Raw genomic sequence first — 57,671 nt, 5'->3', positions numbered from 1 at the left:
GTGGTCCACAGATCGTTGCCCTTGAATTTCTTGTTGATCAGCCAAGCCAGCGTGAACCCGATCAGCACCTGGAAAAAGATGGTCCAGAACAGAAAATGCGCGGTCGCCTGCATGTTCAGCCAGGTGTCGGAATCTGTCAGGATACGTTCGTAGTTCCTGAGCCCGACATCTTTGACTTCACGCCCGATCCGGTTGGCCTTGTAGTTGGTAAAGCTCAGCTGAATGGTCCAGATCAGCGGGAAGATGTTGATCGCAAGCAGAAGAAAAATCGTTGGAGAGATGAATATCCACGCGATCGCTCGGTCGGATAATCCCCGGATTTTTCGCGCAACTCGCACGGGCGTTGCCTGCGCAACGCGATCTATGGTCCTGTCAGACATTTCTTTGCCAGTTCTTGTCGGTTTCGGGCTCACGGGTGAAGGTGGAGCGGGCACGTGCCCGCTCCGGCCCTAGTTCCGGATCACAGTTTGCCTTCGTCCTCGAAGACTTCCGTCCAGTCTTCGATCAGTAGGTCCAGCGCTTCCTGCGCAGTGCCCTGATCGGCAACGACATAGTCATGGATGCGCTTTTGCATCGCCAGTAGCAGTTCGGCGTAGGCTGGCTCTTGCCAGAAGTCCTGAACGCCTGCCATCGCTTCCAGAAAATCACCTGCAAACGGCTGGCTGTCCACGAAACCCGGGTCTTCCAGTACCGAGTTATGCGCGGAATATCCGCCCAGCTCCCACCACTTTGCCTGTACCTCGGGTTGTGAGAACCACTTGATGTAATCCAGCGCCGCATCCTGCTTGTCGGAATAGCTGACGACTGAAATCCCCTGACCGCCCAGTGTCGAGCCGGCCTGATTTTGCGGCGGGTTCACAAAGAAGTCGATCTTGTCACCACCCGTATTCGGATCGGCATAGAGACCGGGGAAGAACGCGAACCAGTTCATCGCCATCGCAACCTGGCCGGATTTGAAGGCATCCAGGCTTTCACCCATATACGAGTTCGTATAGCCCGGAGGCGTCGCGGTCTTGTAGAATTCCTTGTAGAATTCCAACGCCTCAACTGCTTCGGGGGAATTCACGGCCCCTTCCATGTCATAAGAGCCCGGAGTGTTCTCGTACTTGAACCCCCAAGGATACAGCGCACCGGTCACTCCCATCGTGATCCCTTCCGAACCACGTTCGGTAAAGATCGCCGCACCGTAGACCGTCTTTCCGTCAATTTCACGGCCCTGGAAGAACTGAGCGATCTGCAACAGCTCTTTCTGTGACTGCGGCTCTCTTAGGTCTTGCCCGGTGGCATCCTTGTAGGCTGCCTGAATTTCGGGATTCTCGAACCAGTCCTTGCGATAGAACCAACCGTTCGCGTCGCCCATCGCAGGCAGTGCGTAATAGTTCGGCGTGCCCTTCGGCCATGTCGAATACGCATAGACGGTCGCAGGCGCGAAGTCGTCCATGCTGATGCCTTCCGCATCGAAGAAATCGTTCAGCTTCACGTAGTGGCCGTTTTCAGCACCACCGCCGATCCACTGGCTGTCTCCGATCAGCAGGTCGCAGAGCTTGCCCCCCGAGTTCAGCTCGTTCAGCATCCGATCTGCAAAATTCGGCCACGGCACAAACTCGAAGTTCATTGTGTGGCCTGATTCCGCTTCAAATTCCTTGGACAGTTCGACAAGCGCGTTTGCCGGATCCCACGCCGCCCAACACAGCGTCAGATCTTCGGCCTTTGCCGTTGTCGAAAGAGTAGTAGCGGCTAAGACTAATGCGCTGGCAGAGGCCAGTTTTGTGTAAGTCATCCATTCCTCCCTTTTTTCGCCGTCAATCGAGGATGTGCGAATCGCGGCATACCCTCAAGGCTATTTGAGGTGCGTACCTCAAGTCTAGATATTTTTGAGGTTCGTACCTCATTTTGCCCTCAAAACTCACCAAACTCACCGCAACACGTTGAAAATAAATCACTTAATTTGTTGAAATAAATTTCACGCGCCTAATCGAAAACACATAGGCAGCAGTCGTCCGACAGAGTTTTCGGCAGGTTTCACTGGCCGGAAAGCAACTTCGCCCTCAAGAAACAAGCAAGGCTTTGAGCGACGGTTTTCTCAATAGCGCGTTCCAAAGAAAACGCTGTCTGTCGGTCGCCCAAGAGCAACCGCACTGAAACTCTGGGCCACGCTTCACCATGTGAAACGGCATTGAGCATCATTGGGCAAAGCAGGCCCGGTTTTGACCGTTGGCTTGGCGGTAAACACTCTATCATATTCAAAAATATAAAAGTTTTTCTGAACCACATAATCGGGAGGGATGGATGCGGTTCCTTAAGTTCGGCCTATTCTTGTCACTGGTATTTTCTGGCCCTGCTCTTGCGCAGGACGCAGCGCCCGAACAGACGCTTTTCACCAATGTGCATGTCTTCGATGGCGTGAATGAACAACGGATTGAAAACGCGAGCGTTCTGGTTGAAGGGAACCTGATCAAAGCTGTCTCGACCTCACAGATAGACGCGCCCAATGCGACCGTGATCGACGGTGAAGGCCGCACCCTAACGCCGGGATTCATCGAAACGCACGCGCATCTGATGCTGATGGGGCCAAGCATTCCCGTGATGGAAGCCAACGCAACGTGGGAGGATTTCGGCATCCACGGCACACGTATGGCCGAGATGTACCTGATGCAGGGCTTCACAACTGTACGCGACGCCGGGGGCGCGAATGGGGGACTGCGCCGGGCCATCGATTCAGGGCAAATACTTGGCCCGCGTTACTATCCCTCGGGTGCGTTTCTAGGCACGCGGGGCGGGCACGCGGATTTTGCCAGCTTTACCTCTCCGCCCGGCGCGTCGACAAATTTCAGTCGCCTGAACATGGCGCAGGAAGTTGACAGCGTTGCGGACGTTCAGAAATTTGGCCGCAACAACTTTCGGATGGGCGCGACGCAGTTGAAATACATGCAGTCGGGCGGCGTGGTGTCTGCCTTTGATCCGTGGCAACTGCTGGCTGGATCGCCCGAAGAGATTGAGGCCGCCGTGCAGGTTGCCAGTGAATACGGCAGTTACGTCATGGCGCATTCCTATCGGAAAGAGGCGATCATGAATGCGCTCAACGCGGGCGTCAAAAGCATCGAACACGGGTTTTCCTTCGATTGCGAGATCGCCGCACTGATGAACGAGAAAGACGCTTACATCACGACCAATCTGACCGCGTTCGACCCCGGCCTGTTGGAAATTCCGGCTGTTGCCAGCGTACCGTCCAGTCTTGCCAAGGCCAAGTCTGCGTCCGAAACCTTTGCTGGCTATATCGACAACATGAAGGAATGCCCTGTCAAACGCGGGTTTCAAACCGACTGTGTCGGCTCGGTCGACGCCTGCAATATCCAGATCGCGTATGAGAAGAAGCTCAACAACGATTTCTTCGGCCCCTTCGTGTCCATGACAACACTAACCTCGACGGGTGGTGAGATCGTTGCCTTGTCCGGCGACTTCATGAACCCCTACCCTGCGGGCAAATTGGGTGTGATCGAAGAAGGCGCTTATGCCGACATCCTGCTGATCGACGGCAACCCGCTAGAGGATTTTCCGTGGTTGGCACCGGTGATCAGTGGTTCGGTGCTGATCCACGCCCCGAAAGCCCCGAGACCATTCGCCTGATCATGAAAGACGGGGTGATCTACAAGAATACGTTGGAGTGACGCTTGCCTATCCGCTGGCCCGAGGGGTTCGGGATGATCAGATTGCTCGGCGTTTCACTGGTGTTCATGGCTTGCGGCACAGCAGCTATGGCGCAGGGATTGTCCGGACCGTCCTCCGTAGGCGCTGAGCTTGAGCCCGGTGACGGGCTGACCGACCCGCAATACCGATCCGACTTTCCACGCAATATCGCACCGAACTGGTTTACGTGGAAGGACCGCCTTGCCGAGAATGGCTTTCGGTTTAACATCGACTATCTCGCACTTGGGCAGACAACGAATGCTGATCTGGGCGAGGCCGAAGCCGCCGGTGGCATCGCTCGATTTTATGGGAGCTGGCAAGCAAGCGACCTTGGGTCGCTGACCTTCAAGATCGAAGATCGCCACAGTTATACCGACGTCGCACCGCAGTTTCTGGGACTGGACGGAGGCGCGTTGTCCATCACCGGCACTGCGTTCAACGATAGCGGGCTTCTGCTGACCAATCTCTTTTGGACCCAACGCGCCGAGAACGGGGCCTGGACCTTGCAGGTCGGGCAAATCGACGTGACGGATTTCGTTGATATCTACGGGCTGGTCAGCCCCTACAGCGGTTTTCAAAACCTTGCCTTCAACACAAACCCCACGATCAACACGCCCAATCAGGGGCTTGGGATCGCCGGAGGGCTTAAACTCAGCAGTAACCTTTACGCGGTGGCCAGCATCGCCGACGCTAACGCGGACCCGTCCGACCCTGATTTCGACGTATTCAGCGACGGCAACCTCTTTAAGTCGTTGGAACTGGGCTATACCTCTGCCTTTGATCGTATCTACTTTGACAATGTGCACCTGACCCTTTGGCATGCAGACGCCGCAGAGGACGGAAGCCGCGCCGAAGACTACGGTGCCGCCTTTTCCGCAGCCTGGTTCGTTGGCAACACGTGGATGCCGTTCTTCCGCGCAGGTGCCTCAAAAGGAACGGCGGCTTTGTACGACCGTTCCGTCTCGACCGGCATCGGGTATTATGGGCGCAACACGGACCTTGCCGGTGTGGGCCTGAACTGGGCCGAGGCGCGCGGCATCGACGGAGATCAGTTCACGCTCGAAGCGTTCTATCGGTTCTCGATTTCGCCGGGCCTTCAGATAACGCCGTCCGCCCAATTCATCTCCAACCCGCTGCTTAATCCCGATCAGGACAGCATCGCGCTGTTCAGTCTTCGCACGCGCATTGTCTTCTGACGCCCGCCCCTCTCAAAGGAGTATCCTGATGAACACGCTGATAGCCGCCGGAATTTTGGCTATGTCTTTCGGTGCTTCTGCGTTTGCAAGTGAAGAAAACAAAACCTAGGACGCCTCCGATGAGGCAGAGTTTCCGCGACCTGTTCCATTCGCGCTGACGTCGGGCACGGCACGCTGGACTAAAACGTACCAATCGGCAGGAGATTTGAAATGCTGATAATCCTCGCAATTTACTTCGGGCTTATCTGGCTTGTCTTCTTCAAGTTCAAACTGCTTCCCTGGACGCGGTCCAGCAAGATCACCTCGGGCTTGGTTGGGTTGCTGATCTGTCTGTATGTCGTCGCGCAGTTGAACACCAAGACCCCTTCGGGCCGGATCGCGGTCATGGGTATTGTGGTCGAAATCGCCCCTTCGGTGAACGGAGTGGTGGTGGATGTCCCGGTCGTGGCCAACCAGACCGTCACCGCCGGAGAGGTCCTGTTCCAAATTGACCCGGCCCCGTATCAACTTGTCGTGGCAGAAGCCGAAGCAGAAGTTGAGATCGCAACACTCACCTTGGACAGACAACAGTCCGCCTTTGAGAAAAACCCGGGGCTTTCGATCTCGCAACAGGACTTGGACGAAAGCCGCGCCATTCTCGAAGCTGCCGAGGCGCGCCTTGAAATAGCGCGGCTAGACCTGTCTGACACGACTGTCCGCGCTCCGCAGGAAGGGATCGTCACCGCGGTGAACCTGTCCCCCGGCGATCAAGTCCGATCAACAGGGTCCGTCATGCCCTTTATCGAGACCGGATCACTGCGGCTGGTTGGGGTATTCCGTCAAAACGGGTCCGCTGTGCTTGAGGCAGGAATGCCTGCCGAACTGGTTCTTGACGCGGTGCCCGGCGCGATCATGAAGTCTGGCATCTCGGTTGTTTCCCCCGGCACCGCTGGGGGCCAAATCCCCGTAAGCTCTGACCTGCTTTCCGCAGCGTCCGTGGGATCCGCGTCTGAGGTTCTTGTCATGCTGGATTGGCCCAATGATCTTCCTGAGCACGCCGCGCAGCTTGGCATGGTCGGCTCGGCCACGGTCTATAGCCCAGACGCCGGGCCATTCGCGATTCTCGCCAAAATCCTCATAAGACTCCGTGCTTTGGTGGCGTATATTTGATCTTAGTCGCCTCAAGACAGGTAAACGGGTTTGGTGTTTGACCTCAAAGACCTTGGGTCGCGGCAAAGTCCAACATTGGACTATCGCGCGTTACCTCCTGCAATAGGTTCGGCCCTGTTCCCATGACTTTTACCACAAGTTTCTCTGCGTTCGGGAAGCGGTCAAAATAGGTAAAACGAATATGCTGGACCGCATCAATGTTTCTGCAATTTATCGCATAGTCCGCATGAAAACCTTGGCCAACCGCAGCTTTTTCAGCTTGATCAGCCATCGCACCGCGCCCCAAGCCGGCACCCGCAAGCGTCACATTGGCAGAAGTCGCAACACATCCGGCCTCGCGCGGGGTTTGAAACAGGTCGAACGGTCTGGAGAGGTTTGAAACCGCGATGGCCACTTTGGACCTGTGGTCCGTGGCTACGTCTTGGTCACCGAAAATGTCGGAACCTGAGATAGTCAGGGACAGTGAGAATTGCGCCCCGGAAATGGCGATATCCAAATGGTTAGCCTCTGCTTGGGAAATCATCTCTGGCAGGGTTTCGGCGATGGCGACTACGGGAAATAAGACCAAAGCAACCAAAGAGCATCTAATCTTCACAGCTACACCTTGAACGAAATACGTTGATTTATTTAAATTTTTTATGCCCAAGGCACAATCGCAAGGAAGACGTTTCTGCCCCACCAGATATGGGGAGGCATAAAACGTTCCGGGCGCGAAGCCGCCATTGCGAAACTTCGGTTGACAATGTTGACTATTTCACTCAGTTAATAGTCAGCCAGCCCATGCCAGCGCGCCAATCTCCATTTCTGAATCGAAAGACCTGACTCAGATGATCAGAGTTATTACCTTGGCCAGCGTGCTTGCGCTGACCGCTGCAAACGCGCTTGCCGCAGACGAAGCCCTTCCCGGTCGGAAATCCTGACGACCTACGCCGACATTGCCCAGGCAAAATACGAAGATAGCCTGATCGCCGCCAAGACGCTTGGGACCGCCATAGACGATTTGATCGCCGATCCGTCGGACGCAACATTGAACGCCGCCCGAGCCGCGTGGATTGCCGCGCGCGTGCCATACCAGCAGACCGAGGCTTACCGCTTTGGCAACGCTGTCGTCGATGACTGGGAAGGCAAGGTGAACGCGTGGCCGTTGGACGAAGGGCTGATCGACTATGTCGATGCGTCCTACGGCGGCGCAAACGACGAAAACGCGTTCGCTGCCCTGAACGTCATCTCCAATCCCAGCTTTGACCTTTCAGGCAAAACCATTGACGCCGGCGAGATCACCCCGGCCCTTCTGAGTGACACCCTGCACGAAGCGGATGGGATCGAGGCCAATGTTGCAACCGGCTATCACGCCATTGAGTTTCTGTTGTGGGGCCAGGACCTGAACGGCCACGGTTCTGGCGCAGGAAACCGTCCCTTCACGGACTTTGTGCAGGGCGACGCGTGTACAGGGGACAATTGCGACCGTCGCGCGCAATACCTGAGTGCGGCAACGGACCTGCTGGTCAGTGATCTGGCGTGGATGGCAGAGCAATGGAAAGAAGGCGGCGAGGCACGTGCGGCTTTGACAGCCAACGAAACCGCAGGGATCAGCGCGATCCTCACCGGCATGGGTTCACTTTCCTATGGGGAGCAAGCCGGAGAGCGGATGCGTCTCGGCTTGATGCTGAATGACCCTGAGGAAGAGCACGATTGCTTCTCGGACAATACTCACAACAGCCACTACTATGACGGGCTGGGCATCCAGAACGTCTATCTGGGAAGCTATACCCGCATTGATGGCACTCCGGTCGGCGGCGCGTCTCTCTCTGATCTGCTGAGCGTGACGAACCCAGAGCTGGATGCAGAAATGAAGGTCAAGTTGGCCAATACGATGCAAGCTCTGGGACGCCTGAAGGCGACTGCTGAGTCCGGGTTCGCATATGACCAAATGCTGGAGCGCGGCAACGAAGGCGGAGAGCAGCTGATCATGGCGGGCGTAAATGGGCTGATTGACCAGACAAAATCGATTGAACGCATCGTGGCGACTCTGAAACTGGACCAAGTCGCGTTTGAAGGTTCGGACAGCTTGGACAACCCGGATGCCGTCTTCCAGTAAGGTGGCCTAGTGCCGAAGCGCGGAACGTTTCGCGCTTCTTCCCTGCTTGGCCAAGTGAATACGCAACTTGCGGCTGGACCCGCGCTGAATAACCGACTAATTAAGTAAGAAATCAAAAGATCGGCGAGTCGTCATGATCGTATGTCATTGTACAAACATAACCGACCACGACATCCGCGCCGCGATCGACTGGATGCGGTCGTCTGACGAACAGGCAATCATCACACCCGGCAAGATTTACCATGCTCTTGGAAAGTCAGCGGATTGTGGTGGCTGTATGCCGCTTTTCCTAGACACGATGCGTGCCAGCGATAATCTGGAAGTCCCCATGCAGCTTCGTGCGTTACGCACAGAAGAAACACAGGAGAGTGTAGATGAAGGGCGATCCCAAGGTAATCGAGTATCTCAACAAGTCCCTGCGGCATGAATTGACGGCGGTCAGTCAATATTGGCTGCACTATCGGCTGCAAGAGGATTGGGGTCTTGGTCATATGGCCAAGAAAAGCCGCGAAGAAAGCATCGAGGAGATGGGCCACGCAGACAAGTTGATCGAGCGGATCATCTTTCTGGAGGGCCACCCCAACCTGCAAAAACTGGACCCGTTGAGGATCGGTCAAAACCCCAAGGAAACATTGGAATGTGATCTGGCCGCCGAAAACGATGCTCGGGCTTTGTACGTAGAGGCGCGTGAATACTGCCGCGAGGCTGGCGATTATGCGTCCATGTCTCTGTTCGAGGAATTGATCCGCGACGAGGAGAGCCACATCGACTTCCTCGAAACGCAGCTTGATCTGTATGAAAGGATTGGCGAAGCCAATTATGCGCAACTCAACGCATCGAAAATGGACGAAGGCGAATAGGCTTTCTCTTGCGGTGGCGGCCGTTTTTGCGGCCGCGCCGTCCCTGTCAGCCGAGCTGCAGGACTTGCACCTAAACTTCCAACCCCGAACTCAGGACGAACAAGCCCGGATTGCAAGCGTCACAGCGGCACCCGAGCGTTTCGACGCGCCACAACGGTTCGAGGAACTGCCCGCCGGGGCTGCCACTGTCCGTCTGCGCGCGGACCAGGACGCATTCTCGCAACCCTCGGGCAACCTAAAGTTCGAGCAAGAGCTGGACTTCAGGGTCGGCAACGGGCTGTTCAAAAAGATCTGGGTTTCGTCTCCGTCTTCTACGCTGGCCTCTGATGGCTTGGGGCCGCTTTACAATGCGCGCTCCTGTCAACGCTGCCACATAAAGGACGGGCGTGGCCACACACCGAACGGGCCAGCGGATAACGCTGTTTCGATGTTCCTGCGTGTTTCGATCCCCGGCGGGAACACAGTGGACGAGATCAAGGACTATATCGCCACCTCGCCTGAACCGAACTACGGCGGTCAGTTGCAGGATCTGTCCCTGCCGGGTCATCCGGCGGAATACCGACTGGACATTACGTACCGGGACGTTCCAGTCACGCTATCGGACGGAGAGGTCGCGACGCTGCGCCACCCGGTCTATAAAGCTGCCGACCTGGGATATGGCCCACTACACCCCCAAGCGATGATCAGCCCGCGCGTTGCTCCGCAAATGATCGGGCTGGGGCTGCTCGAGGCGATCCCGGTCGCCGATCTACTGTCGAAAGCAGACCCCGATGACGCCGATGGTGACGGGATATCGGGACGGCCAAATATTGTCTGGTCCGTAGAATATGGCGAGCCGATGATGGGCCGTTTCGGTCACAAGGCAGGCTTACCGACCATCGTGGAGCAATCAGCAGCAGCTTTTGCGGGCGACATCGGCATCTCAAGCCCGCTGTACCCCGCGAACCACGGAGACTGCACCCAGTTGCAGGCCGACTGTGTGAACGCCCCTCACGGAGGCTCGGACGACCGCGTGTTTGAAATCGACCAACTGGGCTTGGACCTGGTCGCATTCTACAGTCGCAACCTCGGCGTGCCCGAGCGGCGAGATGCGGACGATCCACAAGTACTGCACGGCAAACAGGTGTTTCATGAAGCAGGCTGCGCCTCATGTCACACGCCGTCGCACGTCACCCACCGGATGGAAGATCGACCCGAGCATAGTTTCCAGTTGATTTGGCCCTATACCGACCTGCTGCTGCATGACATGGGCGACGGACTGGCAGACAATCGGCCCGAGGCACGCGCGACAGGTCGTGAGTGGCGCACCCCGCCACTATGGGGGATCGGTTTGACCAGACAGGTCTCGGGGCACACTCAATTTCTTCATGACGGCCGCGCCCGATCTGTGCTGGAGGCGATCCTCTGGCACGGCGGGGAAGCACAACCAGCTCGGGACAGGGTGGTATCCATGCCAAGGCCAGACCGCGCGGCGCTCATTCGATTTCTCGAGAGCCTGTAATGCGCGCGGTCGTCGTTGCCCTTGCATTCGCCCTGAAGGACGTATGCGGTCCGAGCATCTGCACGCAAGGGTAGCCAGGGCATAATGGGACGCTTGGGGACGGTGCGACGGGCTTTGGCGCGTCAGACCTGTCAATAGGACAATCACCTGATCCCTGTCTGGCACTCCGCGTGAATTCGGCAAACCCCGCAACATAGATTACACTTGGAAGAATCAAGCTGCTGCCGTATTTGGCGGGCGCGAGACCTGCACCCCTACGTTAAGGACTGACTTGATTGAAACAGACGCCCGACGCACCGCATTCCATCTATGGGGTTGATAAATGGGGCAAGGGCCTCATCGAGGTGACAGAGCAGGGCGAGATCGGTCTGCGCAACCCGATGTCCCCGCAAACGGCCGCGATCAGCCTGCCCGGAATTCTCAGCGATCTGGACGAACGAGGCATCAAGTCTCCTATGATCCTGCGTATCAGTTCGTATCTGGAAAACGAGATCGCCCATATCAACGACAGTTTCTCAGCGGCCATCGCTCGCACTGGCTACAAGGGTGAATATCGTGGCGTCTTTCCTATCAAGGTGAACCAGCAGGCTCAGGTGATCGACCGGATCGTCGACTTTGGCCAAAAGTACAATTACGGCCTCGAAGCAGGGTCCAAGCCGGAGCTGGTCATTGCACTGGCCCATCGACTGGCAAGCGAGGCGCTCATCGTCTGCAACGGCGTAAAGGACACCGAATTTATCCAGCTTGCGATCCTCAGCCGCAAGATCGGCTTCAACACGGTTATCGTCCTGGAAAGCCCCAAAGAAGCCGACACCGTCATCGCGGCATATAATGAGCTTGGCATAGAACCCCTGATTGGCGTTCGTGTGAAACTGACCAACCAGATCAGCGGCAAGTGGGAAGAAAGTTCCGGCGACCGTTCCGCCTTTGGCATGAATACCGATCAACTGGTGGCTGTCGTGGACAAGCTCAAAGCGGCTGGCCTTCTACATTGCCTAAAACTGCAGCACTCGCATCTCGGCTCGCAGGTTCAGGACGTCAACGATGTGCGCCGCGCCGTCGGAGAAGCGTGCCGCTATTACACCGAGCTCACGCGTGAAGGCGTTCCGTTGACCCACCTGGACCTAGGCGGTGGCATGGGTGTGGATTACACGGGCGAAAAGAAGGCCGCCGAGAACTCGATCAACTACACGGTCGAGGAATACTGCGCCAATGTGGTGGAAACCGTCGCCTACGCAATGGACGAAGCCGCAGTCGCCCATCCGACACTGGTAACCGAAAGTGGCCGGGCTGTGGTCGCGACATCCTCGATGTTGGTGTTCAACGTACTGGAAAGCACATTGTACGATGCACCAAACTGTCCTGAAGTCGAACAAGACGACCACCATCTCGTGGCTGACCTCGCTGCGGTGCACGGCTATCTCAGCAAAGACCGCCTTCAGGAATGTTGGAACGACGCCACATTCTACCGTAACGAGTTGCGCGCGCTTTTCAGGCGCGGTTATGTCGACCTGCGCCAGATGGCCCGTGCGGAACGCATCTACCTTTCCTTGATGGCCCGCCTCAAGGCACTGGCCGCAAGTGACACTCTGGAAACGGATGTCGACGACCAGCTTGAGAAAGTGGCTGATATTTATCACTGCAATTTCTCGTTGTTTCAGTCGTTGCCCGATGTCTGGGCAATCGACCAACTGCACCCGATCGTCCCGCTGCAAGGCTTGAACGAAACACCCGACCGCCGCGCGGTCCTGTCGGACATCACCTGCGACAGCGATGGCAAGATCGACCGGTTCATTTTGGCCGATGGAGTATCTCCCAGCTTGCCCGTGCATTCCCTACCCGCGAATGACGAGTATTTCATGGGGGTATTCTTTGTCGGCGCCTATCAAGAGACGCTGGGCGATCTGCACAACCTGTTCGGAGACACCAACGTCGTCACCATCGACCTGCGACCTGACGGCGGCTTCGACCTGCTGCACGAACAAGAAGGCGACACGATCTCAGAAGTACTGTCCTACGTGGAATTCGACCCGACCGATTGCGTCGCCGCCTTCCGCAAAATGGTGGACGAGGCGATCTCGACCGGTACTCTGAAAGCCAAAGACCGCAAAACCCTCATGAGCGCCTATCGCGACTCGATAAACGGCTACACCTATTACGAATAAAGAAGGAGACGACCCCATGGGCAAAACACTGGTTGTCGGCGCTGGCGGCGTATCCCACGCTGCAGTGCACAAGATGGCAATGAATTCGGACATCTTCACCGAAATCACTCTGGCTAGCCGCACGAAATCGAAATGCGACGCCATCGCCAAATCGGTGAAAGAACGCGTAGGCGTTGAGATCAAAACCGCCGAACTGGACGCCTACAAGGTCGCGGACACGGTCAAGCTGATCAAGGACACCGGCGCCGAAATTCTCGTAAACCTCGCCCTGCCCTATCAGGATCTGGTGCTGATGGACGCGTGCCTTGAGGCCGGTATCCACTATCTCGACACCGCGAACTACGAGCCCGAGGATGAGGCCAAGTTTGAGTACCACTGGCAATGGGCCTATCAGGAACGGTTCAAAGCGGCCGGCCTGACCGCCATCCTCGGCTCGGGATTCGATCCGGGCGTGACCAGCGTGTTTGCCAAGTGGCTCAAGAAACACAAACTGGACACGATCCGCCAGATCGACGTTCTGGACGCCAATGGCGGCAGCAACGATCAGGAATTCGCCACCAACTTCAACCCCGAGATTAACCTGCGCGAAGTGCTGGCCGAAGTGCGCCACTGGGAAGATGGCGAGTGGAAACACTCCCCCGCCATGACCCATAAGGTCGAGTTTGACTTCCCCGCCATCGGCCCCAAGAACATGTACCTGATGTATCACGAGGAACTGGAATCGCTCAGCACCCACTTCCCCGAGATCGAGCGCGCCCGCTTCTGGATGACCTTCGGCGACGCCTACATCACCCACGCCAAAGTGTTGGAAAATGTCGGCATGACCCGCATTGATCCGGTCATGCATGACGGCAAGGAAATCATCCCGATCCAGTTCCTGAAAACCCTGCTGCCCGATCCCGGCGATCTGGGCGCAGAAACCAAGGGCAAAGCCTGCATCGGCGACATTGCCACAGGCCAGGCCAAAGACGGCTCGGGCGAAAAAACCTTCTACATCTACAACATCTGCGACCATGAGGAATGCTACGCCGAGGTCGGCTCCCAGGCCGTCAGCTACACCACCGGCGTCCCCGCCATGATCGGCGCGGCACAAGTGCTGAAAGGCAACTGGACCGAACCGGGTGTATGGAACATGGAACAGCTCGACCCGGACGACTTCATGGACATGCTGAACACCCACGGCTTGCCCTGGCAGGTCCACGAGCTCGACGGGCCGGTCGAATTCTGATCCGAATTCTTCATCTGGCCAAAAATATCCCGGGGGGTCCGGGGGGCTGGCCCCCCGGCCTCTCCACAATCGGAGACGCCTGATATGTCCGACATGATGACCACACAGGCCGGCGACGCCGGTGCCTTCCGCAAATTCGACCTCAGCCGCGTCCCCACCCCCTGCTTTGTGGTTGACGAAAAGGCGGTTGAGCGGAACCTGCGTGTCCTCTCCGATGTCGGCGCCCGCTCCGGCGCACATGTCCTTTCCGCGCTCAAAGCGTTCTCCATGTTCTCGCTCGCTCCGCTGGTACGCCGGCACCTCGGCGGCACCTGCGCCAGTGGTATCTACGAGGCGCGTCTGGGCCGCGAGGAATATGGCGGCGAGGTCGCAACCTTCTGCGCCGGTTACAAAGACTCTGACATCGACGAAATCCTTGCGCTCTCCGACCACGTTATCTTCAACTCGCCTGCGCAAAAGGAACGGTTCCTCGCCAAGGCCCAAGCCGCCAAGGTTCAGGTCGGCCTGCGCATCAACCCCGAACATTCCGAGGGCGAGATTCCCAAATACGATCCCTGCGCGCCCTGCTCACGCCTCGGCACCCCTGTCAGCCAACTGACTGCCGAGACCTTGAAAGGCGTAGACGGATTGCACATGCACACGCTCTGCGAACAGGGGTTCGAGCCCCTGCAACGCACGTGGGCCACCATTGAGCCAAAACTCAAACCCTTCCTCACCCAACTCAAATGGCTGAACTTCGGCGGAGGCCATCACATCACCCGCGACGATTATGACCGCGAGGGGCTGATCGCTTTCATCAAAACCATCCGCGAAACCTACAACGTCGATGTCTACCTCGAACCCGGCGAGGCCGTCGCGCTGGACGCGGGTATTCTGGTGGGCGAAATCCTCGATCTGCCGACCAACGGCATGACCCTTGCGATCACCGATATCTCAGCCACCTGCCACATGCCTGACGTTATCGAAGCCCCCTATCGCCCCGCCCTGATGGACGAGGCCGACACAGGCCATACTTATCGTCTGGGCGGGCCGTCCTGTCTGGCCGGTGACGTGATCGGCGACTACACATGGGACAAACCGCTGGAGATCGGCCAGCGCTTCGCATTCCTCGATCAGGCGCACTACTCGATGGTCAAGACCAACACGTTCAACGGCGTGCCTCTACCAACCATCGCCCTGTGGAACAGCGAAACGGACGAGCTGAAGATCATCAAACAGTTCGGCTATGACGACTTTAAGGACCGCCTCTCATGAGCATTTTCCTCGACAGTGAACTAACCGCGTCCGAGCGCACCGAAGACGCCCGTTTCCGCGTGATCCCGGTGCCACTGGAGCGAACTGTTTCCTACGGCTCGGGCACCGCCAGAGGTCCCGAAGCCATTATCGAAGCCAGCAACGAGCTGGAGCGCATCACCGGCCACGCCGAACCTTGCGTCGAAGGCATCTACACCGAAGACCCACTGGACTGCGACGGCCCGCTGCCCGAGATCATGGAACGCCTCGCCGAACGCACCGAAGCCGCCATTCGCGCGGGTAAAGTACCGGTCACACTGGGCGGTGAGCACTCGCTCAGCTACGGGGCGGTGATGGGCGTGGCACGGGCTTTGAATCAACCCATCGGGATCGTGCAGATCGACGCCCATGCCGATCTGCGCAACGCCTATCAGGGCGAGAAACACTCACATGCGTCGGTCATGCACCTGCTGGCCGAGGCGGGCATCAAACTGGCCCAGTTCGGCGTCCGCGCCTTTTCCACCGAAGAAGCCCAAAGCCGCCTGAAAAACCATGTCTTCCACGTGGATGCCGAGGAACTTGTCACCGGCAACATCCACGCCGTCGACCTGCCCGAGGGTTTCCCCGAACTGGTCTATGTCAGCTTTGACGTGGACGGGCTGGACCCCTCGCAAATGCCAGCCACCGGCACGCCTGTTCCGGGCGGGCTTGGTTACTACCAAGCCCTGCGGCTGGTCGAACATGCCTTGAAAGGCCGCAGATGTGTGGGTTTCGACGTGGTCGAATTGGCCCCCGATGGCAACGCGGCTTGGGACTTTACCGCCGCGCAAATCGTCTATCGGCTGATGGCGGCCTGTTAACCCTCGGCCGTTTCGTTCAACTCCATGTGACCTTCGCCCCTGTTCAATACACGGCGCAACATCGGCTCGAAGAACTCCAGCGGTTTGGTCGGATAGTCCGGGTCGAACGCCTTTTGGTCGTATTCGTGGCAGAAATAACGGCAATCCTCCCAGTGAGGGCTGTCGCGATACTTGTCGCGCGCGTTGCGATCGCCGCCAAGATGGTGGTTGTAGTAATAGCCCTGAAACACGCAGTGATGTTTCAGTATCCAATAGGTCTTTTCGCTGACATAGGGTTTCATCATCGCCGCTGACAACTCACCATGGTTGTAGGGCGACAGGATATCGCCGGTGTCGTGGATCAGGGCGGCAACCACCAGTTCCTCATCCGCGCCATCCTCGAAAGCACGGGTCGCGGCCTGTAAGCTGTGCTGATAGCGGTTCACCGGATAGGGCGTCCAGTCTTCGTCCAGCGACCGGATCGCATCCAGAATACGGTCGGGCAGAGCAGCATTATACGCTTCTTCATATTCCATCACGGCGTCCCAATCCGCCTTGGTCGCCTCCTCGAAACTGGTCCAGGTGGGCTTGTGGCTTTTATCCAGCATGTCGCGGTCCTTTGACTAACTTTCGCGGGGCAGAATAGCCGAGTGGTACACTGCAAAAAAATGAATTGATTTTATCAAAACAATCAAAAAATACTTTCGACATGCAAACCAAAGCCCTTGAAACCTTTCTGTGCGTTGCCGAAACAGGTGGCTTTCACGCCGCCGCCCGAAAGCTGAACGTCACCCAGACGGCTGTCAGTGCCCGCATCCGGCTGATCGAAGAAGAAACCGGAAAGCCCCTGTTCACACGCGGTGCCGGGGGCACCAGGCTGACGGAATTCGGACGCCAATTCCGGCCCTATGCCGAACAGATGCTATCGCTCTGGTCGTTTGCATCGCACGATTTGCCAGCCCAGACACAGAACCGGGTCGCGCTGCGCTTGGGCGCGCAACTCAGCGTTTGGGACCCTTTGTTGGTTGACCTTGCAGTGCGATTTGAACAACGCCTTGGGCAAATTTTGCTGACGCTGAACTATGATCACGATCTGAATATGGTCGACGCCGTGGCAACGCATGTTCTGGACGTGGCGCTGACTCATGAAAAGCCAACCGATGCGCGGGTTGAGCATAAGGAGCTTGCCCCGGAACGGCTGATATTGGTTCAGGCGACGACCAACCTGCACGACCCCGTCTTCGTTAATCTGGAACTGGGAGAGGTCTATCAGGATCACGTGCGGTCGATCGCGCGACAGGCGTCGACCCAATCGGTCTTTTTGGGAAACTGCATGATGGCCCTGCGCTACATCCTCAAAAGAGGCGGAACCGGCTATTTCCCCGAATATCTCGTTGATGAGTACTTACGCGCTGGCGATCTATGCCTCGTGACCGGCTCGCGCGACCTTTTGCTGCCCGTTTACCTGATCGCCCGAAAGAACAGCTCAGCCATGGAAAGTGTACTGGGGTGCGTGACTGACCTCAGAGGTCCGGGCTAGGCCGCAGACGGTGCTGTTTGGCGTCGGGCGCGAAACAGCGGACGACCTGCGATCAACAGAAATACGCATGAAATCAGGATGCCCAGAATCGCCGGCAGATAGAGCAATATCCACAAATCCGGGTCGTCGATCACGACGGGCGACACAAATCCCCGCACGCCTTCCAGCAAAACCAGAATCGTAAACGCCCCGAATATCTGCGGCCAGAGCCCAAACCTTGAGAAACTTCCCAGCATCAAAGTGGCATATCCGGCCATCGCGACCGCCACGCATATGGCAATCCACGAAAACCTCTGATGCAGTTCGTCGATCAATTCACCTTCGCGGAATTCTTCTGCAGCGATAATCGCGTCCCGGCCTTGCAGCAGCTCTAGGGTCGGAATGGCTTCGAGACTGCGTTTGTTTATCCGGTTGGCGTTTGTCATCCCTGAGATGTCATAGGACGCATCCTCGAACAGGGTCGATGACAGCGTCCGTCCCTCTTGCGTCAATCGCAGAGCAACCCCGTCCACCATCACGAGGTGTATCCCGGCACCGTGATTGACCAGATAGGCAGTTTTGCTTGAGTAGCTGACCGGGTTATCCTCATCCCGACGGTCAGAGACGAACACTTCGTACAGCGTCCCATCCAAGTCGATCCGCCCGATATACACCGTGACACCAGCCGCCGGGTGCATGAACTCACCCTCATTCAAAAGCTGGGCGGTGACATCGCCTGCAACCTCGGCCTGACGTCGCTCGAGCTGATCAACAGACGCGGGGCGCAGGAAGACACTGATCGCAGCCATCATCAGCCCGGTAATCAGCCCGAACAGAAACACGGCACGGGCCAACCGCCACGGGCTGGACCCGGTGGCCAGCATAACCGTCAACTCGCTTTCCCGGCTCAGGCGATTGGTGGCATAGACAGCGGCAGCGAACACCGCCATCGGCATTACGGTTCGGATCAAGGTGGGAAGGGTCAGGGCGGTGAACTCTAGAAACACCATTGCCGACTGCCCGCCGCTGATCACGCGATCAAACAGGCTGACCGACCGGGTTATCCAGAACACCCCCACCAGAACCAGAGTGAAAAAGCCGAACAGAATCAGCTGTTGCCGCAGGAAATATCCATCGAAGCGCGACATGTGTCTCCATCCGTCTGATCAAGTTCCCGCCGACAGTATTGTATTCGGAAAGCTGTGGAAACCGCGATTGGGCACTCCGCGGAATTTTACCTCAATCCGGCAGCAGATGAATCGTCAGGTAACACAAAAGCTGAAAACCGCCCTGAACCATGTGGTTTTCTTCAAGGTCGAATTTCATCACCGTCTGGTCGGACAGAAAGAACGCCAGCCACAGGCCGATAGACACCACAAAGGCCGTATCAACACGTTTGATCCATAGCCCTTTGTTCTCATAAGGCGTTGCAGCCGCTATCAAAAATAGCAGGGCCGAAATCAAAGCCCAGATAATGATACCGACAAAAAGGGCGATATCCACGGCCGGAGTCGCTCCGAACTGTTCAAGTGTTTTTTCCAGGAATGGGTAGTTGTGCCCATCGAACCAGGGCGTAGATGTGTACCCCAGCAGCTCGAGGCCACCGATAAAGTCCGTAAGAAAAGCAAAGGCCCACCATACGAACCAGAACGCCACAAGGCTTTGCTTAAAGAAAATACGCATGAATTGCCCCCAAAGCGGCTCAAACTTATCAATAACGGGGACAACAATACTTGGTTTGCCAAGAATACAGAAATCGCGGCCGAAATGCTGCGGCTTGAGCAGAGCAGGCTTACCAGAGATTTTGAGAGAAATGGCAGGGGCAGCAGGGTTCGAACCCGCGACCTACGGTTTTAGAGACCATGGCTTTTCCTTGATTTACAACGACAATTTTGTAGCGCAGGGTTGGTTTTACTGATCGGATATTCAATGACTTAGAGAACTTCTGTAAACCGCAAAGCCCACAAAGAGAAAAACGCAACTGAACACAAATCGGACGTGAGTGGGCTTGGGCAATGCTACTGGCCAACGACTTGCCACACGCCGGAAAAAGAAAAGCGGACCCAAAGGCCCGCTGAGTTTAGCTGAAAAGTCACAACCCAATGTGACCAAGTTTTTGTAGCAAGTAACTCTGTCACTGGCAACAACAAAGTTCCCATTTTGTTCTAATTCTTTAGCACAACTGGTGTCAGGCAAGATTCCCTCAAGCGCGCCATAACCAAAACAACTATTGGCGATCAACAAACACTTCATAGCTTCGATTTTGTAGAAGTGAAAAATAGCAAATGTCGTAACACCGGCAGTGACCGAAGGAGGATTCGCGAACAAAACTGTAAAACGAGGTGTAAACTACGCTACAACCTCAAGAAAATTCGCCGGCTAAGTCATTGATTTTAAATGGCAGGGGCAGCAGGGCTCGAACCCGCGACCTACGGTTTTGGAGACCGTCGCTCTACCAACTGAGCTATACCCCTAAGGTGCGCCCCAGATATGCCAGCCGCGCGGCGGACTCAAGAGGCTTTTTCAGATTTAGCCACTGTTGTGTATTCCACAAACAAGTTGCGCGCGGCGTTGAGTTCTATAAGACACGTTTTCGCCAACAGAAGGACGCCTGACGTGAACCTCCGCAAGAAAATTGCCGACAGCGAAGCCGTCCTGAACTGGGCCGCACGGCGTATTGCGAGTTATATCCGTATGGTCAACCGCAATACCAAGTGGCAGCGCATCGGGTACGAAGAGTTGGACCAACTGGTCGAGCAGGGCGAACCGGTCATCGTTGTCCTGTGGCATCAGCGACTGACGCAATCGCCCTATTTCTTCCCGTTGGACAAGGGCCGCATCTGTTCGATCACCTCGGCAGCCCGCGCAGGCAGCATGGTAGGCCGGGTACAGAAACTGTTCGGCATGGACACGATTGCCATGTCCAGCCACAAGCGCCACGTCGCCTTATCGCGTGAAGTTCTTGGAAAGATAAAAGAGGGCATCTCGATCGGTATTGCCGCCGATGGCCCGCGTGGGCCTGAACGCGTGTCCTCGACCGTTCCCCTGGTCTGGGCGCGCACCTCGGGCAAACGGGTCTTTGGCATCACGTTCTCGGCCAAACACGGCAGCGAGGCCGGAACCTGGGATCGCCTTCTGATGCCACGCCCGTGGCGGAACGAAGGCGTCTTTTTGTGTCGCGAATGGACCGATCCCGTTCCACGCAAGGCGACAGAAGACCAGATCGAAGCGCTGCGCCTCAGCCTTGAGAAACACATGAACGACATCACTGCCGAAGCTGATCGGATGGTCGGGCGCGAGCCGTGGTCGCCGAAGGGCTAACCGCCCCTAAGCCTTTGCATCAGATAGATTTCGCTGCCTTCCGGGATCGGCTCGGTCAGGCCGCTGGCCACGACGCGGCCGTCAATGGCGATGGACACGCCGGCATCAATCGGCCCCTGAAGCTGAGGATGTAGCCGCACCAGTTCCTGCAACAGCTCCCCCGTGGTTTTGGCGTCGACCTCAACCACCTGCTGGCCCCCGGTCAGAGACCGGAGACCGGACCAGAGGTGAACCTCAACCATTGTCCTTGAGCGCAGCCAGAATGCGTGGCGGCGACATCGGCAGTTGCTTCATCCGCACACCTGCCGCATGCGATACCGCATTGGCGATAGCGGCCAGAGGCGGCACGATGCCTGTCTCGCCCACTCCGCGCACACCGAACGGGTGACCGGGGTTGGGGACTTCGACAATCACCGTGTCGATCATGGGCAGGTCGCTGGCGACGGGGATACGGTAGTCAAGGAAGATCGAATTCTGCAACCGACCATCCTCGCCATAGACATATTCCTCGTTCAGTGCCCAGCCGATGCCTTGCGCGGCACCGCCTTGGTACTGACCTTCCACATAGGTCGGGTGGATGGCCTTGCCCGCGTCCTGAATGACCGTGTAGCGGGTGATACTGGTCTTACCCGTTTCCGGGTCAACCTCGGCATCCACAATATGCGTACCGAAGGATACGCCTGCACCTTCGGGCGTGGCCTCGAAATGGCCCGAGATCGGCCCCCCGGTGCTGCCCATATTGGCCGTGATATCAGCCAGCGGCATTGGATCGAAATCTCCGGCATTGGGGCCGGACGGAACAGCGCAGCCGTTTTCCCACTTTACCGCGTCCACCGGGATGCCCCACTTGGCCGCCGCGCGTTGGCTCAGTTTCTCAACCGCATGTCTGGCCGCTTTGATTGTCGCCAGACCCGACGCATAGGTCACGCGCGAGCCGTGGCTGACGTCATTATAGCCCAGCGTCGCCGTATCCGCGATTGTCACACGGATATTTTCATAGGCAATGCCCAGCACCTCGGCCGCCATCAGCGCCATCGACGCGCGCGAGCCGCCAATATCGGGCGTCCCCACCATCAACTGGGCTGAGCCGTCCTCGGACAGGGCCAGAGACACGCTTGTCTCACCACCGTGGTTGAACCAGAACCCGCAGGAAATCCCGCGCCCCTGCCCCGGTTTCAGCGGGGCCGAGTAATGCGGATGCGCCTTGGCTGCTTCCAGCGTTTCAACCAGACCGATCCGCTGATAGCGCGGGCCATAGCTGGCCTTGGTTCCTTCGTGGGCTGCGTTTTTCAGGCGCACGTCGACCGGGTCCAAACCCAGCTTTTTGCACAGCTCGTCAATCACAGATTCGACGGCAAACGCACCCATTGGCGCACCAGGCGCGCGGTAGGCCGCCTGCTTCGGACGGTTGGCCATAACGTCATAGCCGATCTGCTTGACGTTGGTCAGGTTGTAAGGCGCAAAGGCGCACATGGCGGTCATGTCGCCGGGCGCACCCGGAAACGCCCCGCCCTGCAAGCGGAATACACCCTGCGCGGCAGAGATCGTGCCGTCCTTTTTCATCCCGATCTTGATATCCATTGACGCCGAAGAGGTCGGGCCGGTCGCCCGGAACACCTCGGACCGGGTCATCACAACCTTGACCGGCCGGTTAGCCTTGCGGCTGAGCGCCAGCGCGACAGGTTCGATGAATACCGTTGTCTTGCCGCCGAAACCGCCACCAATCTCGGACGCGGTGACGCGCAGTTGCGAGGTTTCGATGCCCAAAAGCGCGGCACAGGTTTTCTGCGCGATCCAGTGGCCCTGGGTCGTGCACCACAACTCACCCTTGCCGTCATTGCCCAGCATCCCCAGACAGGCGTGCGGTTCGATATAGCCCTGATGGGTCGCCTCGGTAACGAAACTGTCTTCGATCACCAGATCGGCCTCGGCAAACCCGGCCTCGACATCGCCATGGCCGCTTTCGTGATAGCGCACGACGTTCGGGTGCATCCCCTCGGGCACGGAATAATCCGCCGCCCCTTCGCGAATGACTGGCGCGTCCGGGGCCATCGCCTTGTCCACGTCAGTGACGTGGGGCAGAACCTCGTACTCGACCTCGATCAGTTTCAGCGCGTCGCGCGCCGCCAGAGCAGACGTCGCCGCGACAGCCGCAACCGCGTGACCATCATAGAGCGCCTTTTCACCCGCCATGACGTTTTCCAGCACATTCCAGAATTCACCTTCCAGACCGGGCATGAACGGTACTTCGGCGAAATCGGCGCGGGTGACGACGGCTTTGACGTCCTTCGATGCCTCGGCTTTGGACGTGTCGATCTTCACGATCCGCGCATGGGCGTGAGGCGAGCGCAGAATGGCGCCGTGCAACATCCCAGGTGCCGACATATCCGCGCCGAACTTGGCGCGACCCGTCACCTTGTCCAAACCGTCCGGGCGGTTCGGGCGGGTGCCGACAAAGGTGAATTCCGTTTTACGATCGTCCAGAGCCATTACGACGCCTCCCGCAATTCTTCTGCCGTTTCCATGACGGCGCGAATGATCTTGTCATAACCGGTGCAGCGGCACAGATTACCAGCCAGCCAGTACCGGGTTTCTTCCTCGGTCGGGTTGGGGTTTTTCTCAAGCAGCGACTTGGCCGCCACCAGAATGCCCGGCGTGCAGATGCCGCATTGCAGGGCGGCATGTTCGATGAACTTCTGCTGCAGCGGATGCAGCACGTCACCATCTGCAATACCCTCGACGGTTTCGATCTGCTTGCCCTCGGCCTCAGCCCCCAGCATCAGGCAGGAGCAGACCAGACGGCCATCCACAGTGACCGAACACGCGCCGCAATCGCCGGTGCCGCAGCCCTCTTTCGCGCCGGTCAGGTTCAGCTTGTCGCGCAGACAATCCAGCAGGGTTTCACGCGGGTCGCACAGAAAATCGACCTCGTCCCCGTTTACGGTGGTGGATACGTGGAGCTTGCTCATGCTTTCTCTCCCTTCGCGCGGGCATAGGCGATTTTGGCGGCGCGCTTGGCCAGAACGCCAGCGACCTCGGTGCGGAATGCGATCGTGCCGCGTTTGTCGTCAATCGGATTGCAGGCGGCCGATGCCGCCGTCGCCAGCGCATCCAGCGCGGCGTCGTCCAGCGTGCTGCCGATGATGGCTTCGGCGCAATCGTCAACCAGCAGGACGGTCGGCGCGACCGCGCCCAGTGACACGCGGGCCTGGGTCACGGTGTCGCCATCCAGTCGCAGGCTGACGCCAACGCCGACCACGGCGATGTCCATTTCCGTGCGCGGGATGAACCGTAGATAGGCATCGCCCGCGTTGTGTCCGCGCGCCGGGACATTCACAGCTGAGATCACCTCGCCCTTAGCCAGCGACGTCTTGCCGGGGCCAGTGGGGATGTCTTCAACAGCCACTTCGCGCTCACCTTCGGGGCCGGTGACCGTCACTGTCACACCTGCCGCAACCATCGCAGGCACCGAATCCGCTGCCGGAGAGCCGTTGCACAGGTTGCCGGTCAGCGTCGCGCGGCCCTGCACCTGCGTGGACCCGATCAGATCCATCGCCTCAACCACGCCGGGCCAGTCACGGCCAAGCTCGGGGTGTTCGCTCATTTCGGCACCAGTGGCGGCTACACCCAGCGTCCAGCTTCCATCGGTGTTGCGGGTGATGTCGCTGACACCGTCGATCTTTTTGATGTCGATCAGCGTGTCAGGCGTGACCAGTTCCGAGCGCAACTGCACCAGAACATCTGTTCCACCAGCCAAAAAGCGGGTGACGCCGGTAGCTTTTGCGGCCAGAGCCGACGCCTCGGCAAAACTGGCGGGGCTGTGATAATCCATGAAAATACCTCGCACCTGTTGATCAGGGTTCACTGGGGTTCGCAGGGGACGTTAGTGCAGCACTGCCCCCGCGTCCATGGCTGGAACGACCAATTTTCGCGATTCAAAATGTCGTTTCTGAACCTCTGGTCAGAGGTCGATCTCGATCACACCGTCCGGTTGCGCGGCGCGGCTTTGGCAAAGAATGATAGCCCCCTCGCGCTGCTTGTTGGACAGAACGAAATCTCGGTGCTCGACCTCGCCCGAGATCACGCCGCATTTGCAGACACCGCAAATGCCGTCAGCGCATTTCACATCCACGTGAACACCCGCCTCATTCAGCACCTGCGCGGCGTCCTTGTCGGCGGGCACTGTCAGTTCGCGGCCCGATTTCGCCAGTTTCAGGGTGAAGGCGTGATTCTCGTATTCCGGCTGCTCAGGGACCGAGAAATACTCCAGATGCCGCGCGTCCTCGGGAAAGCCCTGACGCTCCGCCGCCTGCACAACCCCATCCATGTATCGGTCCGGTCCGCAGGTATAGACATGCCAGCCGTCCTGATAGCCAGACAGGATCGCATCCAGATCGGCGCGCGTACCTTCGTCTGAAAAGTGATAATGCACACGATCCGCCCAAGGCATCACTGCCAAGTCCTCCAGATACCCAGCCGCGGCGCGGGTGCTGGCAGAGTAGTGCAGCTCGAACGGTTTGCCTAAGGCGTGCAGCCGGTGGGCAAAGGCGATCATAGGCGTGATGCCGATCCCGCCGCCCATCAGAAATGTTTTGGTCGCGCCCTCATCCAGTTCAAAATGGTTGATGGGCTTCGAGATGAAGACCTTGCGCCCCTCGTTGAAAATCCGGTGCAACAGGGCCGAGCCGCCGCGCCCGTCATCCTCACGCAGCACACCGATTTGATAGGTGGCGCGATCTGCCGGATCGCCGGACATGGAATACTGCCGCAGGAATTCCGGCGCGACCAGCACGTCCAGATGCGCGCCCGCCGTCCATTCCGGCAAGGGAGAGCCGTCCAGTGTCGAAAACTCGTACTTGGTCACATCCGCCGTCATCTTACCGACTTTGGTCAGTTCAACGCGCATCACCGGGGCATCGCCAGCGATCGCGTAGCGGTGGATCACGGACAGATCGCCCGCCGCCTTGCGCGCCTTGTATTCATCGGCAGTCACCATCGCCTGATACGCGGCGATCCCGGCCTCACGGTCCATGGCAAAGGGATAGGGCCAGGGATGCGGCGCAAGATATGCGGGATAAACCGCAAGCGTCTGGTCCTCATACTTCAAGTCAAGATCGGTTTGCAGGTCGCGCCGGTTCAACGGATGCTGGGTCGGGCGATACGCGCCGTCCGATTGCAATTCGATGTCCCACCACCATTTCTTGATGTCGTTCAGGCCGCCGTTGCCGACAGTGTCGTCCAGTTTCGCCAACGCAGGCGCAGCTTGGGGGATGTTCATCGCAGCCCAGCGGAAGGGGCGTTCCTTGAAAATCCCCTCAAGGTTCCACGGGCAGGTCTTCATGCACCGCCCGCACATTGCGCCGCCCGGCGTGGTTACGCGGTAGGTGGCGCATTTCTGGCTGTCGGACTTCCATATCTCATAGCCGTTGAACATCAGCTTTGGCCCGGCGGTGATCGCACCCGAGGGGCATTCGCGGGCGCATTTATTGCAGCTTTCGCAAAAGGTCTGCAGGCCGAAATCAATCGGCTTGTCATGCGCCATCGGCATATCTGTGGTCACCGCGCCGGACTTTAGACGCGGCCCAAGATAGGGGTTCAGAATGACCTCTCCGATCCGGCTGACCTCACCCAACCCGGACAGCAACAAGAGAGGCGGTTGCAGCACCTCGCCATCCATCACCGTATGCGCGCGGGCCTTGTAGCCGAGGTTACGGATCTGCTGCGCGATCACTCCGCCCAACAGCGAGAACCGCAGATAGGCGCGCATCGACTGCGCGACGCTGATCCAGTCATCGCCGCTGGCACCCTCCATCGTTTCATAGCCCTGGTCGATGATCATGCTGATGGCCTGATCGTGGGGCGGTGTGATCTCTTCCCCCGTCGCATCATGGGAATACCACGCCCATTCGGGGCAGCGGCTAAGGCCCACCGCATCCGCCCCTAAAAAGTACGTGGCCGCCTTGATATTCGCAGCGTTCCGCGCGGCGTCCGTCGGGGGTGGGGTGTCAGCACTCTCTCCATCCTGCAACAACACAAACGCGCCCAGCGCACGGCGTTGTGCAAAACTGGGGGCCGCTTTGCGCACGTAGTAGCCGCCTTTCGCCGCGTCTTGCAGGTTTTTCCCCATATCGCCGAATTGCGCCCGCGCAAACATGTCGGCGCGTTTAGGGACGCGGGCGACGTTTTCTTCGTCAATATACGTGGTGGGCGCGTCGACCCTCTTGAGTTTTTCAAACGGATGCGCCCCATCCACATAGTGCCGCCTGGCATACGGATCGCGGTTCAGCGCGTTCTTGGCAAACCCCGCGCCAAGCCACCATGCCGGACCTTGGGTGCGAAACCACGGCTGCTGCGCCATCGGCACCAAAGGCCGGTCGTGCGCGATCTCCATCTCGGTCGTCACGGCCGCCAGCCCAAACCGTTTGCCCAGCCACGGTACAATAACCTCACCATCCTCGACCGAGCCAAGCCCGGCAGCGACCGCCAACTTGCCCAAATCGACCTCGGACGACATGACCGTGTGCGCCCGAGCATCAAACCCCAGAATGCGGATATAATTGGCGATAACCACCGCGTTCTCGGTGGCCAGCAGACAAGCGCGGTGGTCCTGCGCATCCGTGATCCAATCCGCGCCGGGTTCGTTCGGATCGGGATCGCGATTGTGCTCGTACAGAAAGACAATGGCGTGACGATGCCGGTCCATTGGGCGCGGCTCGGCCTCCATGCTTTCTTTCAGATCGGCCATGATCAGGTCAATGCCCGAGGCCAGCGTCTTGGTCTGACGCGTTTTCAACGCATGAGCCAGACGGTCAATATCGGGGTTGCGGCGGGGTTCGGGCAGCAAAGCTTCGGCGGGCAGCGGGCCGCAGCCCGTCATCGAGGCATCGTTGAAATACCCGAACGCTTTCAGATGGTTAGCACGATCTGTGGGATCTACGGGTATCTCGGACGGCACCGGGTTCACGAACCCGTCGCGGATCGCATCCATCATCGCCTGAAACTCTCCCATCGCATTCACGATACTTTCAGGCCGATCAGGACGGTGGAAACTGAGAACCGGCATCTGACGGACCCCAGACAGATCAGGCATCGCGGTCTGCCGGGCCAACCGCTCTAGCGGGAACGGCCCCAAATGGACCGGCCTGTTCTTATCCGAGAAAAAGCGGATCCCCATCGCGCGCCTCCTGTTTCCTACCAGTCACCTAATGCGTCATGGACCTCCAATCCATTCATGAATAATCATAGTCGGCATGAGCAAAATTGATTTTACTGATCTGGACGGCAAAGTCTTGCGCGTCTTTCTCACGATCCTTGATGAAAACTCGGTTTCCAAGGCTGCTGACCGGCTGGGTGTGACCCAGTCAGCGATCAGCCATACGCTGGCCAAGCTGCGGCACGTTTTGGGCGACCCTTTGTTCGTCCGCTCCGGTCAAGGACTGACCCCGACCGAGCGGGCGCTGTCCTTGAAAGACCCGGTGCAGCGCGTGCTGGATGGAATGCGCGCCCTGACCGACGATCGACCCTTCGATCCGCTGTCCGAGGAAATGCACATCCAGATCGCCACAAACGACATGCCGCGCGAGCTGATCTTTCCCGAACTGATGCATACCTTACGTGCGGAAGGCGTCAGGCTGAGGCTTGGCTTCATCCCTTCCGGTGTACCTGACCCGGATCTGTTGCGCAGTGATCGATGCCAGTTGATGCTGTCTCCCCTACCACCAGACGGGCCAGACATATTCCAGAAACGCCTGCTCAAGAGCCCGTTGATGATCTACTTCGACGGCAATCGACGCGCCCCGCCCGACAGTTGGACATCCTACTGCAAAGCCGAACATGTCGAGGTGCGGTTTACCGATGGGCGCAGTTCGCGTGCGGTCATGCGGGGTGTGGATCAAAGCCAGATCAGGCCGGCCACGGTGACACTGCCCCACTTCAACGCCATCCCTTCGTTTGTGAAAGGAAGCGATCTGATATCAACCGACACGGCATTGATGAAGCGCGGCCCTCTTGCCGCGCTGGATTGCGCGCCTTTGCCGTTTCACTGCGAACCGGTCTCGATCTACATGGTCTGGCATCAGAGGTTTGCCAACGATCCCGCACATCGCTGGCTGCGTGGAAGAATAGAAACCATAGCCGCGACCCTTCAGGGCTGAGACAGCAGCCACTCTTTCATCATCGCTACCAATTCGGGGTATCGCGGCTTTTTGGGAATGACCACATGAAACCCAAGGTCTTCGATAAGAACATCCGGCAGAGGTCGTACTAGCCTCCCCGCAGATAGCTCGGACGCGACCAGAGGCTCTTGGGCCAGCGCAATCCCCTGCCCCGAGGCCGCGGCGTCAATGGCCAGACTCGTCTGGCTAAAGCTCATCATCCTTGGCTTGCCAGCCAGACCGAGACGCTCAAGAAACAACGGCCATAACCCATGCGTATCGTTCAGAAGAACGTGGTCCAAAAGGTCCGCTGGCCGTGTGATTTGCCGCGCCAGTTCGGGACTGCAAACCGGCACGAACGCACTTGAAAACAATGGGGTTGATGTCAAATCGGGCCCAAATGGTGCCCGTCCCTGCCGCACTGCAATGTCCACGCCGTCACCCTTGAAATCCGCCAGCCGTTCCCGAGCGTCGATTTTGACCGTGATCTCTGGGTGCCTGTCTGTCAGATTTGGCAAACGCGGCACCAGCCATTTTGAAGCGAAGCTCGGTGTGACAGAAACAACAACCTGCCGCTCGCTGGACAATTCATCCACGGCTTCTTCGATCAGCCGGAACGCCCTGCGCAGCGGCGCGTGAAAACGTCGGCCTGCCTCGGTCAGCGCAAGGCCGCGCGGCAGGCGTTCAAACAGCTTTTCTGCCAGTCGCGCTTCAAGCCCACGAACCTGTTGTGCCACGGCACCCTGAGTGACGCCGAGCTCTTCGGCGGCAAGCCGGAAATTCAAGTGCCGGGCCGCAGATTCAAAGGCGCGGAGCGCGTTCAGTGGAGGTAAAGCAGCCATCGGCCTATCCTGTAGTTTTTCTACAGCATAGAGTCAGAAGAACTGATTGGTCAAACCGCCGGTCAGAGCGCATCTTTAGGACATCAGACATCGGAGACTTGAGATGACGAAAGTAGCGCTTATTACGGCAGGCGGCAGCGGCATGGGGGCAGACTCCGCCCGCCGCTTGGCCGCGGACGGTTTCAAAGTGGGCATCCTGTCCTCGTCGGGCAAAGGCGAGGCATTGGCGCATGAACTGGGCGGGGTCGGCGTGACCGGCTCGAACCAATCGACAGACGATCTTCAGAAACTTGTCGATGCAGCCATGGCCCATTGGGGGCGCATTGATGTGCTTGTAAATTCGGCGGGGCACGGGCCGCGAGCGCCCATTCTGGACCTGACCGATGACGACTGGAAAACGGGAATGGATGTGTATTTCATGAACGCCGTCCGACCAACACGGCTGGTGACGCCGATCATGCAGGCGCAAGGCGGAGGCTCGATCATTAACATCTCAACATTTGCCGCGTTCGAGCCTGACCCCGTGTTTCCGACCTCGGGCGTGTTCCGCGCGGGCCTTGCCGCTTTCACCAAACTGTTTTCGGACAAATACGCCGCCGACAATATCCGCATGAACAACGTCCTGCCCGGATTTATCGACAGCCTGCCCGAAAACGAGGACTTCCGCGCGCGCATTCCTTTGGGCCGATATGGGCGCAGCTATGATGAGATCGCCTCGGTCGTTGCTCTGCTTGCCTCCGAAGGCGGCGGGTACATCACGGGCCAGAACATTCGCGTTGACGGCGGTATTACCCGGTCGGTCTGAGTTCAGAACCGTGCTTTGACAAAATGGGTCAGCGCCGCGCCGGTTTCAAAATAGGCGCGGCGCAGACCGGTCCAGCTTTCGCGATAGTCCGACACCGAGGGGACTGGCAAAAGATCAGGATCATCGCGCAACAGGCTTTCAGCAACCAACCGGCCAAACACGGTTCCCGGCCCGATACCGCGCCCGGAATACCCATGAACAGAAAGTGCATTAGGGCCAATCTCGGTGATCTTGGGGATATGATCAGAGGTCATCGCGATCCGCCCGTGCCACCCCTCGATCAGCGGCTGGTCGGACAGTTGCGGGTACAGTTCAGCCAGTTTGCGCTTGATCCAACGCCGGTGTGCCCCACCCCCTGCATGAGCAAGGTCACCCATCGCACCGATAATGAACCGGCCATCCTGATCGACGCGGAACGAGGTCATGATCAGGCCAGTATCCCAACACCCTTCACCATCGGGCAAAATGCTGGCGCGCAAGTTGTCCGACAAAGGGGCGGTGGAAAACTGGAAATAGTAGACGGGGACATAAGCCGGTGCCGAAGCCGCAAGGCCTTGATGATAGGCGTTTGTGGCCTGAATCACGGCCTTGGCCCGCACCGAGCCTCGTTCCGTTTCAAGTACCCAGATGTCACCGTGACGTGTCAGCGACTGAACCGGGCTGCGGGTGAAAACCTGCGCCCCGGCCTCGCACGCGGCCCTTGCAAGCCCTCGTACATAGCCCAGCGGCTGAATGGTTCCGGCCCGTGGGTCAAATAGGGATCCGTGGAAGGCCGCGCTGCCTGTACGTTGGTGCGTTTGTTCTGCGGATAACAACTCAACCGGCGCACCCACCGCGCGTTGCTGCGCGTAGCGATTTTGCAGGTCTTTCAAACCCGCCCCGGAATGGGCGCAATGCAGGGTTCCGTTGTGCACAGGTTCGCAATCAATCGCGTGCCGCTCGATCAAGTCAAAGACATCGGCAGGTGCGGCAGCAAGTAGGTTAATCAGGCGATCCCCCGACTCGGCCCCCAGATGCGCCCGGATATCCTCGGGCGGCAGCCACAATCCGGCATTGGCCAGACCCACATTGCGGCCTGATCCGCCATGCCCGATCTCTTGCGCTTCAAGCAAACAAACCGACGCCCCTGCGCGCGCTGCTGTCAGCGCCGCCGCGCAGCCTGTATATCCCCCGCCAATCACCGCAAGATCGACAGTCAGAGTCTCTGTCAGCACGGTGCTTTCAACCCGTTCGCGGCAGGTCTTTTGCCAAAGGGACTGGTCGTGGTCGCGCACGGGCTGCTCCTTCAAAATTGGGCGGATCATCCGGCTTGCGTCAGCCGGTTGCAAGGGCCCTTTGATCCTCGCGCCCCATGGCAAGAAGGATGGGCTGCGTGTCCTGCTGTTCCTGAAACGCGGCCTTGTCCTTCAACCCACGCCAGTTTGCCTGAACAAGTGACTGCGCAACCGCACCGCCCAGCGTTGCGCCGGGGCCGGTGACAATGAAAAGGTCAGGTGCGAATTCGCGGGCCGCTGTCTGTACAGAGCGGGTAAAATCGTAAGCCTCCGTCACCTGATGCCCCAGAGTATAGTCCCAAAGCTCCTGCATATCCGTAGCTCCGGGCCACCAAATCTTGCCGCGCCCGTCGATCAGGGGTCGGGTTGGTTGGTCGAATAGTTCAACCCCCAGACGCGACCGCCCCTCGGCGGCGACGGGCGTTTGCAGATGCGTGTGGAATGCGGCGTGGTTCGCCAGCCGCATGGGGAACCGGTCCTGAACAACAGGCTGAGAGGTTTCAAAGGCTTTCAGCCCTTCCTCATTGCCCGCCAATACCAACATGCCACCCAAGTCGATCGACAATGCCAGATCGTGACCGTCAATCGCATTGATGCGCGCGACATCGGCCAGCAAGTCCGCCTTGCGGACCGGATCGTCTTTCCAAGTCTCATCTGTGAAAGGATAGACAAGCTGCCCGCCGATCAGGTGATCCTGCATCAGCGTCCCCATGGTGTTCACGACGTTGAACCCGTTCTCTGGCGACAAAGCGCCCCCCACGGCCAGGGCAATGTACCAACCCATCGAATTGCCGGTGACGGCGACCACCTCGATATCGTCAGCCAAATCCAGCGCGTCCGACAAGGATGCCGCGTAGATCAACGGCGACGCCACATCCCCGCGCGAGTATTTGCTGACCGCAAAGCGCGCCGCACCGTCCAGATCGGTTACAGGCTCTTGCCCAGCCTCAGTGCGAAGTTCGTCAAACCGGCGGAACATGTCCATGCGATTACCGTGGTGGCGATGTAGGTATCCCAACTCGGGCTTGTTATAGGTGCCCCGTCCGGGGCAGATGACAACGGCGGTGCGGGTCATGGGCGACCTCCGGTCAGTTTGAGCGCGGCTTCGACGATGCTTTCCTCGGATGGCAGCGGTGCGGCATAGGCGGGGCCGGTCGCGATAAAGCAGTCCTCAGCCGCGACCCGTGCGATGGGGGTATCGGCGCTGTTTTCGGTAAAAAAGGCCATCAAACCCTCGGACTGGCTTCCGGTCCGGCGGCATTCATCCACGATCAGGATATGCTTGCATCCTTTGGTGGCCGCACGCAGCGCTTCGGCCGGCAAGGGTGCAAGCCATCGCATATCAATAACACGAGGCTTTAGCCCAGCCGCCTGTAAAGCCGGCAACGCCTTTTGCGACAGGTAGTGCCCGTTGCCATAGGTAACGATGGCCAGATCGGTCCCGTCACCGTGCACCCCAACCTCTCCCAGCGGTATTCGTTGATCCGGCGATGGATAAGTCGTCATCCACCCGGCATCCTGAGCTTCGTGCAGATCGCGCATGGGGTACAGTGCGATGGGTTCCAGAAACACCACAACGCGGTGTTCTTCCCGCGCCAGCCGCACACATTCGCGCAGCATCTGCGCAGCGTCCGATCCTTTCGACGGGCAAGCGATGATCACCCCGGGAATATCGCGCAGAACGGCCAGAGAGTTGTCGTTGTGGAAATGCCCTCCGAACCCTTTCTGATACCCCAGCCCCGCAATCCGCAGAACCATCGGGTTCGAGAACTGACCATTCGAGAAAAACGGCAGGGTCGCTGCCTCACCCCTGATCTGATCTTCAGCATTGTGCAAATAAGCAAGGAACTGGATTTCGGGGATCGGGATGAACCCGTTGTGCCCCATGCCGATCGCCAGCCCGAGAATTGACTGTTCATCCAGCAGCGTATCAATCACCCGATCCGGCCCGAACCTTTGCTGCAGCTTTTGGGTCACGCCATAGACGCCCCCCTTTCGGCCCACATCCTCGCCCATGCAGACGATTTCGCCATGCTCCAGCATCAAATCAGTCAGCGCCCAGTTGATCAGACGGCCCATGGGCTGGGGATCGTCCATCGCGCGCATATCGCTTCCGAACGCGGTCGCACGCCCCTCGGCGCTCGGGCCATTGGTTGGTTTGCAGGCGCGTGTTGGAGGGATCAGGCTTGCCATGACCTCGGTCGCGTTGGCCAAGTGCGGGCGCGTGGCGGCCTCGGCCGCGATGCGATCGGTACGCGCGCAGGTATCCTTGTAAATCTTCAGCGCTTGATCGGGCGTCAGCGCGCCAGCCTGATCCAGCAGGCGCACCGAATGCAGCAGGGGATCCTTCGCTTCATCCGCTTCAACTTCGGACTTTGACATATAGGTCGTGGGCACATCCGCCCCGGCATGACCGTACAGCCGCACGGTGCGCAAGTGCAGAAAGGCTGGTTTGCGCCGGGTGCGGACGTAGTCGGCGGCTTCTTTAGCCACGGCAAAAGTCTCAAAGATGTCCAGCCCGTTGGCTTGGAAGTACTTTATCCCCGGCCGGTGCTGCATGGATGCCTGTATCCAACCGGTGGGCGTCTTCACCGAAATACCGATCCCGTTATCCTCACACACAAACAACAGCGGCAACGGCGTTGACTGAACACTGGTCCACCCCGCCGTGTTGATCGCGCCCTGAGCTGTCGAGTGGTTGGCCGACGCATCGCCAAAGGAACACACCGCTATTCCATCTTCAGGCAGTTCCCGGTGTTCGGGATCGTGACGCCGTGCCGCGCCCAGTGAATAGGCCGCCCCGACCGCCTTGGGCAGGTGGCTTGCAATCGTGGATGTCTGCGGCGGGATCATCAGCACCTTGGACCCCAAGACCTTATGCCGCCCGCCGGATGTCGGGTCTTCTTTCGAGCAGGCAAAACTCAGCAACATATCCCACGCTATCTGCTGACCCGGCACTTGCTCGGATCGCGCGATTTGAAACGCCGCGTCGCGGTAATGCAGGAACGCAATATCGGTCGGACGCAACGCATGGGCCACCGCAGCCATCCCTTCGTGCCCCGAGGACCCGATGGTATAAAACCCTTGCCCCGCCTTCTGCATCGCGCGGCTGGTTCGGTCCAACGCCCGACTAAGCACCTGTGATCGAAACAGGGAAACGGCGTCCGTCTTGCTTAGTCCTGGACAAGGCAACGGGCCTTCTGGCAGATCCCTCTGCGCTACCCGGGCCAGAAAATTGTCGTGAACGATCTGAGCGCGATCCATCAGCGGCCTCTTATTTCTCAATTTGGCGGGAGCATCCGCAACACGCCCCACCCTTTTTTGCAGACTTCCCCCGGCATTGGCAAAACAAAGCCGCAGGCACCATGATTTCTCGGTACGGGATTGTCTTGCCTGATGGCAGGCCGCCCGAATCTGCCCACCTGTATCGGGCTGGCAGACTTCAAACGCCAGTGATATTGAATCCGAAAGGTATGAGGATTTGTCATATGATTGCGCCCCGCCGGTTCTTGCCGTCAATCCCCTCGCTTTTGGCGCTCGAGGCGGTCGACCGATTGGGCAGCGCTTCGGCCGCCGCCGAGGAACTGTCACTGACACAAAGCGCGATCAGCCGCCAACTCAAGGCGATGGAGGAGCAACTGGGAGTCAAACTGATCCAGCGCTCTCAGATGCGATTGCAGCTCACACCCGCGGCGAAAGACTATGTACAAGTCGCCCGCACGACATTGCATCAGTTGGCTCAGGCGTCGCTGAAACTCAAGGCCAACCCGATGGGCGGGTCCTTGAACCTCTCAATCCTGCCTGCTTTCGGGATGCATTGGCTGGCTCCGCGCCTTCAGGACTTTGCCCGGCGCCACCCAGAGGTCACGGTCAACCTGAACACGAGGCTCCGCCCCTTTGATTTCGATCGAGAGCGCTTTGACGCCGCAATTCATTTTGGTCGCAAGGACTGGACCGGGGTGAACTACCTGCCGATCATGCGAGAAGATGTCCTGCCGGTCTGCGCTCCGTCCCTGCTGCCGGCAAAGAACGACAACATCGAATGGCTGCTGGACGCGCCCCTGTTGCAGTTGGAGACACGGCCGGATGCGTGGGAAAAATGGTTCGCCATGCAAGGACGGGACGTCGCTGGCATCAAAGGGATGCTGTTCGACCAATTCGCGACTATGGGTCAGGCAACCATCCACGGGCTGGGGGTCGCGCTGCTGCCCAGCTACCTTGTCGAAGACGACCTGAGAACCGGGCGGCTTGTTCTCGCTTGGCGCGGGCCAGGTTTCAGCCTGGGCAATTTCTATCTTGTCTGGCCGCAGTCCCGGGCAGAATCCGAACCGCTGAAATCCTTCCGCCTTTGGCTGCAGGAACAAACCGCTTCAATTCCCCAAGGATAAAGTCCCGCCCCTCAAAACTGCGCGGCCTTCGGCCTTGCGTCCTGCGGACGGCGGGGGGGGCAGGGCAAGCGCGGACTGCGTCCGCGCTTGCCCTGCCCAACGGGAGGAGATGTTTCCTAAGAAACATTGACGACGGGCGGGAGACCGCCGGCTGTCATCAATTGTCCAGAGAACGGGCGATGAGTTCCTTCATGATCTCGTTTGTCCCACCATAGATCATTTGCACTCGCGCATCGGCATACAGGCGGGCAATAGGATACTCCATCATGAAACCATAGCCTCCAAAAAGCTGGAGGCATTCATGCATGACTTCGTTCTGCACTTCCGAACCCCAGTACTTGGCCATGGAAGCCGTAGCCGCATCCAGCGTACCCGCCTCCAGCCGCGCGATGCAATCGTTGACAAAACTACGAAGCAGTTCGGCCTTGGTCTTGCACTCTGCCAGCTTGAAGCGAGTGTTCTGAAAGTCCATCACGCGCTGCCCGAAGGCCTTGCGCTCTTGGGTGTACTTTATCGTTTCAGCAATGGCGAAATCGATCGCGCCCAGCGCGCCGATTGCAATGGTCATACGCTCCCACGGCAACTGCTTCATCATCTGATAAAAGCCCTGCCCCTCTTCCGGGCCAAGCAGGTTCGTCATCGGAACTTTAACATCCTCGAAGAACAGCTCGGCCGTATCGTTGGACTTCATACCCAACTTCTTGAGGTTGCGCCCTTTTCGGAATCCTTCTGCCCCACCAGTCTCTACGGCGACCAGTGACACTCCCTTGGCACCGAGGCTCTTGTCGGTCTTCGCCGCAACAAGGATCAGGTCGGCGGTTTGGCCGTTCGTAATGAAAATCTTGGACCCGTTCAGGCGATAGGAATTGCCATCTTTTTCTGCCGTTGTCCGCACGGCCTGCACATCCGATCCAGTGCCAGGTTCCGTCATCGCCAACGCGCCGACCATCTCGCCCGAAGCCAGTTTCGGCAGCCATTTCTGCTTTTGATCCTCGCTGCCATAGGCCGAGATGTAATGAGTCACGATCGACTGAATCGCATAACCCCAGCCGGAATCTCCGTGCGACGTCTGCGCGTACATTGTGACCGCGTCAAATCCAATGCCGCCGCCAACGCCGCCATGTTCTTCCGAGATGGCACCCGCCATCAGCCCCATGTCGCCAGCCCTGCGCCAGAACTCACGCTCGACCACGCCATTTTCGTTCCAGCGCTCGATATTTGGCACCAGCTCATCATCCATGAACCGATCCGCCATTTCAGCGAACATATGGTGTTCTTCAGTCACCCAGCCAGCGGTTGTGGTAAATAGCGACATCGCGCGTCCTCCCGATTCAACTTTCGGGGCAAGGTAGCCGTGGTTTTCATTCGATCCAATGTGTCCCGAGACGTGCTACGCAACGTCTTTTGGGCAATCGACCCTCCGGGGATGCGACATCAAGCCAAAGCACGATCCAAAAGCACCTTCGCGGCTGCCTTGGCATCCCGGGCCGGATCGCAGCTTTTAAGAAGAACAGCCGTCACGATAGCGCCCTCCTTCAACAACAGGATCTGACATGCCAAGGCGGCCGGATCCTCCGCACCGGCCTTGCGCGCCAAGTCAGTAAAATACTCAAGCAGCAGGCGTTTATGCTCAGCGGCCTGAACGTGAATCGGATGATCTTTATCCTGAAACTCCGCGCCCGCCTTTATGAACATGCACCCCCGAAAACCGTCCTCTGCGAACCACTCTCCCAGAGCGTCGAAACTTGCGATCAACCGGTCGGCCGGCGTATCCGCAAGGTCTTCAATTCGACGCAGAAACCAATTTCGGAAGTTCTCGTCGCGCAGGCGCAGCGCGGCGAGGATCAGTTCTTCTTTGGTGCGAAAATGTTTGTACATCGAGGTTTTGGACACACCAGTCTCGGCAACCAGCTTATCCATACCGGTGGCGTGGAATCCGTCACGATAGAAAACTTGCAAAGCCTTGCGGACCAATTCGTCTCGTTTATTAGGGCGCATGCTACTGCTCCTGTATGTACCGATCTGTACATATTATTCCCGACGGAAAACTGCAACCACCAACAAGAAAAGTTGAAAAATGCAGGGAAATACACGCAATGAAATCCAAATTGGACAATAAATCTCAAATCAAACCTTGAAATAGTTTACCGATCTGTACACATTTAGCCGCAAGATGTACCGATCAGTAAACCAAGGAGTTCGCAAATGCGACGCCGAGCCAGCCCAATCTCATCTCAATACGTTCCCTTTCTGCTGGCCGTTGCCTTGCTTGCCGCCTCGCTTGCATGATGGATCGCGACATGACGCGCCCTCCCCTGCCGCCGTACAGTTGGGACACAGCGCAGCAAAAAGAGCGCATGGCCGAAAATGGCCGCGAGGCCCGCGCCCAGAAGATCACCCCGGATTGACCGAATTGAATCTGTAGAAAGGATCTACAATGCCACGCGCATTCTCGGAACTAACCTTCACCCCAGCTGTCCGCGCCCATCAAGAGCGTATGGGATCCGCAAAATCTTATGCCAAATTCATCGAAGGCGGACCGCTGCAAGGACATGAAATCGGCGAGGCTGAAAAGGCATTCATAGAGGCCCGGGACGGTTTCTATCAATCCACCGTGTCCGAAACCGGATGGCCCTATGTGCAATACCGCGGCGGTCCCGTTGGTTTTCTCAAGGTCCTCGACGCCCGAACCATTGGATACGCCGACTTTTCTGGAAACAAGCAGTATATCTCTCGCGGGAATTTGGACGGCAACGACCGCATCGCGATGATCCTGATGGATTACGCCAACCAACGGCGCCTAAAGATTCTGGGTCAGGTCAAATTCAACGAAGGCAAGGAGGCAGCGGCCAGCCTCTATCCCCAAGGCGCTGAGGCTGAGGCCGAACGCGCCGTCGTGATTCATGTCGAGGGGCTGGACTGGAATTGTCCACGCCATATCACGCCGCGCTTCACCGAGGCCGAATTACGGCCACATCTCAATAACTTGGGCCAACAACTGGCTCAACTCCAGGCCGAGAACGAGGATCTGAAACAACGGCTCGCAGGTCTAACCTAAAACGATTTCCCGAATAGACCCGATGTCTTTGAAACAAGGAAGATTGTTATGCCGCGTCACACACTGAATCTCGCGTTCGCTTGCCTTGCGGGTTGCGTCCTGTCATCCGCAATTCTGATGCTGGGGTTTTTTGTTTCCCCCGAGGCTGTGCGCAGTTCCCCGCCGCCTCAGTACAACTCACTATTGTTGGAACATCTCGCAAGTCGCTAGATCGCAAAGCCGCCTACTGATTTCCTTCAACAGCCGTAAATAATACTCGCACCCCCTTGACCTTCCCGTGACTGGAACCCCCATTTAGGAGCCACAAGAGATACTAGGACGAGTCGAATGGGCGTTCCGCAAACACTGCAGTTGAAAATCACCGGGATGGGGTGCGCCTCATGCGTGGGGCGCGTTGAAGGCGCTCTGACCAGCGTTCCGGGCGTTACCGAGGCTTCGGTGAATTTTGCGACCGAAACGGCAAGTGTCACCTATGCCGGGCCAGTGCAGGCTTTGACAGACGCGCTGGACCAAGCGGGCTATCCGGCCGCGCTTGAGCATACGATACTCAGAATCGAAGGCATGAGCTGCGCCTCATGCGTCAGAAAAATCGAACGCCTGCTGACAAGCGATCCTGCCGTGACCGACGCGCAGGTAAATCTCGCGACCGAACGCGCCGTGATCACCTATGTGGACGGGGCGACAACCCCTCGGGCGCTGGCAGAGCTCTGCACCAAGGCAGGTTACCCCGCATATGTGGTGGTGGCGGAGGAACAAACCCAAAGCGACCGGAACAAATCGCAAGAGACGCAATCACTGACCCGCGCCACATTGTTTGCCGCTGCGTTGGCATTGCCCGTTTTCATCCTGGAAATGGGCGGGCACATGGTCCCCGCATTTCACCATTGGGTTCACTCTGTGATCGGCACTCAGGCCAACCACCTGATTCAGTTCGTGCTAACTTCGGTTCTCCTGTTCGGTCTGGGGCGGGTCTTTTACGCAAAGGGTGTTCCCTCGCTACTGCGCGGTGCCCCTGATATGAACGCGCTGGTCGCCATCGGAACCGGTGCTGCGTATCTATACTCGGTCGTTGCAACGTTCGCGCCGGACGTCCTGCCTCAGGGCAGCGCAAATGTTTATTTTGAAGCCGCGTCGGTAATCGTGGTCCTCATCCTTTTGGGCCGCGTTATGGAAGCCCGCGCCAAGGGGCAAACTGGCGCAGCGATCCGAAAGCTGATCGGGCTGCAACCGAAAACCGCTCGGATAGAACAAGGTGGCGCGACCATCGAACGCCCGATCACAGAGATCGTAGTGGGCGATGTCCTGCAAATCAGGCCGGGTGAGCGCGTGCCGGTGGATGCCGAGGTGCTGGACGGCACATCCTATGTCGATGAAAGCATGATTACGGGCGAGCCTGTTCCGGTTGGCAAATCCCCGAAAGATCAGGTCGTCGCGGGGACCGTCAATGGAACCGGCGCACTGCGCGTGCGCGCGACGCGCGTCGGGGCCGATACGGTTCTTGCCCAAGTCATTCGGATGGTAGAGCAGGCTCAGGGCGCCAAGCTGCCGATTCAAGGACTAGTCGACCGCATCACGTCATGGTTCGTGCCAGCAGTAATCGTAGTCGCGGCGCTGGCGATCGGAGGATGGATGCTTTTTGGTCCTGCGCCTGCCCTTCCAATGGCACTGGTCGCGGGTGTTTCCGTACTCATCATCGCGTGCCCCTGTGCCATGGGTTTGGCAACGCCAACCTCGATCATGGTGGGAACCGGTCGTGCTGCCGAATTGGGTGTTCTGTTTCGCAAAGGCGATGCGCTGCAGCAGCTTCAGCAAGCTAAGGTCGTGGCGCTGGACAAGACCGGCACGCTGACGCGAGGTCGCCCAGAGTTGGAGAGCGTTTCGACGGCGAACGGCTTTGACAGCAATTTCGTCCTACGCCTTGCAGCAGCCGTCGAGTCCCGGTCCGAACATCCGATTGCGACGGCAATCATGCGCGCCGGACCAGCAGAACTGCCACCGGTTACCAGCTTTCAATCGTTGACCGGGCTAGGTGTTCGGGCATCGGTCGAAGGGCATGACGTCCTGATCGGGTCGCCAAGGTTGATGGCACAGAACCAAGTAGACATATCGGATTTGAAACCCGAAGCCGACCTGCGCGCGTCCGAAGGCGCGACCGCTTTATTCGTTGCCATCGACGGCCAGGCGGCGGCAGTGATCGCAGTTTCGGACCCGCTCAAGCCCGGCACGGTCGAGGCATTGAACAGGTTGCACGAAATGGGCCTGACGCTGGCGATGGTCACGGGCGACAACCTTGCCACCGCGCAGGCGTTGGCCGGGAAGCTTGGCATTGACCATGTGACGGCCGAGGTTCTGCCAGACGGCAAGCTAGAGGCGATCAATGGGCTGCGCGACAAGTTCGGCGCGCTTGCCTTTGTCGGGGACGGCATAAATGACGCCCCCGCTCTGGCTGCTGCGGATATCGGTGTTGCGATCGGCACAGGCACGGATGTAGCGATCGAAACAGCCGACGTCGTTCTGATGTCCGGTGATTTGCGCGGTGTCGCGAATGCGGTTGAGATCAGCCAGAGAACCATGCGGAACATCCGGCAGAACCTTATGTGGGCCTTCGGGTACAACACGCTGTTGATCCCGGTCGCGGCGGGCGCGCTCTATCCATTTGGCGGCCCTCTTTTATCACCTGCCCTTGCCGCAGGCGCGATGGCTCTCTCTAGCGTGTTTGTCGTGACCAACGCCCTGCGCTTGCGCCGCGTTCGTGCAAGCCTGCCGGAAAGCGCGCACGTCCAGACTGCGCAGGCGGTGCAACCATGAATATCGGCGATGTATCGAACCAGACTGGCCTGCCAGCAAAAACGATCCGTTATTACGAAGATATCGGCCTTATCAAACCCTTGCGTGATGACAACGGATACCGCCGCTTTCGCAGCCAGGATGTGCACAAGCTGAATTTCCTGGGACGCGCCCGTGCCTTGGGATTTACCATCGAAGATTGCCGAACCTTGATGGCCTTGTACGAGGACGATACCCGCGCAAGTGCCGACGTAAAGAAAGTCGCGCGGGCGCATTTGGCCCAGATCGAAGCGAAAATCGCAGACCTGAACGCCATGCGCGACACGCTGGGGCACCTGATTGACGCTTGCGCCGGAGATGATCGGCCCGACTGTCCAATCCTGCAGGATTTGGGCGGCAAAACGTGACGCGGGGTTGCTCTTTTGACGCAGCTTTGCTTTGTCTCTGGCAAACATCCCAGCCTGGTGACACAGATCCAGGGCGAGCATCAGAAAGGATCTCCAAATGGCAAAAATCGCGTTTCTGGGTTTGGGCGTCATGGGTTACCCGATGGCCGGTCACCTGCAAGCGGCAGGCCACGACGTCACTGTCTACAACCGGACGAAAGCCAAAGCCGAAGCGTGGGTTGCCCAGCACGGCGGCGCGATGGCAGCGACCCCGCGTGACGCAGCAGAGGGCGCGGAATTTGTCATGGCATGTGTCGGCAACGACGATGACTTGCGCATGGTCTGCACCGGAGAACTCGGCGCGTTTCACGGCATGTCCGATGGCGCGATCTTTGTTGATCACACGACCGTATCAGCCAAGGTGACCAGCGAACTTTACGACGCAGGCAAGACACGCGGCATCGCTTTTGTCGACGCCCCGATCTCGGGCGGACAGGCGGGGGCTGAGAACGGCGTCTTGTCGATCATGTGCGGTGGGGACCAATCGGCCTATGACACGGCAGAGCCGATCATGCAGGTATACTCGAAAATCTGCCGTCGGATCGGCGACAGCGGCGCGGGTCAGATGACGAAGATGTGCAACCAGATCGCCATTGCCGGTCTGGTTCAGGGTCTCAGTGAAGCGCTGCATTTTGCAGAGCAAGCCGGGCTGGACGGTCGGTCGGTGGTTGAGGTGATCAGCCAGGGCGCGGCAGGAAGCTGGCAGATGGCGAACAGGTACGAGACCATGCTGGACGACCATTTCGATCACGGTTTCGCCGTTGACTGGATGCGCAAGGATTTGGGCATCTGCCTGAGCACCGCAGATGAAACCGGCGCGTCCTTGCCTGTGACGGCCCTGGTTGATCAGTTCTACAAGGATGTACAGAAACTGGGCGGCGGGCGCTGGGACACCTCGTCCTTGATCAAACGATTGCGCGCGTTGGGATGAAGCAAGGGGGCTGTCTGCCCCCTCTTGGGCCGCCGGCCCAATTCACCCCCGAGGATATTTTGGGCCAGATGAAAAGGATCCCGCTGAACGCGGGACGGGAATTCAAATGAGCGACTTGATTGATTTCTGGACGAGCGCATTGCGTCAGCATTGGGGCCTGGATGCCCGGCTGATCCGTTTGGATGGCGAATACGATCTTAACTTTCTGGTGCAGGCCACCAACGGGCAGGACTATGTGCTCAAGGTCATGCGGGCCGGATGTGAGCAGGAGTTCGTGGACCTTCAGGTAGAGGCTTTGGACCATATCGCGCGTGCAGCGCCGGGGCTGCCCTTTCCGAAGGTGTTTCAAGACCTTGAAGGTGTGGTATTGCCACACATTGCCGATCAGGATGGTGCGCCGCGTCTAGCGTGGCTGTTGGAATGCCTTCCAGGGCAGTGTTACGCCAAGGCTGCGCCCAAATCCGAAGACCTGATACTCAAATTGGGGCGCGTATTGGGGGCAACGGATCGCGCATTGGAAGGGTTTTCGCATAGCGGTTTGAACCGCACCGGCTTTAAGTGGGATCTGACGCAGGCGGGCTGGATCTCGGAAAAGCTGGACGCGATCGCGGACTCTTCGCGACGGGCGCTTTTGACAGAGATTTGCGACGGGTTCGACGCGATCTCATCGACGCTGGCGGAGCTGCCCAATCAGGCAATTCACAATGATGCAAACGATTACAATGTGTTGGTCGAGGGCGAACTAGGGCAACGTCAGACCGTGTCCGGCCTGATTGATCTGGGCGACATGTGTGCTGCGCCACGCATTTGCGATCTCGCGATTGCAGGCGCGTACGTCGTTCTGGACCACCCAAGACCGGAACGCGCGCTGGCGGCTTTGGTGCGCGGATACCACGCAGCAAATCGTCTGCGGGCGGAAGAGGTGGACCTGATCTGGCCTCTGCTGCGAATGCGGCTGGCGGTTTCTGTTGTGAACTCGACCCTGATGGCCGCTGAAATCCCCGATGATCCGTACGTAACGATCAGCCAGGCGCCGGCGTGGCGTTTCCTAGAGAACGCGGCCGTTAATGGCGCGTTGATGCCTGCACGGCTGCGTGTGGCCTGTGGATTGCCGGTGACTGAGGGGGCTGAGCGCATCCAAGCCTATCTGACGGATCATCGCGGTCAGTTCGCCGAGTTGCTCGGGCAGAGCCTGCAGGACGTCCCTATGGGTTCGCTTTCAGTTGAAAACTGTACATGGCCGCAGAACCCGTTTCATATGCCTTTGGCCGAAGCAGCCCGTGTAGGTGAGGAGTATGGGCCGGGTCCGTGGCTGGGGTATTACAACGAACCGCGCCTGATCTATGCGGAACCGGGATTCCGCAAGGGGCCGTGGAAAGCGTCGGACCGGCGCACAGTTCATCTGGCTGTAGATGTGTTTGCGCCTGCCGGAACTGTGTTGCACGCACCGATGAGCGGACGAGTCGAAGCCGTCGAGAACCGCGACGCGCATCTGGACTACGGTGGCGTCGTGATATTGCACCACGAAACACCCGAGGGCGATCCGTTCTATACGCTTTATGGCCACCTTGACACCGAGGTCTGCGACCGTCTGAAACCCGGTGACCCCGTGGCACAAGGCGCGGCCTTTGCGCGGCTTGGGGATGTCTCACAGAATGGTGGCTGGGCGCCCCATGTCCACTTTCAGGTGGCCATGACCACAGACGGTATGCAGAATAATTGGCCCGGCGTCGGTGATCCGGATGAGATTGAGCTTTGGCAAGCCGTCTGCCCGAACCCTGCGGTTCTGCTGAACCTGCCTGACGACAAGGTGTTCTACCAGCCAACCGACAAACGGGCGATCCTGCAAGGGCGGCATGATCATTTTGGCGGTAATCTCAGCCTGACCTATGACGATCCTGTCATGCTGGTGCGGGGGTGGAAACACCACCTGTTCGACGAATGGGGTCGCCCTTATCTGGACGCCTATAACAACGTCCCCCATGTGGGTCATGCCCATCCACGCATACAGGCAGTGGCGGCGGATCAGCTTCGGCGAATGAACTCGAACACGCGCTATCTGCACCCTGCGCAGACCGCGTTTGCCGACAAGGTACTGTCGAAGCTGCCCGATCATCTTGAGGTCTGTTTCTTCGTCAACTCCGGCACCGAAGCGAACGAGCTGGCCCTGCGGCTGACCCGCGCCCATACGGGGGCCAAGGGGATCGTGACGCCCGATCACGGCTATCACGGGAATACGAACGCGGCGGTTGCGATCTCGGCCTACAAGTTCAACAAACCCGGAGGGGTGGGTCAGGCGGATTGGGTCGAACTGGTCGAGGTGGCCGACGACTATCGCGGGTCGTTCAAACGCGACGATCCCGAACGCGCCACAAAATTCGCGGATTTTGTGGACCCTGCGATCGCCGCTTTGCAGGACAAGGGCCACGGTATCGCCGGTTTCATCGCCGAAACCTTCCCCTCGGTTGGCGGCCAGATCATCCCGCCCAAAGGGTATCTGCCTGCGGTCTATGAAAAAATCCGCGCCGCCGGAGGGGTGTGTATCGCGGACGAGGTGCAGACCGGACTGGGGCGTCTGGGTGAGTATTACTTTGGCTTTGAACATCAGGGCGCGCTGCCCGATATCGTGGTCATGGGTAAACCAATTGGCAACGGGCACCCTCTGGGTGTGCTGGTCACCACCAAGGAAATCGCGCAAAGCTTTGACAACGGGATCGAGTTCTTCTCGACCTTTGGCGGATCGACCTTGTCTTGCCGGATCGGGAAAGAGGTGCTGGACATCGTCGATGATGAGGGTCAGCAGAACAATGCCCGCGTGATGGGCGCGCGGTTAATGGACGGTCTGCGCGGGATCGAAGCTGATTTTGACTGCGTCGGCGACGTGCGGGGCATGGGCCTGTTTCTGGGGGTCGAGTTGATCAACTCCGACGGCTCTGAAAGCACTGAAATCTGTAAATACGTTAAAAACCGGATGCGTGATCACCGCATACTGATCGGCAGCGAAGGGCCAAAGGACAACATCCTGAAAATCCGCCCACCCCTGACGATCGAGGCGGATGATGTCGATATGATCCTGTGGGCCTTGCGTGACGTACTGACCGAGGTGGGCGACTATTCCCCTGCCCCGACCTGCGATCATGACCATCACCATGCCGGATGCGGCTGCTGCTGACACAAGAAAACCCTCGGCACGAGGAGAGCGCCGAGGGTTCTCGCCCGCTGGTTAATGCAGCACGGCTGTAGGAATTTTATGCCCCGTTGTGGGCACAGGAACTTCGAACGTCATGCGACGCAGTGCCAACCCCAATTCTTCGGACAACGAGGCCAATGCGGGGGCAAAATCCGCCCGCACGATCAGCGACGCCATCATCATGGCATCCTCGCGAGCTCCTTCAGATGCCGAAGCGATCATCTGGGCGAAACAGTTTTCATCCGCACCCAGGCAGGAACAATTCAACCCATGCCGGATCAAGGGCCGACGCCCATGATGGGCGCACAGAGAACACAGCCGATCCAATGTCATCATGGCGGCGCGACCGACGTCCGCACCCAGCGCGATCTCAAAATCGCTGGCCGCATCGACGCGGGACTGGCCGCCATCGCTCCATAAACGCAAGTACATCACGGCACCGGCCTCGACCGGACTCAAGTCAGCCAAATGGCCGACCGGTGCTCCGCCGCGCGTAGATGAACCGCTCATTTCGTCAGGATCAATTTACCGGCGCGGGTGATGCGCAGCGTGTAAAGCTGATCGCCCAGTTCAATATGAGCAAGATTACCGCCTTTTGTGAGGTCTTCGGCCTTATGCGCCGGAAGCATGGACACAGCAAAAGACTCGCTGGGATTCGGGTTCTGCATATTCATCAGGTCAACTCCAGAGGTTCTCAGGCGACAAGCCGTTCTGTTTTCATTTCAATTATCTGGCTGACCCGATTCCGGGCTGGCTGACTCTCTCCAAAGTTAATCTGATTATTTTAGTCAGGTATGTCAAGCAACAATAGATTACGATCGCACGGCCTTGCGGAATTGCACACAGGCGTTGCCCAAGCTAGGTCTTACGCTAGGCGAATACAGGCGGAGACAGTAATGAGCGCTACAATCATGTTCGATCTGGACGGCACGCTTGTCGACAGCATCCCCGACATAGCTGCCGCAGCGAACAGGATGCTGCTGGACGTGGACACGGCACCTCTGCCGCAGGACACAATCCAACAGTTCGTCGGCAACGGCCTGCCAAAACTGGTCGAGCGTGTGATCCTTCACTGCGGGCTGCCAATCGAGCGACACGCAGAACTGACGCAAAAAACGCTGGCATATTACGACGCAGCGCCATGCGACCGAACGGTTCCCTATCCCGGCGTTGCTGACGCCTTGGCACAGTTGCAAGAGATGGGGTGTGTCCTTGGCGTATGCACCAACAAACCCGAGACCCCTGCCCGACACATTCTAAGCGCCCTTAAGCTGGACCATCATTTTGACACCGTGTTCGGAGGAGATACGTTACAGGTTCGCAAACCGGACCCTGCCCATTTGAACGCAAGCTTTGACGCGGTGACACCCGCTGGCCCGCGCCTTTATGTCGGGGACAGTGAAGTTGACGCGGAAACAGCACAGCGGGCGAAGGTTCCGTTCCTGCTATTTACGGAAGGGTATCGAAAAACACCTGTTTCGGAAATTCCACATTCGCGCACGTATGACCACGCCAGCAAATTGACTGCGCTCGTGGATGAAGTGCTGAATGAGATGGACCAACTGACCTCGTGATAGCGAGGGGCCAGCTTAGGGGGTAAGTCGCCAGCCCCTCAGGGGAAAGTGGTATTGTCCGTGGTCATTCCTTGGATAAGCCCGTGTTAACCACTTACGCCGGGGCAAGATATTGGGGGTTTCCCGTAGTCCAACGTAGTCACCTGATAGTTCGTGTTATTTTGACCGAAGAAGTACGAAAGCAGCCGTTTCACCAAATGAAAATGGCGGAATGAAAACCCATCCCGCCACAATAGAATTGAAACATCTTGCCGTTCTGCGCGTGTCAGATAGCCAGGTACTCTTCGCGCAACTGGGAATTGTCGAGCACTTCGCTGGCTGTGCCGTCGAAAACGATGCTGCCCGTATCCAGAATGATCGCCCGGTCCGCCAGTTCCAGCGCACGCACAGCGTTCTGTTCGACGATGATCGTTGTCATCCCCTGCTGTTTGACATGGACCAGCGTCTTTTCGATCTCATCCACAATCACCGGGGCCAACCCTTCGTAAGGCTCATCCAGCAACAGCACCTTGATGTCACGGGCCAGCGCGCGGGCAATTGACAACATCTGCTGTTCACCGCCCGACAGGGTCACGCCCTCTTGCTTGCGGCGTTCGCCGAGACGGGGAAACAGTTCGTAAAGCCGCTCTAGTGACCACCCGACTGGGGGCGCGATCTGGGCCAGTTGCAGATTTTCCTCGACCGTCAGGCCGGGAATGATCCGGCGGTCCTCGGGCACCAGACCCAAGCCCGCAGCCGCGGCCTCATAACTGGTCATGTTGTGCAGTGGTTGATGATCGAGCCAGATTTCGCCATGGCGCACCTCGGGCTCACCCACCCGCGCGATCGAGCGCAGGGTCGAGGTCTTGCCCGCTCCGTTCCGGCCGAGCAGCGCCAGAATCTCGCCCTCATGCACGTTAAAGCTGACGCCCTGCACGATATAGCTTTCGCCATAGTAGGAATGCATGTCCCACACCGACAGAAAGGCAGGCGCGGTGCTGGCCATATTCGCGTTTTTTGAAAAGTCAGGTTTCTCGTTCATAGCTTTTCCTTACGCTGCCTCGCCCAGATAGGCTTCGCGGACCTTCGGGTTGCCGCGGATGTTTTCCGGAGTGTCCTCGACCAGAGGTGTGCCCTGCGCCAGAACGGTGATCCGTTCGGCCAGACTGAACACCACATGCATGTCGTGTTCGATGATGGCGATGGTGATGTCGCGCTCATCCTTGATCTGTTTCAGCAGGTCGATCGTGTTGTTGGTATCGGCCCGCGCCATACCCGCCGTGGGTTCATCCAGCAGCAACAGGCGCGGGTTCTGGCTGAGGCACATACCGATCTCAAGCCGTCGTTTATCCCCGCGCGACAAGGATGCAGCGTGCATCTCGCGCTTGTCGGCCATGTTCATCTCGACCAGCATCGCCTCAGCCTGTTCGACGACCTCTTTTTCATTGGCAATCGTCTCGTAAGCGTGCATCCGAAACGCACCATCCCGCATGGCGAAGATCGGGATCAGCATGTTTTCCATCACCGTCAGTTCGCCGAAAATCTCGGGCGTCTGGAACACGCGGCTGATGCCCATCTGGTTGATCTGGTACGGCTCAAGCCCCAGGACCGAGTTGTTGTCGAACAGAACCGATCCGGTATCCGGCATCAGTTTGCCCACCAGACAGTTCAGCAGCGTCGATTTACCCGCACCGTTCGGCCCGATGATCGCGTGCACCGAGTTTTCCTCGACGCTCAGGTTCACATCCGTCAGCGCCTTGAGGCCACCAAAGCGTTTACTGACGTCTTTGACTCGCAGAATTGCCATGATCGCCCTCCTTTATTCCGCTGGTTCGGTTTTGCCCGACGGCGCGTCGTCGGTGCCTGATTTCTTGCGCTTGAACCAATTCAGCAAGCGCTGCCCACCTTCAACAAGGCCACCCGGCAGATAGATGACGACAAGCATGAACAGGATACCCAGCGTCAGATGCCAGCCTTTGCCGATGAACGGGTGGATCAGGAACACAACGGCGTCTTCCAGGCCGTCGGGCAAAAAGGCGAACCAGCTATGCAGGACATTGTCGTTGATCTTCGAGAAGATGTTCTCGAAATACTTGATGAAGCCCGCGCCCAGAACCGGACCGATCAATGTACCAGTGCCGCCGAGAATGGTCATCAGCACCACCTCGCCCGAGGCGGTCCACTGCATCCGTTCAGCCCCGGCCAACGGGTCCATCGCGGCCATCAGGCCACCGGCCAGTCCCGCATACATACCCGAGATCACAAAGGCCGCCAGCGTGTATGGCTTGGAGTTCAGACCGGTATAGTTCATCCGCTGCTGGTTCGATTTCACCGCCCGCAGCATCATGCCAAAGGGCGAACGGAAGATGCGGATGGCCAGATAGAACACGACCATCATGATCACAGCGCACAGATAGTAACCCGCGTTGAAATCGAAGCTCCACGCGCCCACGTCCATCGTGTAGGTCGCACGCATCGGCAACCCGAACAGGTGTGGAAGGTCGGGCGCATTGGCCCCCTGAAGGATTTGCGGATCATCCGCATAGACCTGCAGACCCGTTTCCCCGTTGGTCAGGTTAAACTTGGGGTTCGACAGCACCGAATAGGCCAGCGCAAAGCTCATCTGTGCAAAGGCCAGCGTCAGGATCGAGAAGTAGATGCCAGACCGCCGCAGACTGACAAAGCCGATCAGCAGCGAGAACAGCGCGGCGACGACAACGCTCAGCGCGATGGCGGGGATGACGTTATAGCTGAGCAGTTTGAACATCCACACGGCCGAATACGATCCCACGCCCAGAAAGGCCGCGTGGCCAAAGGACAGGTATCCGGTCAGGCCGAACAGGATGTTGAACCCAATGGCAAAGATGCCGAAGATCACAAAGCGCTGCATCAAGTCCGGGTAGCCCGCGTTGAACTGCGCCATGGCGCTGCCCTCGGGGAACGGGTTCAGGATGAAGGGGGCCAGCAAGGTCAGGATCGCAACGATGATCAGCAGGCTGGTGTCTTTTTTGTTCAGTCCCAACATTGATTATTCCTCCATCACGCCTTTGCGCCCCATCAGACCGCGCGGCCGCGTCAGCAGCACGATGATGGCGACAAGGTAGATGATGATCTGGTTGATGCCCGGTATCGTGGTCGTGGCCCAGGTGGTCGAAGCAAAGCTTTCAAGGATACCCAGCAGGAACCCGGCAAGCACCGCACCAGGCAGCGATCCCATGCCGCCCACAACAACCACAACAAAGCTCAGGACCAGAAAATCCATACCCATGTGGTAATTCGGCGGATTGAGCGGCCCGTACATCACCCCGGCCAGCCCAGCGACCGCTGCGGCGATACCGAACATGATGGTAAAGCGCCGGTCGATATTGATACCCAGCAGACCCACGGTTTCGCGGTCCGCCATTCCTGCCCGCACGACCATACCAAAGGTGGTGAACTGCAAGAACGAGAACACGGCGCCGATGATGGCAACGGCAAAACCGAAATACACCAGTCGCCAGATCGGATAGATGATCGCGTTCGGGTCAAAGCCGATCATGGTCCCCAGATCGACCGAACCGCTCAGCGCGTCAGGCGGCGGGGTCTGGATCGGGTTTGCACCGAAGAAATACTTGACGATCTCTTGCAGAACGATGGCGAGACCAAAGGTCACCAGGATCTGATCCGCGTGCGGGCGCTTGTAGAAATGTTTGATCAAGCCGCGTTCCATCACGTATCCGACAAACAGCATGATCGGAATGGCAAACAGGATCGCCAGAGGAACAGACCAATCGATGATGCTCGCTCCGACCTCGGGTCCGAACCAAGCCTCGACATAGGGCGTTTCAACTTTCAGCGGGTTGCCCAGAAAGTCCGTCTGGGTTTCGTCAACGGTTTCAAAGCTCAGATTCATGAGCTTTTGCAAGGTCACGGCGCAGAACGCGCCGATCATGAACAGCGCCCCGTGCGCAAAGTTCACAACCCCCAGCGTTCCGAAAATCAGCGTCAGCCCCAACGCGATAAGCGCATAGGCCGACCCTTTGTCCAGACCGTTCAGAATTTGCAATAGGATGGCGTCCATTGGCCCCACCTCGAGATTGGTCAGCTTGGATTGAGTGATTCAGCAGGCCGTCGAGCCTGCCAAAAGCGTCTGGCCGCCGTCAGGCAGCCAGACCTTTACCTCAGGTTTATGCGCCCGGGTTGCACTGACCCAGCTCGCCACCAGCGAACATTGGGTGCTCGGGATCGTATTCAACCTGCGCACGTGGCGTGATCTCAACGATTTCCAGCGTGTCATACTCGTTGGTCGGGTTCTCGTTGCCCCGCACAACCAGAACATCCTTGAAGCACTGGTGGTCAGCACCGCGATACCAGGTCGGACCGTTCCCCAATCCGTCGAACTCGAAATCTTCCAGAGCTTCGACAACACCACAGGGGTTGAAAGTTCCCGCACGCTCACAGGCATCCGCATAAAGCAGTGTCTGCGCATAACAGGTCTGGGCCGAGTTGGACGGCGGTTTGCCATACTTCTCGCCAAAGGACTTCACAAAGGCTTTGGTGCCTTCATCCTGTAGCTGCCAGTTCCAGTTCATCGACCCCAGCACGCCTTTAATGTTCTCGCCCGCACCAGCGGCCATCAGCTCGGAATAGAGCGGCACGACGATCTTGAAGTCCTTGCCGTTGGCCACCTTGTCAAGAAGGCCGAACTGAATCGCGTTGGTCAGCGAGTTCACCATGTTGCCGCCATAGTGGTTCAGAACCAGCACGTCCGCGCCCGAGTTCAGAACCGGAGCGATGTAAGACGAGAAGTCTGTCGACGCGAGTGGTGTTTTGACCGTGTTGACCGTTTCCCATCCCAAGGCTTCGGTCGAGGCGACGATCGACTCTTCCTGGGTCCAGCCCCAGTTATAGTCTGCCGTCAGGTGATAGGCGCGGCGTTCGTTGCCCATCTCGGCCGCCAGCACCGGTGCAAGGGCTGCACCCGACATATAGGCGTTGAAGAAGTGGCGGAAGCCGTTGGCCTTCTTGTCCTTGCCGGTGGTGTCATTGGCATGGGTCAGGCCAGCCATGAAGATCACGCCTGCTTCTTGGCAGAGACCCTGAACCGCAACAGCCACGCCCGAGGACGAGCCGCCATTGATCATGATCGCGCCGTCTTTTTCGATCATCGACTTGGCCGATGCGCGTGCGGCATCAGATTTGGTCTGGGTGTCGCCCGTGACGAACTCGACCTTCTTACCAAGGATGCCGTTCCCCTGCAGAGCCTTGGACGAGAACGTGTTCAGGCAGCCTCCGTCGCCTTCGCCATTCAGATGCTCGACCGCCAGCTGTTGCGCCAGCAGTTCGTCATTGCCTTCTTCAGCGTAAGGACCCGTCTGAGGGACGTTGAACCCCAAAGTGACAGAGGACCCTGTCGGTTCGTTGGTGTAGGCAGCAGCCGACGAAGCCGTAAAGATCGTTGGCAGGGCCAGACCGGTTCCCGCGACGGCACCGGACTTCAGCACGCCGCGGCGTGTGACAGATTTATTAGTCATTAATTCCTCCCATTTCCCGTTTTCCGCCCTCTGGCTCCTCTTCCATCGGACGAAATCGCATTTCTGCGTAAGGCAAGTATGGAGGCGCTTCTGAAAAATTCACAACAACCCATTAATTTTGCAGGAATCTTGTGTAAACAAATCCACAGAGCGCTGAAAAATCTGTAATCATCTACTCATCAGATACCGGTTAGCCGTTATTTTTGTTGTGATAATTAGTAAATTCCATGGGTCGCTGCACCGAGCAGAACAAATATTTTCCCACAAGCCTTCAACCAATTTGGCCCAAAGGAACCAGAGCGTAGTGCAAAATTGGAATTTCCAGACCAAGCCCGCCGCTTGTTTTCATGCAAGCCCCACGCTCAAATCTGAGGGTCAAGCCGGACCTGAAAACCGAAAAATCGCAGCAGACAGTGACGGAAAAGGTATTTTCCAGGCGCATCCGCAGACCCCGATTAGGATACAGTGCCGCGCCCACGGGGGCATTGTCACCGCCAAGGCGACTAATTAGTCACAGCTTCCATCAGATGCCCTCGAATTTAGTGGAAATTAATTTTGGGTTAATTTTTTGATGATAATTCTAGAAGGCCGAGTAGAATCGGTAGAAGTGAAAAGACATTATAATTCATAAGCCTGTAGTTTTTTTTGTAACAAGTAACGGAACGGTGTGACATGGATGGGGGGAAAGCTCATAGCGGGGTGTGGCTGCCAAACGCACTTCACGCAAGAGCCATCATCAATTTCATTCACTGGAGCCAGGGCGGTCTGGTATTGGACGCCGCGCTGAAAGGTATTGTTGAAGCCTTCGGCGCTGAATGTGGCGTAATCAGTCGGCTGTGGCTTAACAAAGGCGCACATCGTGTGGCCGCCAGGGCAGATACGCACGACCCCACGGTCAGCCGTCCGCTGTTCCTGTCTTTTGCGAATGATGCGCTGGGTTCTTTCCGCAATATGCCCAAGCGCGCTTCTGTTTTCAGCCTGCAAGATGACGGAGAAGACCCCAGCAACTTGTCAGCCGTCCTGGTCGACTGGGTATCTCACCGAAAGGTAAGAGACATCCTGTTTGTCTGCCTGGACCATCAAGGCGGTGAAATCGACTTCCTTGAGCTGCATTTCGCGCAAAACCCGGAACCTGGGTTCAAGGAAGCTATTGAACAAATCGCTCCGCAGCTATCGGAAACGTACCAAAGCCGTCGACCGGGTTTGGTCACCGAAGCATTGTCTCGTCAAACGGTGTCCACAATCCGGAAAAGCGCTACGGACACTCCGATCCTCAGCACCGGAAACCCGGCTGGATTGACGCGCGCGGAATGGCGTGTTTGCACGCTGGTCTCTCGCGGCATTTCTCCTCAGGGGATCGGCGAAGAGCTTGGAATTGGCCCGGCAACCGTTAGAACGCATTTGAAGCATATCTACTCGAAAACTGGTTTGGATAATTTTCACATGCTGGCACGCCGCTTGGTATCGGTTGAGGAACGCGAAGCACTGCACGGAAAGCAGCATCAGGCAAGGGCTTGATGCCTGAACACGACTGGCAGAATTGGCTTGCTCTTTGGTTGTTTGCGCCACTTTTCGTAGCTATGGCGTGGACGGACTTTACCCAACTCCGGATTCCGAACTCGTACTGTATCGCCGGCATTGTCGTATTTGTTGCAGCAGCACCATTTCTGGAATGGAATGATCTGCTTATTCGCCTTTTGATCGGTGGGGCATGCTTTGTTATTTGCCTAACCCTTTTCGCCATCAATTGGCTGGGTGGCGGCGACGCCAAAATGCTGCCCGTTGTATACCTGACCATCCCGCCAAGCGTCGTGTCTTATTACCTTTTGCTGTTTGCGGCTGCGATGGCCGTTGGGCTGGTTGCGATGTCTCTGTTTAGGCGTTTTGCCAGCAGCGCTTCGCCGCGCTTCAAGTCCACCGCCCAGTCACGCGAGTTTCCAATGGGCATCGCAATCGGATCTTCGGGTTTGGTTCTGGTCGCGCTGTCTATACTGCAGATGACACGCTGACGATCAGCCACCAAATGCTTCTGCATAGCGAATGAAGACGGGCGCCAGGATGAGGCCGGCGATGGCGGGCAGCATCAGGAAGGCCATTACCGCAGACATTTTAACCGGCAGCTTGTTCGCCATCTCCTGCGCACGCAGTTCACGAAGCTCGCGCATCTCTTCTGCATAAGTGTTGAGAGCAGAGGCAAGAGGCACCCCGAACCGGGTCGACTGCAGCACGACGCTGACGAATGAACTCATCTCCTCGATGCCTGTACGACGGGCCATGCGCATCAAGGCGGTGTCCCGATCTCGTCCAGCTTGGATCTCGCTCAAGGCAATCAGGATTTCCTCGGACATTTCCGGGGAAACCAGCTGCATTTCTACAGCGACTTTCAGCAATGCCTGATCAAAGCCCATTCCTGCTTCAACGCCGATTTGAAGAAGGTCCAGCATATTGGGGAACGCATTTTCCATAAGGCGTTTGCGCTCTTTGATGCGCGCTTCCATCCAATAATGCGGGGCAAAGAAGCCGATCCCACATAGGATGGCCACATTCCGCATGATTTCCAACATGTTCAGGCTGGACATGTATTCGCCGACGGAGAAGCCAATGCTGTTCGCAGGCTGCCAGTTCAGCAGAAGAATGAACAACAGCGGCAAAGATGTCGCCAGCAATAGACGAAGCATATAGTATCCGGCGATCGCGTTTTTTCCGCGAAAGCCCGATTTCGCCAAGACCTGGCCAACTTCAAAACGCACGCTGGCGTCACTTGGAATAAGGGCAGCGCTCAGTCCGGTGGGCTCATCTCCTTCGACCTTGTCCGGGACGGCCCTTGAAAGATTCTGACGCTGTCGTGTCGGCATCATGCGTTCGGCGGCCGTAGACCGCTCGCTCAGCGATGACGAAATCCCCAGAAAGGCAATAATTGCACCAACTAGAACCAAGGCGAGGATCAGAGCTTGAGTTACCCATCCGCCGTCGAGAAGTGAATTGAAATACTCCATCGCAAATACCCCTTATATCCGGAAATTCACGAGCTTAAACATCACGATAGCGTTCAGGACGACCGCAACCGCAATGACGCTCATAACCGGCCAAAACGCCGGAGCATCCATGACATCGCCGTAGTAAGACGGCGTAAGGATTGTCATGAAAACGGCGATTGCGACAGGAATGGCCGACAGAATATAGGCGGTCATACGGCCTTCGGCTGAGATCGCCTTGATTTTGCGCCGCAAGGACATGCGCGCTCGGATCACCCGCGCGAGAGTTCTAAGAATACCCGCAAGATCACCACCTGAACCGTGCTGCATCATCAATGCGACGGCCAAATACCGAACATCTTCTTCGTCGATACGGTCGGCCATGCTTTTCATGGCCGTCGTAAGCTCTTCACCAAAAGCGACCTGGTCAACAACCAATCCAAATTCAGTTCCAATCGGATCCGGCATCTCCTCTGCGACGCTTTGCAGAGTCGCATTGAGAGGATGTCCCACCTTGAGCCCGCGCGACATGAGATCCAGAGCATCGGGAAGTTGCTTGATCAAGGCTGCCTTGCGCTGTTGAAGCGTGGCCCCCAAGGCCATCAAAGGCCCAATCAGAAACACAAATGCGGAAATCGGGATCACATGAAGCGGATTGGCAACCATGGACCCGCCAATCGCACAGATCAGGAATGCCGTACCGCAACCAATCAAGAACATCTCGGGAACCATATTCAGACCCGAAGCCTTCAGCGCGGCAGGCAAGTCGCCCACGAAAGGGAACTTTCGCAGAAACGGCCTGGCTTCTTGAGGCTTGAGAAGGCTCAGGACATCTTCGCCCGTTTTGCCTTCCTGCAGCATCTGAATTCGGCGGTTGATTGCCTCATCCCGGTTCTCACCGCGCCTGAGGAATTGTCGAATTCCTTCAAAGGCAATCAGGGCGCCGATAAAGATCGCCAA

At 58.0% G+C, this 57,671-nt stretch carries 49 protein-coding genes, 1 tRNA gene and 1 pseudogene (2 of these 51 only partly in view); 24 read left to right on the top strand and 27 right to left on the bottom strand.

Going from position 1 to position 57,671, the window contains the following annotated elements; all coding sequences use genetic code 11:
* Together ACR0KS_RS13515 and ACR0KS_RS13510 are read right to left on the bottom strand one after the other, a co-directional pair.
* On the bottom strand, positions 1-380 hold the beginning of the coding sequence (locus ACR0KS_RS13515; RefSeq protein ID WP_170385397.1) for a carbohydrate ABC transporter permease. It extends 568 nt beyond the left edge of the window; 380 of the gene's 948 nt are visible here — the first part of the coding sequence; the start codon lies at positions 378-380; its stop codon lies beyond the left edge, outside the window.
* 80 nt (positions 381-460) lie between these two features.
* Positions 461-1,780: an extracellular solute-binding protein gene (locus ACR0KS_RS13510; protein ID WP_170416819.1), complete on the bottom strand. Its 1,320-nt coding sequence runs from the start codon at positions 1,778-1,780 to the stop codon at positions 461-463.
* A gap of 509 nt (positions 1,781-2,289) precedes the next feature.
* Here ACR0KS_RS13510 and ACR0KS_RS13505 point away from each other — a divergent pair.
* From ACR0KS_RS13505 to ACR0KS_RS13495, 3 genes are all read left to right on the top strand, one after another.
* Positions 2,290-3,627: a metal-dependent hydrolase family protein gene (locus tag ACR0KS_RS13505; RefSeq protein ID WP_480693238.1), complete on the top strand. Its 1,338-nt coding sequence runs from the start codon at positions 2,290-2,292 to the stop codon at positions 3,625-3,627.
* A 74-nt stretch (positions 3,628-3,701) separates the two neighbouring features.
* Positions 3,702-4,883 (top strand): carbohydrate porin, encoded by a 1,182-nt coding sequence (locus ACR0KS_RS13500; protein WP_170566435.1) that lies wholly within the window; start codon positions 3,702-3,704, stop codon positions 4,881-4,883.
* A gap of 210 nt (positions 4,884-5,093) precedes the next feature.
* Positions 5,094-6,032 carry an efflux RND transporter periplasmic adaptor subunit gene (locus ACR0KS_RS13495; protein ID WP_170566432.1) on the top strand — a complete coding sequence of 313 codons (939 nt, stop codon included), beginning with the start codon at positions 5,094-5,096 and terminating at the stop codon, positions 6,030-6,032.
* 43 nt (positions 6,033-6,075) lie between these two features.
* Here the strand turns inward: ACR0KS_RS13495 and ACR0KS_RS13490 are convergent, their stop codons facing one another.
* The gene (locus ACR0KS_RS13490) at positions 6,076-6,678 is read right to left on the bottom strand and encodes a ZrgA family zinc uptake protein (RefSeq protein WP_170803200.1); all 603 of its coding nucleotides are present in this window, start codon (positions 6,676-6,678) and stop codon (positions 6,076-6,078) included.
* A gap of 264 nt (positions 6,679-6,942) precedes the next feature.
* Here ACR0KS_RS13490 and ACR0KS_RS13485 point away from each other — a divergent pair.
* The 8 genes and pseudogenes from ACR0KS_RS13485 to speB all read left to right on the top strand — a co-directional run.
* A pseudogene (locus tag ACR0KS_RS13485) lies at positions 6,943-8,130 on the top strand (imelysin family protein); the annotation flags it as partial.
* Positions 8,131-8,263: 133 nt separating this feature from the next.
* Positions 8,264-8,557, top strand: coding sequence for a (2Fe-2S)-binding protein (locus ACR0KS_RS13480; protein ID WP_170416811.1), 294 nt, complete (start codon positions 8,264-8,266; stop codon positions 8,555-8,557).
* Positions 8,505-8,990, top strand: a complete 486-nt coding sequence (gene bfr, locus ACR0KS_RS13475) for a bacterioferritin (RefSeq protein WP_170385373.1) — start codon at positions 8,505-8,507, stop codon at positions 8,988-8,990. Before ACR0KS_RS13480 ends, bfr begins: the two co-directional genes overlap by 53 nt.
* Positions 8,950-10,491, top strand: a complete 1,542-nt coding sequence (locus ACR0KS_RS13470; protein ID WP_170566426.1) for a di-heme oxidoredictase family protein — start codon at positions 8,950-8,952, stop codon at positions 10,489-10,491. The genes bfr and ACR0KS_RS13470 overlap by 41 nt, the downstream gene beginning before the upstream one ends.
* Before the next feature lie 275 nt (positions 10,492-10,766).
* Entirely contained in the window at positions 10,767-12,656 is a 1,890-nt protein-coding gene (gene speA / locus ACR0KS_RS13465; protein ID WP_170566423.1) for a biosynthetic arginine decarboxylase, read from the top strand.
* Positions 12,657-12,672: 16 nt separating this feature from the next.
* The gene (locus ACR0KS_RS13460) at positions 12,673-13,884 is read left to right on the top strand and encodes a saccharopine dehydrogenase family protein (protein ID WP_170566420.1); all 1,212 of its coding nucleotides are present in this window, start codon (positions 12,673-12,675) and stop codon (positions 13,882-13,884) included.
* 84 nt (positions 13,885-13,968) lie between these two features.
* Positions 13,969-15,138 (top strand): carboxynorspermidine decarboxylase, encoded by a 1,170-nt coding sequence (gene nspC, locus ACR0KS_RS13455; protein ID WP_170566417.1) that lies wholly within the window; start codon positions 13,969-13,971, stop codon positions 15,136-15,138.
* A complete protein-coding gene (gene speB, locus ACR0KS_RS13450; RefSeq protein ID WP_170566414.1) occupies positions 15,135-15,977 on the top strand; it encodes an agmatinase in 843 nt (280 codons plus the stop codon). Before nspC ends, speB begins: the two co-directional genes overlap by 4 nt.
* Here the strand turns inward: speB and ACR0KS_RS13445 are convergent.
* On the bottom strand, positions 15,974-16,564 hold the full coding sequence (locus ACR0KS_RS13445; RefSeq protein ID WP_170566411.1) for an HD domain-containing protein: 591 nt from the start codon (positions 16,562-16,564) through the stop codon (positions 15,974-15,976). The genes speB and ACR0KS_RS13445 overlap by 4 nt on opposite strands.
* A gap of 101 nt (positions 16,565-16,665) precedes the next feature.
* Between ACR0KS_RS13445 and ACR0KS_RS13440 the strand changes: the two genes are divergently transcribed.
* Positions 16,666-17,496, top strand: coding sequence for a LysR family transcriptional regulator (locus ACR0KS_RS13440; protein WP_170566408.1), 831 nt, complete (start codon positions 16,666-16,668; stop codon positions 17,494-17,496).
* Here ACR0KS_RS13440 and lptF read toward each other — a convergent pair.
* From lptF to ACR0KS_RS13425, 3 genes are all read right to left on the bottom strand, one after another.
* Positions 17,493-18,623 carry an LPS export ABC transporter permease LptF gene (gene lptF, locus ACR0KS_RS13435; protein WP_170566406.1) on the bottom strand — a complete coding sequence of 377 codons (1,131 nt, stop codon included), beginning with the start codon at positions 18,621-18,623 and terminating at the stop codon, positions 17,493-17,495. The genes ACR0KS_RS13440 and lptF overlap by 4 nt on opposite strands.
* A gap of 91 nt (positions 18,624-18,714) precedes the next feature.
* A complete protein-coding gene (locus ACR0KS_RS13430; protein ID WP_170566403.1) occupies positions 18,715-19,158 on the bottom strand; it encodes a hypothetical protein in 444 nt (147 codons plus the stop codon).
* A gap of 715 nt (positions 19,159-19,873) precedes the next feature.
* Positions 19,874-19,949, bottom strand: a tRNA-Trp gene (locus ACR0KS_RS13425).
* Between the two features lie 142 nt (positions 19,950-20,091).
* On the opposite strand from ACR0KS_RS13425, the gene ACR0KS_RS13420 reads away from it, so the two are divergent.
* On the top strand, positions 20,092-20,796 hold the full coding sequence (locus ACR0KS_RS13420; protein ID WP_170566400.1) for a DUF374 domain-containing protein: 705 nt from the start codon (positions 20,092-20,094) through the stop codon (positions 20,794-20,796).
* Here ACR0KS_RS13420 and ACR0KS_RS13415 read toward each other — a convergent pair.
* From ACR0KS_RS13415 to ACR0KS_RS13395, 5 genes are all read right to left on the bottom strand, one after another.
* Positions 20,793-21,038, bottom strand: a complete 246-nt coding sequence (locus tag ACR0KS_RS13415) for a MoaD/ThiS family protein (protein ID WP_170385336.1) — start codon at positions 21,036-21,038, stop codon at positions 20,793-20,795. The genes ACR0KS_RS13420 and ACR0KS_RS13415 overlap by 4 nt on opposite strands.
* A complete protein-coding gene (locus ACR0KS_RS13410) occupies positions 21,031-23,286 on the bottom strand; it encodes a xanthine dehydrogenase family protein molybdopterin-binding subunit (protein ID WP_170566396.1) in 2,256 nt (751 codons plus the stop codon). Before ACR0KS_RS13410 ends, ACR0KS_RS13415 begins: the two co-directional genes overlap by 8 nt.
* Positions 23,286-23,765, bottom strand: coding sequence for a (2Fe-2S)-binding protein (locus tag ACR0KS_RS13405; protein WP_170385330.1), 480 nt, complete (start codon positions 23,763-23,765; stop codon positions 23,286-23,288). Before ACR0KS_RS13405 ends, ACR0KS_RS13410 begins: the two co-directional genes overlap by 1 nt.
* Complete coding sequence (locus ACR0KS_RS13400) at positions 23,762-24,628, bottom strand: FAD binding domain-containing protein (protein WP_170566393.1); 867 nt, start codon at positions 24,626-24,628, stop codon at positions 23,762-23,764. Before ACR0KS_RS13400 ends, ACR0KS_RS13405 begins: the two co-directional genes overlap by 4 nt.
* Before the next feature lie 129 nt (positions 24,629-24,757).
* Positions 24,758-27,970: a reductive dehalogenase gene (locus ACR0KS_RS13395; RefSeq protein WP_170566390.1), complete on the bottom strand. Its 3,213-nt coding sequence runs from the start codon at positions 27,968-27,970 to the stop codon at positions 24,758-24,760.
* Between the two features lie 76 nt (positions 27,971-28,046).
* Here ACR0KS_RS13395 and ACR0KS_RS13390 point away from each other — a divergent pair, with 76 nt between their 5' ends.
* Positions 28,047-28,949, top strand: coding sequence for a LysR family transcriptional regulator (locus ACR0KS_RS13390; RefSeq protein WP_170566386.1), 903 nt, complete (start codon positions 28,047-28,049; stop codon positions 28,947-28,949).
* Here ACR0KS_RS13390 and ACR0KS_RS13385 read toward each other — a convergent pair.
* On the bottom strand, positions 28,940-29,791 hold the full coding sequence (locus ACR0KS_RS13385; RefSeq protein WP_170566383.1) for a LysR substrate-binding domain-containing protein: 852 nt from the start codon (positions 29,789-29,791) through the stop codon (positions 28,940-28,942). The genes ACR0KS_RS13390 and ACR0KS_RS13385 overlap by 10 nt on opposite strands.
* A 103-nt stretch (positions 29,792-29,894) precedes the next feature.
* On the opposite strand from ACR0KS_RS13385, the gene ACR0KS_RS13380 reads away from it, so the two are divergent.
* Entirely contained in the window at positions 29,895-30,596 is a 702-nt protein-coding gene (locus tag ACR0KS_RS13380; protein ID WP_170566381.1) for an SDR family oxidoreductase, read from the top strand.
* Positions 30,597-30,598: 2 nt separating this feature from the next.
* Here ACR0KS_RS13380 and ACR0KS_RS13375 read toward each other — a convergent pair whose 3' ends face one another.
* The 3 genes from ACR0KS_RS13375 to ACR0KS_RS13365 are packed head-to-tail and all read right to left on the bottom strand — an operon-like array spanning position 30,599 to position 35,134.
* Positions 30,599-31,870 (bottom strand): NAD(P)/FAD-dependent oxidoreductase, encoded by a 1,272-nt coding sequence (locus tag ACR0KS_RS13375; protein WP_480693237.1) that lies wholly within the window; start codon positions 31,868-31,870, stop codon positions 30,599-30,601.
* 40 nt (positions 31,871-31,910) lie between these two features.
* Positions 31,911-32,945 carry an ACP S-malonyltransferase gene (locus ACR0KS_RS13370; RefSeq protein ID WP_170566375.1) on the bottom strand — a complete coding sequence of 345 codons (1,035 nt, stop codon included), beginning with the start codon at positions 32,943-32,945 and terminating at the stop codon, positions 31,911-31,913.
* A complete protein-coding gene (locus tag ACR0KS_RS13365; RefSeq protein ID WP_170566372.1) occupies positions 32,942-35,134 on the bottom strand; it encodes an alpha-ketoacid dehydrogenase subunit alpha/beta in 2,193 nt (730 codons plus the stop codon). Before ACR0KS_RS13365 ends, ACR0KS_RS13370 begins: the two co-directional genes overlap by 4 nt.
* 224 nt (positions 35,135-35,358) lie before the next feature.
* Here ACR0KS_RS13365 and ACR0KS_RS13360 point away from each other — a divergent pair, with 224 nt between their 5' ends.
* The gene (locus ACR0KS_RS13360; RefSeq protein ID WP_170566369.1) at positions 35,359-36,258 is read left to right on the top strand and encodes a LysR family transcriptional regulator; all 900 of its coding nucleotides are present in this window, start codon (positions 35,359-35,361) and stop codon (positions 36,256-36,258) included.
* A 157-nt stretch (positions 36,259-36,415) separates the two neighbouring features.
* On the opposite strand, the gene ACR0KS_RS13355 is transcribed toward ACR0KS_RS13360, so the two are convergent.
* Together ACR0KS_RS13355 and ACR0KS_RS13350 are read right to left on the bottom strand one after the other, a co-directional pair.
* Complete coding sequence (locus ACR0KS_RS13355) at positions 36,416-37,573, bottom strand: acyl-CoA dehydrogenase family protein (protein ID WP_170566366.1); 1,158 nt, start codon at positions 37,571-37,573, stop codon at positions 36,416-36,418.
* A gap of 119 nt (positions 37,574-37,692) precedes the next feature.
* Positions 37,693-38,256: a TetR family transcriptional regulator gene (locus ACR0KS_RS13350; protein ID WP_170566364.1), complete on the bottom strand. Its 564-nt coding sequence runs from the start codon at positions 38,254-38,256 to the stop codon at positions 37,693-37,695.
* 439 nt (positions 38,257-38,695) lie between these two features.
* Here ACR0KS_RS13350 and ACR0KS_RS13345 point away from each other — a divergent pair, with 439 nt between their 5' ends.
* The 5 genes from ACR0KS_RS13345 (at position 38,696) to ACR0KS_RS13325 (ending at position 46,652) form a co-directional block, all read left to right on the top strand.
* Positions 38,696-39,316 (top strand): pyridoxamine 5'-phosphate oxidase family protein, encoded by a 621-nt coding sequence (locus ACR0KS_RS13345; protein ID WP_170566361.1) that lies wholly within the window; start codon positions 38,696-38,698, stop codon positions 39,314-39,316.
* Between the two features lie 327 nt (positions 39,317-39,643).
* The gene (locus ACR0KS_RS13340) at positions 39,644-42,124 is read left to right on the top strand and encodes a heavy metal translocating P-type ATPase (RefSeq protein ID WP_170566358.1); all 2,481 of its coding nucleotides are present in this window, start codon (positions 39,644-39,646) and stop codon (positions 42,122-42,124) included.
* Entirely contained in the window at positions 42,121-42,510 is a 390-nt protein-coding gene (gene cueR, locus ACR0KS_RS13335; protein ID WP_170416765.1) for a Cu(I)-responsive transcriptional regulator, read from the top strand. Before ACR0KS_RS13340 ends, cueR begins: the two co-directional genes overlap by 4 nt.
* 79 nt (positions 42,511-42,589) lie before the next feature.
* Entirely contained in the window at positions 42,590-43,480 is an 891-nt protein-coding gene (locus ACR0KS_RS13330) for an NAD(P)-dependent oxidoreductase (protein WP_480693243.1), read from the top strand.
* Positions 43,481-43,586: 106 nt separating this feature from the next.
* On the top strand, positions 43,587-46,652 hold the full coding sequence (locus ACR0KS_RS13325; protein WP_170566352.1) for an aminotransferase class III-fold pyridoxal phosphate-dependent enzyme: 3,066 nt from the start codon (positions 43,587-43,589) through the stop codon (positions 46,650-46,652).
* A gap of 51 nt (positions 46,653-46,703) precedes the next feature.
* Here ACR0KS_RS13325 and ACR0KS_RS13320 read toward each other — a convergent pair whose 3' ends face one another.
* Together ACR0KS_RS13320 and hemP are read right to left on the bottom strand one after the other, a co-directional pair.
* On the bottom strand, positions 46,704-47,180 hold the full coding sequence (locus tag ACR0KS_RS13320) for a hypothetical protein (protein WP_170566349.1): 477 nt from the start codon (positions 47,178-47,180) through the stop codon (positions 46,704-46,706).
* On the bottom strand, positions 47,177-47,344 hold the full coding sequence (hemP, locus tag ACR0KS_RS13315; protein WP_170385274.1) for a hemin uptake protein HemP: 168 nt from the start codon (positions 47,342-47,344) through the stop codon (positions 47,177-47,179). The genes ACR0KS_RS13320 and hemP overlap by 4 nt, the downstream gene beginning before the upstream one ends.
* 222 nt (positions 47,345-47,566) lie before the next feature.
* Between hemP and gph the strand changes: the two genes are divergently transcribed.
* Positions 47,567-48,244, top strand: a complete 678-nt coding sequence (gph, locus tag ACR0KS_RS13310; protein WP_170566347.1) for a phosphoglycolate phosphatase — start codon at positions 47,567-47,569, stop codon at positions 48,242-48,244.
* A gap of 265 nt (positions 48,245-48,509) precedes the next feature.
* Here the strand turns inward: gph and ACR0KS_RS13305 are convergent, their stop codons facing one another.
* From ACR0KS_RS13305 to ACR0KS_RS13285, 5 genes are all read right to left on the bottom strand, one after another.
* Positions 48,510-49,265, bottom strand: a complete 756-nt coding sequence (locus ACR0KS_RS13305; RefSeq protein ID WP_170385268.1) for a branched-chain amino acid ABC transporter ATP-binding protein — start codon at positions 49,263-49,265, stop codon at positions 48,510-48,512.
* A gap of 9 nt (positions 49,266-49,274) precedes the next feature.
* Entirely contained in the window at positions 49,275-50,030 is a 756-nt protein-coding gene (locus ACR0KS_RS13300) for an ABC transporter ATP-binding protein (RefSeq protein ID WP_170485616.1), read from the bottom strand.
* 12 nt (positions 50,031-50,042) lie between these two features.
* The gene (locus tag ACR0KS_RS13295; protein WP_170385262.1) at positions 50,043-51,248 is read right to left on the bottom strand and encodes a branched-chain amino acid ABC transporter permease; all 1,206 of its coding nucleotides are present in this window, start codon (positions 51,246-51,248) and stop codon (positions 50,043-50,045) included.
* 3 nt (positions 51,249-51,251) lie between these two features.
* Complete coding sequence (locus tag ACR0KS_RS13290; RefSeq protein ID WP_170385259.1) at positions 51,252-52,283, bottom strand: branched-chain amino acid ABC transporter permease; 1,032 nt, start codon at positions 52,281-52,283, stop codon at positions 51,252-51,254.
* Between the two features lie 106 nt (positions 52,284-52,389).
* Positions 52,390-53,736: a substrate-binding protein gene (locus tag ACR0KS_RS13285; RefSeq protein ID WP_170385256.1), complete on the bottom strand. Its 1,347-nt coding sequence runs from the start codon at positions 53,734-53,736 to the stop codon at positions 52,390-52,392.
* A 672-nt stretch (positions 53,737-54,408) separates the two neighbouring features.
* Between ACR0KS_RS13285 and ACR0KS_RS13280 the strand changes: the two genes are divergently transcribed.
* A complete protein-coding gene (locus ACR0KS_RS13280) occupies positions 54,409-55,254 on the top strand; it encodes a helix-turn-helix domain-containing protein (protein WP_170566344.1) in 846 nt (281 codons plus the stop codon).
* A complete protein-coding gene (locus ACR0KS_RS13275; protein WP_170566341.1) occupies positions 55,254-55,745 on the top strand; it encodes a prepilin peptidase in 492 nt (163 codons plus the stop codon). Before ACR0KS_RS13280 ends, ACR0KS_RS13275 begins: the two co-directional genes overlap by 1 nt.
* Before the next feature lie 3 nt (positions 55,746-55,748).
* Here the strand turns inward: ACR0KS_RS13275 and ACR0KS_RS13270 are convergent, their stop codons facing one another.
* Both ACR0KS_RS13270 and ACR0KS_RS13265 read right to left on the bottom strand, forming a co-directional pair.
* Positions 55,749-56,732 carry a type II secretion system F family protein gene (locus tag ACR0KS_RS13270; RefSeq protein WP_170566338.1) on the bottom strand — a complete coding sequence of 328 codons (984 nt, stop codon included), beginning with the start codon at positions 56,730-56,732 and terminating at the stop codon, positions 55,749-55,751.
* Between the two features lie 12 nt (positions 56,733-56,744).
* A protein-coding gene (locus ACR0KS_RS13265) for a type II secretion system F family protein (protein WP_170566335.1) crosses the window boundary here: on the bottom strand, positions 56,745-57,671 show its 3' portion. Its footprint extends 102 nt past the window's final position; the window shows 927 of its 1,029 coding nt (coding positions 103-1,029); its start codon lies beyond the right edge, outside the window; it ends in the stop codon at positions 56,745-56,747.

It is taken from the genome of Ruegeria sp. BC7, from assembly GCF_056539165.1.
The sequence above is the reverse complement of the archived record's forward strand: the minus strand, read 5'-3'. Positions and strand labels throughout refer to the sequence as shown.

What these genes read in the sequence shown, in the direction of transcription:
- ACR0KS_RS13415 (WP_170385336.1), bottom strand. Translation starts at nt 21,038, where the DNA reads ATGGTTGAGGTTCACCTCTGGTCCGGTCTCCGGTCTCTGACCGGGGGC.
- ACR0KS_RS13400 (WP_170566393.1), bottom strand. Translation starts at nt 24,628, where the DNA reads ATGGATTATCACAGCCCCGCCAGTTTTGCCGAGGCGTCGGCTCTGGCC.
- ACR0KS_RS13440 (WP_170566408.1), top strand. Translation starts at nt 16,666, where the DNA reads ATGCAAACCAAAGCCCTTGAAACCTTTCTGTGCGTTGCCGAAACAGGT.
- ACR0KS_RS13320 (WP_170566349.1), bottom strand. Translation starts at nt 47,180, where the DNA reads ATGAGCGGTTCATCTACGCGCGGCGGAGCACCGGTCGGCCATTTGGCT.
- speB (WP_170566414.1), top strand. Translation starts at nt 15,135, where the DNA reads ATGAGCATTTTCCTCGACAGTGAACTAACCGCGTCCGAGCGCACCGAA.
- ACR0KS_RS13350 (WP_170566364.1), bottom strand. Translation starts at nt 38,256, where the DNA reads ATGCGCCCTAATAAACGAGACGAATTGGTCCGCAAGGCTTTGCAAGTT.
- ACR0KS_RS13345 (WP_170566361.1), top strand. Translation starts at nt 38,696, where the DNA reads ATGCCACGCGCATTCTCGGAACTAACCTTCACCCCAGCTGTCCGCGCC.
- ACR0KS_RS13505 (WP_480693238.1), top strand. Translation starts at nt 2,290, where the DNA reads ATGCGGTTCCTTAAGTTCGGCCTATTCTTGTCACTGGTATTTTCTGGC.
- ACR0KS_RS13395 (WP_170566390.1), bottom strand. Translation starts at nt 27,970, where the DNA reads ATGGGGATCCGCTTTTTCTCGGATAAGAACAGGCCGGTCCATTTGGGG.
- ACR0KS_RS13445 (WP_170566411.1), bottom strand. Translation starts at nt 16,564, where the DNA reads ATGCTGGATAAAAGCCACAAGCCCACCTGGACCAGTTTCGAGGAGGCG.
- ACR0KS_RS13365 (WP_170566372.1), bottom strand. Translation starts at nt 35,134, where the DNA reads ATGGATCGCGCTCAGATCGTTCACGACAATTTTCTGGCCCGGGTAGCG.
- bfr (WP_170385373.1), top strand. Translation starts at nt 8,505, where the DNA reads ATGAAGGGCGATCCCAAGGTAATCGAGTATCTCAACAAGTCCCTGCGG.
- nspC (WP_170566417.1), top strand. Translation starts at nt 13,969, where the DNA reads ATGTCCGACATGATGACCACACAGGCCGGCGACGCCGGTGCCTTCCGC.
- ACR0KS_RS13430 (WP_170566403.1), bottom strand. Translation starts at nt 19,158, where the DNA reads ATGCGTATTTTCTTTAAGCAAAGCCTTGTGGCGTTCTGGTTCGTATGG.
- ACR0KS_RS13480 (WP_170416811.1), top strand. Translation starts at nt 8,264, where the DNA reads ATGATCGTATGTCATTGTACAAACATAACCGACCACGACATCCGCGCC.
- ACR0KS_RS13410 (WP_170566396.1), bottom strand. Translation starts at nt 23,286, where the DNA reads ATGGCTCTGGACGATCGTAAAACGGAATTCACCTTTGTCGGCACCCGC.
- ACR0KS_RS13340 (WP_170566358.1), top strand. Translation starts at nt 39,644, where the DNA reads ATGGGCGTTCCGCAAACACTGCAGTTGAAAATCACCGGGATGGGGTGC.
- ACR0KS_RS13390 (WP_170566386.1), top strand. Translation starts at nt 28,047, where the DNA reads ATGAGCAAAATTGATTTTACTGATCTGGACGGCAAAGTCTTGCGCGTC.
- ACR0KS_RS13380 (WP_170566381.1), top strand. Translation starts at nt 29,895, where the DNA reads ATGACGAAAGTAGCGCTTATTACGGCAGGCGGCAGCGGCATGGGGGCA.
- ACR0KS_RS13360 (WP_170566369.1), top strand. Translation starts at nt 35,359, where the DNA reads ATGATTGCGCCCCGCCGGTTCTTGCCGTCAATCCCCTCGCTTTTGGCG.
- ACR0KS_RS13495 (WP_170566432.1), top strand. Translation starts at nt 5,094, where the DNA reads ATGCTGATAATCCTCGCAATTTACTTCGGGCTTATCTGGCTTGTCTTC.
- ACR0KS_RS13280 (WP_170566344.1), top strand. Translation starts at nt 54,409, where the DNA reads ATGGATGGGGGGAAAGCTCATAGCGGGGTGTGGCTGCCAAACGCACTT.
- gph (WP_170566347.1), top strand. Translation starts at nt 47,567, where the DNA reads ATGAGCGCTACAATCATGTTCGATCTGGACGGCACGCTTGTCGACAGC.
- ACR0KS_RS13355 (WP_170566366.1), bottom strand. Translation starts at nt 37,573, where the DNA reads ATGTCGCTATTTACCACAACCGCTGGCTGGGTGACTGAAGAACACCAT.
- ACR0KS_RS13370 (WP_170566375.1), bottom strand. Translation starts at nt 32,945, where the DNA reads ATGACCCGCACCGCCGTTGTCATCTGCCCCGGACGGGGCACCTATAAC.
- ACR0KS_RS13275 (WP_170566341.1), top strand. Translation starts at nt 55,254, where the DNA reads ATGCCTGAACACGACTGGCAGAATTGGCTTGCTCTTTGGTTGTTTGCG.
- ACR0KS_RS13290 (WP_170385259.1), bottom strand. Translation starts at nt 52,283, where the DNA reads ATGGACGCCATCCTATTGCAAATTCTGAACGGTCTGGACAAAGGGTCG.
- ACR0KS_RS13460 (WP_170566420.1), top strand. Translation starts at nt 12,673, where the DNA reads ATGGGCAAAACACTGGTTGTCGGCGCTGGCGGCGTATCCCACGCTGCA.
- ACR0KS_RS13300 (WP_170485616.1), bottom strand. Translation starts at nt 50,030, where the DNA reads ATGGCAATTCTGCGAGTCAAAGACGTCAGTAAACGCTTTGGTGGCCTC.
- ACR0KS_RS13510 (WP_170416819.1), bottom strand. Translation starts at nt 1,780, where the DNA reads ATGACTTACACAAAACTGGCCTCTGCCAGCGCATTAGTCTTAGCCGCT.
- ACR0KS_RS13325 (WP_170566352.1), top strand. Translation starts at nt 43,587, where the DNA reads ATGAGCGACTTGATTGATTTCTGGACGAGCGCATTGCGTCAGCATTGG.
- ACR0KS_RS13305 (WP_170385268.1), bottom strand. Translation starts at nt 49,265, where the DNA reads ATGAACGAGAAACCTGACTTTTCAAAAAACGCGAATATGGCCAGCACC.
- ACR0KS_RS13470 (WP_170566426.1), top strand. Translation starts at nt 8,950, where the DNA reads ATGCGCAACTCAACGCATCGAAAATGGACGAAGGCGAATAGGCTTTCT.
- ACR0KS_RS13295 (WP_170385262.1), bottom strand. Translation starts at nt 51,248, where the DNA reads ATGTTGGGACTGAACAAAAAAGACACCAGCCTGCTGATCATCGTTGCG.
- cueR (WP_170416765.1), top strand. Translation starts at nt 42,121, where the DNA reads ATGAATATCGGCGATGTATCGAACCAGACTGGCCTGCCAGCAAAAACG.
- ACR0KS_RS13405 (WP_170385330.1), bottom strand. Translation starts at nt 23,765, where the DNA reads ATGAGCAAGCTCCACGTATCCACCACCGTAAACGGGGACGAGGTCGAT.
- lptF (WP_170566406.1), bottom strand. Translation starts at nt 18,623, where the DNA reads ATGTCGCGCTTCGATGGATATTTCCTGCGGCAACAGCTGATTCTGTTC.
- ACR0KS_RS13285 (WP_170385256.1), bottom strand. Translation starts at nt 53,736, where the DNA reads ATGACTAATAAATCTGTCACACGCCGCGGCGTGCTGAAGTCCGGTGCC.
- ACR0KS_RS13270 (WP_170566338.1), bottom strand. Translation starts at nt 56,732, where the DNA reads ATGGAGTATTTCAATTCACTTCTCGACGGCGGATGGGTAACTCAAGCT.
- ACR0KS_RS13385 (WP_170566383.1), bottom strand. Translation starts at nt 29,791, where the DNA reads ATGGCTGCTTTACCTCCACTGAACGCGCTCCGCGCCTTTGAATCTGCG.
- ACR0KS_RS13500 (WP_170566435.1), top strand. Translation starts at nt 3,702, where the DNA reads ATGATCAGATTGCTCGGCGTTTCACTGGTGTTCATGGCTTGCGGCACA.
- hemP (WP_170385274.1), bottom strand. Translation starts at nt 47,344, where the DNA reads ATGAATATGCAGAACCCGAATCCCAGCGAGTCTTTTGCTGTGTCCATG.